Origin of the sequence: Streptosporangium sp. NPDC049248 (genome assembly GCF_040678965.1) — a bacterium.
In the GTDB taxonomy this organism is placed as follows: Bacteria; Actinomycetota; Actinomycetes; order Streptosporangiales; family Streptosporangiaceae; genus Streptosporangium; species Streptosporangium fukuiense.
In genome coordinates this window covers 1-57,671 of the sequence record NZ_JBFAQY010000014.1, presented here as the reverse complement: position 1 = coordinate 57,671, position 57,671 = coordinate 1, and the positions used below count along the sequence as shown (strand labels likewise).

Sequence of the window (57,671 nt, the reverse complement as noted above, 5' to 3'; positions counted from 1 at the left end):
GGTGAGATACGGCCAGATCTATCTCCTGGACGAGGCACCCGGTGAAATCGACGATGCGGCAGATCCGCTTGTCATCATTCAGACCGCAAGCGGCGTCGTCAGATTCATCGCCGGCGCGGAATGGGGAACCGTCGATCTCAGAGTGGACATCGGAAACCAGGCGCTCGATCCAGACCTCGAAGGCTACGAAGACATTGTAGAGATCAGTTTCGGAACACCGACAGGTAGACTTTCCCTGGGAGGCTGGTCCTGGGACGAAGAGGAACTGCATGCTCTCCCCATGCTGCCGGCCGGTCCCGGGACATACCGGTTGCGCTATCACGTGACGGGCATGGACGGGGATGGCCATCCAGATGTAGCAGTCGACCACTGTCTGCAAATTTGGCCGGAGCCTCCAGGTGACCCTGCCGTGCTCAAATGCACGAGTTCATATTTCCGACATCGCCTCGCCCCGGAAGCAGCCCCCGCCACAGGCGGCGACCGAAACGATGCTTCAAGTGAGACGGCGGTCGATTGAGCCTGTGTGGCTCAGCAACTCGAATCACTTCCAGGGCAGAGAGCCTCTCGTCCGGTGGAATGGAAAGGGTGATGGCGCCGGGCGGCCGGTTCGGTTCGCCTGAGATCGTTCGACGCCCGCACCACTTCGCTGAACACCACGGAGGGCTTCGGGCCGAAGTGGGTGCGCGACTGGAACCACGCCCTCACCCTCGAAAGGCCTAGTGCTGCGTTCCTTTTTGAGCGGCAAGATTAGACGTACTATCAGGGCCCAGTACTACATTCGTAGATCTTGAACGTGTAGATCTTGGGTAATCTCCGTCCCTGACGGATGGTTGTGGGCCGATGGCCGGTGCGTGACTTCCTTCCTTTCCTACGATCAGGTCGTGTCCTGGGATACAGAACTGATAGCGCTGGTCACGCGGATCGCCGGCCCCTTGTTCGCCCGGCCCGAGCCCCGGCAGGCCGACACAACTGCTCAAGGGAGTCAACTATTGCAAGTACTACTTCTCGGATGACTACGCGGTAGCGACCCGGTTCATCCACGGAATCGCGCAGGCGCCCTGGATCAACTGTGACGAGTATCCGTTCGCGTCGTCCAAGGAGGGGGCCGGGGCGAAGGACGGAAACTTCTCCGTCCAAGCGGTTCCCAGAGATGACAACATCATTCACGGGGCGGCTCTCGATAAGTTCTATGCCGATTACCGTGTCGTGCCCGGGAACCAGTTCTGGGTCAAGGTCGTGAATTGACCAGGAGCCCGGCCCGGCGATCGACGACCGGGCCGGGCCGCCTGTGGGTGGAGGCGATTGTAAGATCGCCTCCACCCCATGAACCAGCGGAATTCGAAGGAGCGAGCCGGTGGACCTGTCGCGAGCGGTGCCCGGGGAGAGCCAGTGGCAACTCCTGGACGAGTACGCCTTGAACGCCCGCTTCGATGCGGCCTGGATCGACACAGAGAATATCGAAGAGATCGCGGAGCGGTTCCGGGTGGATCCGGGCTCTGGGATTCTCTGTGACCTCGAGACGGCGTTCACCCTGGCCGACGACAACGAACAGGACACTCTGGTCTGGATCGGGGGGCATTCTCCGGGCTGGTCGGTCGCGATCACCATGAGCGGAAGTTTCACGCTCAGGGAAGAGGCGAGCGCGGGAAGAAGGCGCATCATCAGTCATTGGCACCTGGGTGACCTGGGTGAAACCGGTGACGAGGGAATGGTCTATTACCAGGATGGCGAGCTCATCGGCAGGCTGGGAGTGGAAGCGTTCCAGGACTACGCGGGTGATCTGGAGACAAGCCACGAAGGCGGGTTCGAAGAGGAGGTGGAGGGTTACCTCATCCTGGCGGGTCGGGTCACGGGCAGGTTCCTCGACCGGGACTGGTTCGCGGCGTCGCGCGTCCTCTACCGCGTTCCCGCCGACGCCTGGCCCAGCCTGTTCAAGCCTTTTCCAACCTGACCCGTCGGCCCGGAGCCTCCCGGCCGGCTCGGCCGCATGGCGTACCGGTGTGCGATGCCGGTCCCCCCTCGTCGGCCTCGGACAGGACGCCTGACAGCACGGCGAGGTCCCTTGCGCCGGGCGCCATCGGGCCGATCACGCTGAGGTCGCGGCCGTACTCCAGAGGGGCGCTCGGCGGCGCGACGTGCCCTCGAACGGCTGCCGCCGTCGTTCGTAGCCTCCGCAGGACTGGTCGCGCAGGTGCGCGGGCGTCGCCGAGACGACCTTTCACCAGAGAAAGAAGAAACTCCGTAGCCGTCTCCGCGGGCCCGTCGGCGCCTCCGGGCCGCTCGCCGACGCGAGCGAACACGGGTCCGCCGAACTTCGCCGATCCAACGCTCGTGCGCCGGTGCGATGTCGGGCTCGGCCAGAAGACCGGCCCGACCTCGTAGACCCGCTCGAAGACGAGACCGAAGCGGCCAAGGTCGAGGTGCGCCTGGATAGATAGCGACATGATGTTGCTATAGTTCGCGACATGTCGTCGCCAAGTTCTCGTCAAAGCTGGCTGCCTCTCTTCGTGCTCGCGGTCGGTGTGTCGATGGTCGTCATCGACGCGACGATCGTGAACGTCGCCGTTCCGGCGATGATCGACGATCTGGGGCTCACGGTCACCGATGTGGAGTGGGTCAACTCCCTCTACCTGCTGGTGTTCGCGTCCCTGCTCATCCCGCTGGGCCGTATCGGTGACCAGCGCGGCAGGCCGCAACTGTTCGCCACGGGCATCGTGGTCTTCCTGGTGGCGAGCCTGCTGGCGGCGGTCGCGGGGAGCGGCGCGATGCTGATCGGAGCCAGGGCAATCCAGGGAGTGGGCGCCGCGATGGCCATGCCCATGACGCTCGCGATCATCAACTCCACCTACTTCGGCAGGCAGCGGGTGATCGGATTCGCGATCTGGGGCTCGATCGTCGGCGGTATGGCCGCCATCGGGCCGCTGGTCGGCGGCTGGCTGGTCACCGACCACGGCTGGCGTGCGGCGTTCTGGATCAACCTGCCCATCGGCGCGCTGGTCCTGCTCGGCGCGCTGCGCATCCCCGCCTCCCGTGAGGATCGGGCCACCGGTCACGACCCGCTGGGCATCGCGCTGATCGTGCTGGGCATGTTCTCCGTCGTCTTCGGCCTCATCGAGGGTCAGAAGTACGGCTGGCTCACTCCCCTGCGGCCCGCCGAACTCTTCGGACTGCGGTTCGAGGAGGTCTCCCCGGTGCCCTTCGCGTTCGGCATCGGCATCCTGGCCGTGGCCGCCTTCATCCTGCTGGAGCGGCGACGCGAGCGGGCCGGGCGCCCCGTGCTGATCGACCTGACACTGTTCACACTGCCCGGCTTCCGCTACGGCGCGATAGCCGCGATGATCGTGGCGCTGGGCGAGTTCGGTGTGATCCTGGTGCTGCCGCTGTTCCTGCAGTCCGCGCTCGGCCACAGCGCGTTCACGGCCGGCCTCATCATCGCCACCCTCGCCGTGGGCACCTTCCTGGCCGGCGGCGTGGTCCCCGTCCTGACCAGGAAGGTGAACTCACGGACGGTCGTGCAGATCGGCCTCGCCCTGGAGGTCGTGGGCGCCGTCGGCATCGGTCTCTCCCTGGAGGCCGGCATGAGCGTGTGGCGGATCGTGCCCTGGATGCTCGTCTACGGCTTCGGCATCGGCTTCGCCACGGCCCAGCTCACCAGCGTGCTGATGGCCGACGTGCCCGCCCGGCAGGCGGGTCAGGCCTCCGGGTTGCAGAGCGCGATCCGCCAGGTCGGTGCGGGGCTGGGGGTCGCCGTCCTGGGCGGGGTGCTGGTCACCGGACTCGGCTCGTCGGTCGAGAAGAACATGTCCTCCTATCCGGAGCAGGTCCGCACGAGCGTGGCGAACGCCGTGCAGGAGAGCGGTGGTGCGGCCATCCCGGGGCTGAGCGATCCGGCCGTCCACGCGGCGGCGGTCGCGGGCGCCACGGAGGCGACCCGCAGGGTGCCGGTCATCACCGGGCTGGTCCTGCTGGCCGGGCTCGGCTTCACGTTCCTGCTCCCGCGTACCGCCGCTCCCACCCGGGCCGGCGAGGACGCGGACGGGGACGAAGGCGGGGAGAATGACAGTGACGGAGCGGGGACACCCGGGCCGGACAGCGGAGGACGCCACCAGGAGGTGTAGATGCCGAGGATCAGCGCGGCGACCGTCGCCGACCACCGGGCCAACCAGCACGCCGCCCTGCTGGAGGCGGCGCGCGAGATCCTGGCCGCGCAAGGTGTGCACGCGCTCACCCCGGCGGCGGTGGGCGCCCGGATCGGCCTGGCCCGATCGAGCGTCTACCGCTACTTCTCCTCCACCGCCGACATCCTCGCCCAGCTCACCGAGGAGGGCTTCCCCCGCTGGGCCGGCCGCCTGCGCGCCACCATGGCGGAAGCCCCGCCCGACGGGCCGACCGGCTCACTCGACGGGCGGCTCCGGGCGTACGGCAGGGTCGCGCTCGAGTTCGTCGGCAGTGCCGACTACGCGCTGGTCCCGGCGGCGCAGACGCTCGGACTGCCGGCCGAGTGCCTGGCACGGCTGGAGGAGTTGCACGGGTCGCTCATCGAGCCGCTCGGCGACGTGCTCCGCGAGGCGGGATACGACCATCCCGCCCTGCGGGCCGAGCTCGCCTGGGGCGTGCTCCGCGCGGGCACCCGGCGCCTCGCGTCGGAGTCCTCCGGCGGCCTCGGCGCGGAGGACACGTCCGAGATCATCGAGATCACCCTCGACATGTTCTGCCGGACTCTGCGCTGACCTGACGCCGGTCGGAATATCCGGGGAGGAGCGGTACGAGCCGGGAAGGCACCGGTGAGACGGGAACTCCGGCGACTGGGAACACCGCCATGGCGACGCGGCGGCGCGCGGCCCTTCACCGGCTGTGGCCACCAGGCCCGTCGCCGCGCGGAACAGCGCTTTTCGAGGGCGTCCCGCACCGGCCTCGATGGTCAGGAGAACAGAGCGCGGCCCCAGTAGTCGCCCGCGTCGCGCACGCCGGGCGGGCAGGCGAACAGGGCGCTGGAGACGTGCTTGATGTACTCGTTGAGGGAGTCCTTGCCCGCCAGGGAGCGTTGCACGGTGACGAACTGGCGGTGGGGGTCGCGCTGGTAGGCCATGAAGAACAGGCCGGCGTCCAGCCTGCCCAGGCCGTCGGAGCCGTCCACGTAGTTGTAGCCGCGGCGCAGCAGGTGCGCACCGCCGTTGTGGGACGGGTGGGCGAGCCGTACGTGCGCGTCGTCGAAGATCAGGGGCTTCCCGTCGGGCCCCTTGGCCTCGAAGTCGATCGGGTCGAACTCGTTCTTCTTGCCCAGCGGTGCCCCCTCCCCCTTGTCCCGGCCGAAGATCTGCTCCTGCTCGACCAGCGGCGCCCGGTCCCAGGTCTCGACCAGCATCCGGATCTTGCGGGTGACCAGGTAGCTGCCGCCGGTCATCCAGTCGGGGCCGTCGCCGGAACCCACCCAGAGCTGCTCCTTCAGCAGCGCCACGTCCTCCAGCTTGAGGTTGGCCGTGCCGTCCTTGAACCCCATCAGGTTGCGCGGCGTCGCCTGCGCGCGCGAGGTCGACGAGGTGCGTCCGAAGCCGAGCTGGGACCAGCGCACCGAGACCCGGCCGAAGCCGATGCGCGCCAGGTTACGGATGGCGTGCACCGCCACCTGCGGGTCGTGCGCGCACGCCTGCACGCACAGGTCACCGCCGGAGATCTCCGGCAGCAGCGCGTCGCCGGGCAGGTGCGGCAGGTCGGCCAGCGCGGCCGGCCTGCGCGAGGCCAGCCCGAACCGGTCGTCGAAGAGCGATCCGCCGAAGCCGACGGTCAGCGTCAGCCCGGAGGCGGGCAGGCCGAGGGCCTCGCCGGTGTCGTCCGGCGGCGCCTCCGGCTCGCCGCCGACCGCGCCGAACGCGCCCGCCTCCTGGCCCTGAGTCATCCGGGCCGCGGCGGCGGTCCACTCCTGGAGCAGTTCGGCCAGCTCCGCCTTCTTTTCGGTGATGACGTCAAAGGAGACGAAGTGCAGCCGGTCCTGTGCCGGGGTGACGATGCCCGCCTGGTGCTCGCCGTAGAAGGGGACCGCGTCGGAGACGGAGGCGACCGTGGTGGGCGCGGGCTCGTCACCGATCCCGCGCACCGCGATCACACCCGCGCCGGCGACCGCCACGCCGGCCGCGCCCATGCCGAACAGCTTCCTGCGACTGATCCGCTCGCTCATCGAACCCTCTCTACGACAGGTCGCTCGTTACTTCGCCACCACCGCGGCGATCTTACTGATCGGCTCGGCGAGCGCGTTGATCGCGTCCGACAACTTCTTGAGGTCGTCCTTGGACAGCTCGGTGTGCAGCTTCCAGCCGTCGCCCTTCTGGTGCGCGCCGAGCGCGGCCTCGGCCCCGGCGAACTTCTCGTCCAGCGTCTTCACCAGCTCCGGGGCGCGTTCCTCCAGAACGGGACGGAGCGCCTGCACCGCGGCCTTGGAACCCTGCAGGTTGGCGTCGAAGTCCCACAGGTCGGTGTGCGAGTAGCGGTCCTCCTCACCGGTGATCTTCCCGGAGGCCACCTCGTCGAGCAGGCCCTTGGCGCCGTTGGCCAGCAGCACCGGCGACAGCTCGGCGGAGTTGGACTGCTCCACGATGGTCTTGATGTCGGCCATCAGCTTGTCGGCGATCGGGCCGTCCTTGCTGACATCCTTCTTGACCCAGAGGTCCTTCTCGATCCGGTGGAAGCCGGTCCACTCCTCCCCCTCGGCCACGTCGTTCTCCCGGGCGTCGATGGCCGGGTCGAGGTCGCCGAAGATCTCCGCGACCGGCTCGATCCGCTCCCAGTAGGTGCGGGAGACCGGGAAGAGCGCCTTGGCCTTGTCGATGTCCTCGGCCTTGACCGCGTCGACGAACTCCTGCGCCTTGACCAGCAGCGTGTCGCTCTGCGACTTGATGTAGCGCTTGTAGCTGGCGGTCGCCTCAGCGAGCTGGGCGTCGTCGCTGAGCGGCTTGTGCTCGCCGGTGACCTTGAGCGGGCCGCGGACGCCCTTGCCGACCATGCCGGGCTTGCAGGCGGTCTCGTAGCTGCCGGCCGGCAACTCGACGATCACCTCGCGGGTCAGGCCCGGCACGATGTTCTCCACCTCTCCCATGACCCGGTCGCCGGGAGCGTAGACGTAGAACTCGGTCACCTTGGTGCCACCGTTGGTGATCGCGAATGTCGAGGTGCCCGCGGCCACCTCGGTGACGGCGACCTTGCACTCGGTGTCGGTGGCGGCCACCGCGACGGGACCGCCCTTGGCCGGAGCCGCGGAGGCACCCGCGTCCGTGGCCGGGGTGGGCTCGGAGGAGCAGGCCGCGAGGCCGGTGAGGGCGAGTGCGCCCGCGGCGATGGCAAGGGAAGTACGCATGATCGTCCTGTTCAGGCGGTTTCAGCCCGCGGGCTGCGGGTCGGTCGAGGGGGTGGCGGGTGAGGGGGTCGGGCGGCTGCGCCACGGCCGCAGGAAGAGGATGAGCGTGGGCACCGCGTAGGCGGCCCAGGCCACCGTCTCCAGCACGCTCGGCTGCGGGGTGATGTTGAACATCCCGGCCAGCAGGGCACCGTACCAGGAGTCGGCGGGCAACACGCCGCTGATGTCGAAGGCGTAGCTGGACAGGCCCGGCAGGACGGCCGCCTCCTGCAGGTCGTGCACGCCGTACTTGAAGATTCCGGCGGCGACCAGGATCAGCAGCAGGCCGGTCCAGGTGAAGAACTTGGTCAGGTTGATCCGCATCGCGCTGCGGTAGATGGCCCAGCCCAGCAGGACCGCGGTGATCAGCCCCAGGCTGATCCCGATCAGCGGGACCGCGGTGGTGGTGGCGCCCTGCACCGAGGCGAAGAACAGCAACGCGGTCTCCAGGCCCTCGCGCGCCACGGCGAGGAAGGCCATCACGACCACCGCGATCGCGCCGACCTCCAGGGCCTCGCTCAGCTTGGCGCGCAGGTCACCGGAGATCGTACGGGCGGCACCCCGCATCCAGAAGATCATCCAGGTGACGAACACGGTGGCCAGCAGCGAGGTGACCGCCTCGAACAACTCCTGCTGCCGGTATTCCAGATGGGCGACGGTGAAGGTGAGCAGCGCGCCGAACGCGATCGACAGCACGAGAGCGGCGCCGACCCCGGCCCAGACGAGGGGAAGCCGGTCACGTCGATCACTTTTGACGAGGAGAGCGACGAGCACGGAGACGACGAGCGCGGCCTCCAGACCTTCGCGTAATCCGATGAGATAGCTGGCGAACACCGTCACTCCATGAGATGGAAAGGCTTGCCTAAATTAGGGCAGGGCAACCTTACTCTTCACAAGGAGATAATTCCCACCGGGGTACGAAAGACATGAACAGTGCGGTGATAATGCCGTATGCGTATGATCAAGCGGTTCACCCCGTCTTTGGGCGTTCCACGCTTGGCACCTCGTACCCTCTCCTACCTCGCCATCGGAGCCTCGGCGGCCCGCAGGGATCGCCAGATCCGCTCGGGAAGCAGTCGGGACGCCTCGTCCAGGTCGATACCGGGGGCCCCGGCCAGCCAGCGGCGGGCCGTCTCCGCGACCGGGCCGACGACCAGCATCTCGATCAGCTCGTCGGGCAGCCCCACGACCAGCCCCGCCCTGATGTACGGTCGCAGCCAGCCCAGGATCCCGGCCAGCCTGGGCTCCTTCTCCTCCGCGATCAGATCCTCGTGCGCGGCCAGGAAGTCGGCGTAGGCGGAGGCGTGGACGAAGCGCGCGGCGGCCGTGTGCTCGCGGGTGAAACCGAGATATCCGGTGACCACGGCCCGGACGCCGGCGGCGGCCCGCGCCTCGGTACCGTCGCGGGGGCCTCCCTCCCGCCCCTGCGGCACCGCGTCGAGTGCGGCGATGACGGCGTCGAGCAGGTCGGACAGGCAGCGCGCGTAGAGGGCGGCCGCCAGCCCGTCGAAGCTGCCGAAGTGGTGGTAGAGGCTTCCGACGCTGACGCCGCTGGTAGCGGTCACCGCCGTCATGGTGAAGCCGTCGGCGCCCTTCTCCGCGTAGAGGTCCAGTGCCGCCGCCAGCAGCCGCTCCCGGGTCTGCTCGCCGCGCCGCTGCCTAGGCGACACCGGTCAGCTCCGCGGCCTGCGCCCACAGTTCCCCCGCCCGCGCGGGGTCGGCGGCCACGGAGGCGAGGGGCAGTTCGCGGTCGACGTCGAAGTACCGTCCGGTGCCGGCCCGGTCGAGCGCCAGCCGTACGACCGGCGCCGCGCCGTCGGCCGGCGCCTTCCACAGCCGCTTCGCGGCCCTCAGCAGCACCCCCGCGAGGCCGCTCCGGTCACCGAGCCCGGTCCTGATCACTCCGGGGTGGACGGCGTCGATCGTGATGCCCCGTGACCTCCAGCGCTCGGCCCACAGCGGCATCAGCGCCAGGTTGCAGAGCTTGGTGTTGGCATAGGTGCGCAGCGGAGAGAAGTCCGCTCCGGCCGGGGTGCGCGCGAGGTCGACCTGGCCCGTGCCGTACAGGCCCGCGGTGACCTGGACGACCCTGCTCAGGCGATCCTCCAGCAGGTGGTTGAGCAGGAAGGGCGCCAGGTGGTTGACGGCGAAGGACTCCTCGAACCCGTCCTCGGTGAGCCGCCGCGCCGATGGCCAGATCCCGGCGTTGTGCACCAGCACGTCGAGCCGCGGGCAGGTTCCGGCCAGTGCCTCGGCGACGGCCCGGACCCCTTTCAACGTCGAGAGGTCTCCGGCGACCAGATCGGCGCCGAGCCGGGCGGCCTCGCCCGCCGCGGCGGGGTTCCTGGCCACGACCACCACCCGGTGATCGCGGCGGGCGAACTCCTCGGCCGTGGCCAGGCCGATCCCGCGGTTGCCACCGGTGATGACGACAGTAGGTCCCATGGCTAAATCGTAGCCGATTCTAGAGAGACTCTCTAGAATCGGGAGGCCGCCGGACGGCATCTCGAAAGGTGAGCGGCGGGGCCTCGCGGGAAGAGCCGGTGGCCGTCGCCGGAGAGACGCGGGCCGCCCTCATGTCGTCCATCTCACCGTGCCCGGCTCGTACCCGATCCGGTTCCTCCCGGAGGAGGAGGGACCGGGCAGAGGTGAAACACGGGTAGCACCGCGGGTTCCTCTCCGTGGAGGAGGGAACGGGCGAGCCGTTTCCCTAGATTCGGAAACATGAAGGACGAAGAGCCCCCGAACACCCGGGTACGACCCGGCAGGTGGCGACCACGAAGGCTGCTGCTGCGGATCACCGCCTGGGGCGCGGGACTGTTCGTGCTGACGGCGGGGGCCGGGTTCCTCTACGAGACGGCCGCCCGGCAGGACGACGCCGGACGACACCGGCCACCGGGGCGGCTGGTCGACGTGGGTGGCCACCGCCTCCACCTGCACTGCACCGGGAGGGGCGCGCCCACCGTCGTGCTCGAGGCGGGACTGGCGGAGTCGAGCGCGAGCTGGGAGACGATCCAGCGCGGGCTCGCCACCGGCAGCCGGGTGTGCTCCTACGACCGGGCCGGATACGCCTGGAGCGAGGACAGCCCTCTGCCGCGTACGGCGGAGCACCTCGCCGAAGAGTTGCGCACGTTACTGGCCGTCGCCGGGGAGGCAGGACCTTACGTCCTGGTCGGGCACTCCTACGGCGGCAACACCGTTCGTGTCTTCGCCGACCGGTGGCGAGACCTGACCGCCGGGCTGGTGCTGATCGACGTCACCGATGAGACGGCCGGTACCGCGCTGCTGATCTCCCGGCCGCTGATCTCGGCCCAGTTCACCGTCAACCAGCTGATCGCCCGGCTCGGCCTGCTGCGGCTGCTGGACGACGTCTTCGTACCGGCCGACGCCACCGCGACGGCCCGCGCCCACGCCACCGTCGTCTACGGTTCCAGCAGCATGGCAGCCGGCCGCGCCGAGGCCTGGGCCTCGGTGGACAGCGCCGCCCAGGTCCGCGCGACGGTCCGTCCGAAGGCCTGGGGTGACCTGCCGGTAGTGGTCATCTCCGCGGGAGGCCAGCCGGCCGAGGCCGTCGCGCACGCCCGGAGCCTGGCCGCGCTGTCGGCCCGGGGCCGCCTGGTCGTCGCGGACACGACCGAGCACTATGTTCAGAACGCCCAGCCCGACCTCGTCCTCGACGCGATCGGCGAGGTCGTCGCCGCCCACCGGAAGAGCTGACCCGCCCCGCGCCGCCGAACACGCGCAGGCCGGCGACGCGGGAACCCTGTCCACCTCCGGCACCGTCGCCCTGCCGTGACGGACCGATCATGAGGATGCCTCTCGGTTCAGCGGGCGGCACGGCGATAGACACCCGGGGTGATGCCGTACCAGCGGACGAACCAGCGGTTCAGATGACTTTGGTCGGCGAAACCGGTCTCCGCCGCGGCGTCCGCGATCGGCGTGCCCCGCGACAGCAGCCCACGAGCCACCCGCAGGCGAACCTGCCGCTGGTAATCGCTCGGCGCCATCCCGTACGCCGCCCGGAAGGCCCGGTAGACGGTGAACCTGCTGGATCCGGACACGGCGGCCAGGGAGTCGGCGGTGTGGTCGGTCCGGTAGTCGTCCTCGAGCAGTTCCGCCACTTGCCCGGCGACGTCCGCCGCGCCCCGGCTCCCCGCCCGGAACCGCGGGCCCCTCGCGGCGGGACCGCTGAGGGCCGCGCGGCGGACCAGGTCGGGAATGACCGCGTCCAGCAGCTCGTCGGCGACCAGGGCGGGGGCTCCGCCGAGAAGCGCGGCGTGCAGGCGGCCCAGCCCTCCGGCGAGCACCGGGTCGTGGACGACCGGCTCGGCGAACAGCGGCAGCCCGGCCGCGCGGCCCGCGAACCCGGCCAGCGCACCGGAGACGAGCTCGGGGCCGATGTGCACGATCCGGTAGGTGAAACCGAGCTCGTCGGCCGCCCGGCCGTCGTGCGGGTCGTCCGGGTTGAACGCCAGCACCATCCCCGCCGTGCTCGTGTGGCCCGCACCCCGGCAGGTGAACGCCTGCCGGCCGTCGTCGGTGATCCCGAAGGAGTAGGTCTCGTGGCTGTGCCGGTGGTAGGTGTGCCGCTCGAAGTGGGCGTGCATCGCCTCCAGCCCCGGCCGGGGCGAGCACCAGTAGCGCGACCAGTCACCTGACATGGGGCCATTGAATCGCTTCCCGGTCACGGTTCCGGTGTTCGGAACGGTCAGGGCTTGGCCGTCGCCCACCTCGACCGGAGACGAGAAGCAGCTCACTCTCGTGCCGCACGAGCGTTCAATACCCGGCGGGGCGCGGCCGGAGATGCTGCGGGACATGCGTTTCGACACGAAGATCGGCATTGTGGTGCGCGCGGACCTCGCCCTCTGGCAGAAGCTCAACGTCACCGCGTTCCTGGCGAGCGGAGTGGCGGGGGGCGGACCCGAGGCGATGGGCGAGCCGTACGCCGACGGGTCCGGCAACCACTACCTGGCGATGTTCCGCCAGCCCGTCCTGGTCTACGCCGCGGACGGCCCCGGCCTCGCCGCGGCACACGCCCGCGCGCTGGCACGCGGGCTGGAGACGGCCCTGTACACGGAGGAACTGTTCAAGACCGACAACGACGAGGACAACCGGGCCGCGGTGCGCGCCGTGCCCGCCGAGGAACTCCGCCTGGTCGGGCTCGCGGTGTACGGCCCGCGCAACGGGGTCGACAAGGTGCTCAAGGGGCTCGCCCTCCACCCCTGAACCGGGCGGAGTCGCTCGACGGCGCGGCGGCATCGCGACCGGAGGAGGGGCATGGCCCGCCATGTGCCCGCCGCACCGGCCGACCGGGCCGGCGCGCACGGAGCCGACCGCGGGTGTCCCCGGGTGGGGCGCGACGACATCCCGGCCGTCCGGGCTGTACGAGCGGACGGGGTCCGGCGGGACACCCGGTCACCGTTGCCGCACCGCGGGGTGAGTACGGCTAGCGCGGCCAGTTGGCGACGGTCTCGGCGCGGATGACGTCGACATGGCAGTGCGAGGTTCTGCGCTTCCTGCTGTCCAGCACGCAGACCCTGACGTCCACCCGGGTGATCTCCCCGTCCGAGGACAGCCTGAACAGGTCGTTCGCGCGGCAGGTCGAGCGTGGCCGGGCCCAGCCCGTACCGCCTCCGGTGTAGTGGAACCTGGCGCGGATGTAGGCGCAGTGGCCGGGGTGTCCGTCGCGGTCGTGGAGCGTTCCGGACACGGTGAACGTCTCGGCGCCGAAGTCCGTGATCCACACGTTGGCCCTGGCATACCCGCCGTGCCCGCCCGCCGACCGGACCGGCCCCCAGTGGAGCAGGTCCCCGCTCACCGCTCCCGCGGTGGCCTTCTCCGTCGTGGCCTCCGCCGCGACGGCCGGGCCTCCGGCGAGCAGCGCCGTCAACATCACACCGATCAATCCCTTACGCATGGCTAAAGGGATATCCCCGTCGACTTGGAAGCCCCTTGCGTCTGGCTTGTCCCGGGGCGGGCTCCGGGACGAGAAGGTCTCAGCCCGGCCGGAGCCGCCCGGCCGGCCGCACAGGACGGCCGTCCGGGCAGATGCCCGGACGGCCGTCCGGTGCGCCGCGGAAACCCTCGCGGTGAGCCCTCCACAGCGTGGACGGCACGATCGCACGTACCTGGTCCACGGTGTCCCGGCTCCGCCGGTCAGGGCTTGGTGATCTGGGCGGGCGGTGTCCCCTCGGGCTTGGGAACACGGATGGTGTCGGAGGGCTTCTCCCCCTTGTTGCGCGCGGCCAGGGTCGGATAGCAGTCGTAGTAGCAGTAGTAGGCGTCGCAGTACCGCAGGTAGCAGATCCAGCCGTCCGCAGCCGTGGACGAGCAGGCGACCGCCGGCGCGACCTGGGACGACGCGGCGTGGGCACCGGTCACGGGAAGTACGCCGAGTAGGCCGGCGCCGGCCAGAACCGCCCCTGCCAGGCCGATGCGGACACTGCGGGTGAAGGTGTTCATGATCCTCCTCGGTTACCTACGGAGCATGGCACCACCAAAGGTAATCAAGTGAACACATGGAGTCACGCAGCCGATCACCCCGTGTCGGGACGTTCCGCGCCCGAGCGGGCCGAGGAGTCCGGCGCCGCCTTCCGGAACGCCGGTTACGACTCGGCCCCCTGGGGGACCCCCGCCGAGCGCCGGGCGATGGAGCGCACGATCTCTCCGGTGCGGACGGCGGTCATGGACAGCAGCGAGGAGGCGATCCCGTGGGTGTCCTCGGTGGCCCCCTGGAGGTAGACGCCCCAGGTCCGGCCTGGGACGGTGGCGACCCGGTAGTCACGCTCCACCAGCAGCGCGCCCGTCTCACCCGTGAGGCAGTGCTCGCCCGCCTCGCCGAGCAGGTCTCGCGGATCGCGCTCGCGGTAGCCGGTCGCGCAGACGACAGCGTCGGCCTCGATCGTGCTCACCTCGCCCGTGGGCAGGAAGCACATCCTGACGCGGGCGCCGTCGCCGTCGCCGTCCACGCCGAGCAGACGGGAGGCGTTCAGCATGCGCAGCCGCTCGACACCGGCGACCTTCTCCGCGTAGGAACGCCGGTAGAGCTCGTCGATGAGGTCGAGGTCCACCACCGAGTAGTTGGTGTTCCTGGAGTAGGCGAGCAGCATGCGCTTCACCTCCTCGGGGGCGGCGAAGAAGTGGTCGACGGCCTGCGGGTCGAAGATGCGGTTGGCGAAGGGGCTGTCGTCGGCCGGCGAGTAGCCGTACCTGGTGAAGACGGCGCAGACCTCCGCGGACGGGTAGGTGCGGTGCAGGTGCTCGGCGGCCTCGGCCGCGCTCTGCCCGGCGCCGACCACGACGAACCGTGCCGGGACGCGCTCGCCGAGGGATTCGAGCCTGGCCAGCAGTTCCTCGGTGTGCCAGATCCGCTCGCCCTGCCGCACGCCGTCGGGCAGCACGGGTTCGAGTCCGGCCGCGATCACGAGGTTGCGCGTCAGGCAGGTGTGCAGCTCGTCGCCGCGTTCCACGACGACCTCGAGGGTGTCGTCGTCGTACGGACGCACCGCGACGACCTCGGAGTCGTAGCGCACCAGACCGGCGAAGGAGGCGGCGACCCATTCCAGGTAGTCGTGGAACTCCAGCCGGGTGGGAAACATGGTCTTGTGGTTGATGAAGTCGACCAGCCTCCCCCTGTCCTGGAGGTAGGACAGAAAGGAGTAGGAGCTTGTCGGGTTGCGCAGGGTGACCAGGTCCTTGAGGAAGTGCACCTGCATCGTGGCGCCCTCGATGAGCATGTTGCGGTGCCAGCCGAACCTGGGTTGCCTCTCGAAGAAGACCGCGTTCACATCGGAGCCGCGCTCCTCTTCCAGGGCCACCGCGAGCGCGAGGTTGGAAGGGCCGAAACCGATGCCCACGACGTCATAGACCGGGCTCGACATGTTCGCCTCTCACATATTGAGGAGATGGTCCCCGCCACCGAGGCGGCGGGGAAGGGGGGCGGGGTGTGTCAGGACGCGCCGGCGGCCTTGGCCGCCTCGGCGACCCGCGGCACGACCTGGTCGATCACGTGGGGGACCGCCAGCGGCGTCGGCGTGCGCAGCGGCCAGAACGCGGTGAGGTCCAGCGGCACGTAGGAGCCCCGCCTGACCACGTCCAGGCCGGCGAAGAGCTTGTTGGCCTCGATCTTCTTCTGCGTGGCGGCGTCGTCGTTGTAGTGGCTGAGCAGCAGGTCGACGTCGAGGACCTTGACCTTCTCCATGCTCAGCTCGGCCGCGAAGCCGTCGCCGGGAAGCGTTTTGATCTCCTCGGGCAGCACCAGCCCGAACTGCTCGAAGAGCTGGACGCTGATATCGGTTTCGGACTTCAGCACGCCGATGTTCCCCGAGGGGAAGACGCTGGTCAGCGCGAACTTCTTGCCGGACAGCTCGGGGTAGGCGGCCTTGACAGAGTCGATCTTCGCTTCGACGTCGGTGACGAGCTTCTCGCCCTCGTCGGTCCTGCCGACCGCCTTGGCGACCTGGCGGGCCACCGTCTGCCAGGAGTCCTCGGCGGGGCCGGTCTGGTAGGCGGTGGTCGGCGCGAGCTGGGAGAGGTTGGCGTACTCCTTGTCGATGTAGTAGTCGCCACCCGCGAGGATCAGGTCCGGCTTGAGCGCGGCGATCTGCTCCAGCGAGAAGCCCGACTCACCGGCCTTCAGCAGCGTCGGCTTGGCTCCGGAGATCCTGGGCGCGGTCCAGGGGGCGAGCCCGTCGGCCTGGACGCCGGTCAGTTCGGCCATGGCGATCGGCTGCACCCCCAGGGCCAGCAGGGTGTCCTGGTCCACCTCGCCGAGGGCGACGATGCGCTGGGGGGCGGATTCGATCGTGGTGGTGCCGAGCTTGTGCGTGATGGTGACCGGGAACCCGGAGGCGGCCTGGGTCGCGGGGGTGCCCGCGGCGGGCCGTTCGCCGCCGTCACCGGCGCACGCGCCCACCAGGCCGAGGCCCAGCAGCAGCGTTCCTGTCGCGGCCAGGCGGCGCATCGTGTCGCGCATAGGTGTGGGTTTCCTTCCAGAGCCGGCAAGGGCTCTCAGCATTAGGTAAGGCTAACCTAACTTAGCAATCTTTGGAGGCCGTGTGAAGCGCCTTATTCCAGCCGGTTCACGAGTTCGGCGACGGTCTGGGCGGTCATGAGGGTCGCGATCCTCACTCCGGCACAGCCCGGCTCCCTGCGAATCCGGCGCACCAGCTCCATGGCGAGCAGCGAGTGACCGCCCAGCTCGAAGAAGTTGTCGTGCGGCCCGACCACGTCCACCTCCAGGACCTCGGCGAACGCCCGGCACAACAGCGCCTCGCGGTCGTCGTCGCGCCGGGCGGCGTACCCGGTGCCGGCCTGGGTGACCGTACGGGCCTGGAGCGCCACCGGCAGGTCGCTCAGCCGCGTCTCCGGGTCGTCCGCGACGGTCTCCAGCACGTCGACGAGCGCGCGGAGCATCGTGTCGATCGTGGCCGGGTCGAACAGGTCGGCCGAGTAGTCGACGACGAGATGGAGCTCCTCGCCCCGCTCCCTGAAGATGAAGTCCAGGTCGAACTTGGCCGCGGGCGGGCTGAAGAGCGCCTCCCGCTGCCGCAGCCCGGGGAAGCGCACCTCGCCCATGGCCTGGTTCTCGTAGCCGACCATCACCTGGAAGAGCGGGTTGCGGCCGGGCACCCGGGGTGGCCGCAGCGCCTCGACGAGCGCCTCGAACGGCAGGTCCTGGTTGGCCAGACCGGCCAGGTCGGTGTCGCGGACGCGGGCGAGCAGCTCGGTGAAGGAGGGGTCGCCCGAGGCGTCGGCGCGGAGCACCAGCGTGTTGACGAAGAAGCCGACCAGGTCGCCGGCCGCCTCGTCGGTGCGGCCCGCGACGGGACTGCCCAGCGGGATGTCCTCCCCCGCTCCCGCGCGGTGCAGCAGCGCGGCGACCGCGCTCTGGCAGACCATGAACATGCTCCCCCGGGCCTCGCGCGCGAGCCCGCGGAGCCGCTCGACCAGCGCCTGGGGCAGCCGCCTGGTCACGGTCGCGCCGCGCTGGCCGACGGTGGCCGGCCTGGGCCGGTCCACCGGCAGCGGGATCTCCGCCGGCATGCCCGACAGCGCCTTCGCCCAGTAGGCGAGCTGGCGGGCGTGCGGGCTGCCCGGGTCGACCGGATCGCCGAGCAGCTCACGCTGCCAGAGCGTGTAGTCGGCGTACTGCACCGCGGGGGGCTCCCCCGCGGGCGCCGCTCCGTCCACCCGCGCGGCGTAGGCTCGTGCCACGTCCCTGGCGAACGGCCCGAAGGACCACTCGTCGAACGCGATGTGGTGGAAGACCGCGAGCAGTAGGTGCTCGTTCTCCCCCTCCGGGATGAGTGCGACCCGCAGCGGGATCTGGGTGGCCAGGTCGAACGGACGCGCGATCACCTCCTCCGGCGAGCAGGCCGTGATCTCCAGGGCGGGGCGTGCCGACTCCGGCGGCAGGACCCGCTGGTACGGCACGCCCTCGTGCTCGGCGAAGACGGTCCGCAGGCTCTCGTGCCTGGCCGTCACGTCGCCGAGCACGGCCTCCAGCGCGGCCACGTCGATCTCGCCGCTCAGGCGCACGGCCAGCGGCAGGTGGTACGCCTCGCGGGGCCCCTCGTCCTCACGCAGGATCTGGTCGAGCAGCCAGAGCCGGCGCTGCGCGTACGACAGCGGGACGCGTTCGGGACGCCGCCGGGGAGTCAGCGGGGGCCTGAGCGCGACACCGGCCGCCTCGTGCAACCGGGTGGCGAGCTCGGCGACGTTCGGCGCCTCGAACAGGTCCCGGATCGCGAGCTCGGCGCGGAGCACCGCGCGGACCCTGCCGACCAGCCGGGTCGCCAGCAGCGAGTGCCCGCCCAGCTCGAAGAAGTTGTCGTCGATCCCGACGCCGGCGACGTCGAGCACCTCGCCGAAGAGCGTGCACAGCAGCTGTTCCACCGCGGTCCTGGCGGCGCGGCCCCTGCCGCGCGGCCCCTGCCGGTCGGGGGCGGGCAGTGCCCGCCGGTCCAGCTTGCCGTTGACGGTCAGCGGGAGCGCGTCCAGCGTCATGACCGCGCTCGGCACCATGTAGCCGGGCAGCCGCCGCCTGAGCCCCTCGCGCACCCGGGCGGCGAGCGCCCCGTGGTCGCGGGCCGCCGCCGGGTTGTTCGCGTACGACGTGGGCCTGCGTTCCGGATCGGCCGGCAGGAAGGCTGCCCCGCCGCCGAAGACCGCGTCGTAGTGACCGACCTCGGCCGAGGGGGTGGTCACCACGCCCGGGTCGAGCGCGTACAGCAGTTCGGGTTCGACGCCCCGCGGGGATGCCCGCAACAGCTCGCGCGCCTCCTCCGCGAGGGCCCCGCCCTCGATCGCACGTAGCGCGGCGAGCTCGGCGGAGAGCCTGGGATCGGGGATGGCACGCACCCTGAGCGGCCCGGGAAGACCGCCGGACAGCCGGGTGGCCAGGTCGTCGAGGCCCGCCCAGTCCAGCACCGAGGTCTCGATGGAGGGCACGGCGGGTGACTTCCAGAGCGTCACGTCGTAGCGGTGCCTGCTGAGTTCGTTGTGGTGGACGCCGCGCTTGGTACGGACCTCCACCCGCGCGGCCAGGTCGAGGGCGGCGAAGAACGCGGGGTCGAGGAGGAGTTCCTTCTCCATCCGCACCGCCCGGTCGATCGCCGCCGCACCGATGCCGCCACCGTCGCCGTCGCCACCGCCCCTGCCGAGCTGGATCGCCGCGTGCAGGCAACGCACCGACCGCAGGTCGCGCACGTCGCCGATGAACAGCGCACCGCCGGGGGCGAGCAGGTCCATCGCGGCGGCGATCACGTCGGCGAGGTATCCGGCACTCGGGAAGTACTGGACCACGGAGTTGACGACCACCGTGTCGAAGTGGCCGGCGGGCAACCCCGCGGTGTCGTGGGCGGGCCGGCAGCTCAGGCGTACCGGCGAGCCGGGGCCGAGGTCCGCCTGGAGCTTGGCGATGACGGGGGCCGCGAAGTCGGTGCCCCAGTACTCCTGGCAGCCGGGGGCGAGCCGCGACAGCAGCAGGCCGGTGCCGACGCCGATCTCCAGCACCCGCCGGGGGGTGAGGGCCTGGACGCGGGCCACCGTGGTGTCGCGCCATTCGCGCATGTGCGCAAGCGGGATGGGCAGCCCGTCGTAGCTGCTGTCCCAGCCCGCGAAGTCCTCGGCGTGCACCGCCGTGCCGATCTCGGTGTACTCGGCGTCGTAGATCTGCCGCCACTCCGCCAGGTGCTCGCGCTCGGCGTCGGGCCGCGCGGCGCCGTCGGGCACCACGTAGCCGATGAGGCGCTTCACACCGGGCACGTCGGTGCCGACCGCGATGACGGCCGCCTGCCCGACGCCGGGCTCGGCCGCCAGCGCGCTCTCGACCTCCTCGAGCTCGACCCGGTAGCCGCGGATCTTCACCTGCTCGTCGGTGCGGCCCAGGAAGTCGATGTTGCCGTCCTGGCGCACCCGCACCAGGTCGCCGGTCCGGTACATCCGGCCGCCGCCGAAGGGGTCGGCCACGAACCGTTCGGCGGTCAGGCCGGGCCGGTCGAGGTAGCCGCGGGCCAGGCCCGCGCCCGCGATGTAGAGCTCCCCCGGCGCGCCCGGCGGCACCGGCCGCAGCCAGCCGTCGAGCACGTAGCCGCGGGTGTTCCAGATCGGCCTGCCGACCGTGGGCGTGGCGCTGTCCTCGGTGCCGCCGCCCAGCGTGTTGATCGTGTACTCGGTCGGGCCGTAGAGGTTGTAGCCGAGCACCCCCTCGGCCCGCGCGAGCCGGTCCCAGACCGCCGCGGGGACGGCCTCGCCGCCCAGCAGCACCAGCGGCGGGCGGTGCTCCCCGTCCAGCAGCCCCTCCTCCAGGAGTTGCTGCGCGTAGGTCGGCGTCACGTTGATCACGTCGATCCGGTGACGCCGCAGGTATTCGGTGAGCGCCTCGGCGTCGCGCCGCAGCTCCTCGTCGCAGACGTGCACCTCGTGGCCCTCGATGAGCCAGAGCAGTTCCTCCCACGACATGTCGAAGGAGAACGACACGGTGTGCGCGATCCGCAGCCGGCGCCCGGCCGAGGCCACCACCGGGTCGAAGATGTTGGCCCGGTGGTTGAACTGCATGTTGGTCAGACCCCGGTAGGGGGTGACCACGCCCTTGGGGCGCCCGGTGGAGCCGGAGGTGTAGATCACGTACGCCGGGTGGTCCAGCCGGCCCGGCACCTCCCTGCCGAAATCGGGCAGCTCCTGCCTCGTCAGCCCGGTGCCGGGCAGCGCGGCCAGCCGCTCCTGTACGGCCGGGTCGTCGAGCAGGACCGGGGCACCCGGGCAGGTCAGTCCGTCGGCGATGTCGCGGTGCGAGACCAGGCAGACCGGGGCGGCGTCGGCCAGCATGAAGTCCAGCCGCTCGGCCGGGTAGTCCAGCTCCAGGGGCAGGTAGGCGGCGCCCGTCTTGAGCACCGCGAACAGCGCGACGACCATCTCCGCCGACCGGGGCAGCGCCAGGGCGACCACCCGCTCGGGGCCCGCCCCGTGCGCCCTGAGCAGCCTGGCCAGGCGGTTGGCGGCGGCGTCCAGCTCGGCGTAGGTGAGCCGCACGTCGGGCTGGGAGACCAGGGCGAGCTCGTGCGGGGTGCGCTCGGCCTGCTCGGCGAGCAGCTCGGCGATGGTGAGGTCGGGCACCGGCCGTTCGGCCTCGGCCCAGTCCCGGCGCAGCCGGTCGTGCTCGTCGGGCAGCAGCAGGTCGAGCCGGTGGCAGGGGGTCTCGGGCGCGGCGGCCAGCGTCTCCAGGACCCGCACGTACCGGTCGGTGAGACGTTCGGTCTCGGCCTCGGTGAAGGCGTCGCCCCGGTACATGACGCGCAGGCCCGCACCGGGTTCGACGACCATGGTGATCGGGTAGTGGGTCGCGTCGCGGACCTGGCGGCCGAGCACCCGCACGTCGCCTCCGGGGCCGAAGCCGCGGTCGGTGGGCATGCCGGGGAAGTTCTGGAACACGAAGAGGGTGTCGAAGAGGGTCCCGAGGCCCGTCACCCGCTGCACGTCGGCGAGCGCGACGTAGGAGTGGTCGAACAGCTCCGACTGGAAGGTCTGCGTCCGTTCCAGTACGGCACGCAGCGGGTCCGCCGCGGCGGCCCGCACCCGGACGGGGACCGTGTTGAACAGCAGCCCGACGACGGACTCGACGCCGTCCACGTCGGGGTGGCGACCGGACACCGAGACGCCGAAGACCACGTCGTCACGGCCGGTGAGGCCCGCCAGCAGCAGCCCCCAGGCACTCTCGTACAGTGCGGCGAGGGTGAGCCCGGACTCTCGGGCGAGGGCACCGAGCCGACTGGTGAGGTCCTCGGGCAGCGCGCGGTGGATCTCCCCGGCACCGGCGAGGTCGGCGGGACGGTCGGCCGACTCGGGCCTGAGCAGGGTCGGCTCGTCGAGCCCGTCCAGAGCGCGGCCCCAGGACTTGGTCGCGGCCTGCCGGTCCTGCCCGTTCACCCAGTCGAGGTAGGCGTGGAAACCGACCACGGGACGGTCCCGCTCGGCGTCGGCGTCGGTGTAGAACTCCAGCAGCGAGGTGACCAGCAGGCCACCCGACCAGCCGTCCAGCAGGATCAGCTCGGAGGTGAGCACCAGCCGGAAGTCGTCCTCGGCCACCCTGGCCAGTGCGAAGCGGATCAGCGGCGGGGAGTCGGGGACGAACGGCCGGGCGCGTTGTGCCTCGACGAACGCCTCCAGCGCCTCCGCCTCGCCGGTCTCGGCATAGGTCCAGTCGACCTCGAACCGCTCCGGGACGAACTGCACCGCCCGGCCGCCGTCGGTGCGGAACCCGGCCCGCAGGTTGGGGAACTTCAGCAGCACCTGGCGCGCGGCCCCGGCGAGGCGGCCGGGGTCGACGGGTCCCGACAGGGTCACCACGGCCTGCTGGACGTAGACGTCGCGGTCCTCGCCGGCCAGCATCAGGTGGAACAGCAGCCCTTCCTGCAGCGGCGAGAGCGGCAGTTCGGCGCGCGACTCGGACGACCCGCCCGAGGGTGCCGTCACGCCCTCGGGGTGGACCCGCGCGGCGTCGGCGGGCACACCACCGGGCACATCACCGAACACATCGGCGGGCACATCGGCGGGCACATCGGCGGGCAGGGCCACCGCGATCCGGGCCAGGGCCTCGACGGTACGCGACCGGAAGACGTCGCGGACCGTGAAGGAGAGGCCCGCGCGGCGGGCGCGTCCCACCAGCAGGGCCGCGCTGATGCTGTCGCCGCCGGTGCGGAAGAAGTCGTCGTCGGCGTTGACGCCGTCCCGCCCGAGGGTCTCGGCGACGAGCCCGGCGAGGCCGCGCTCGGCGTCGGTCCGCGGCGCCCGGCCCTCGCGGGCCGCCGGCTCGGGCAGCGCCCGCCGATCCAGCTTGCCGTTGGGGGTGAGCGGCAGCCGGTCGAGGCCGACGAGCACCGAGGGGACCAGGTGGTCCGGCAGGATCTCAGCGAGCCCGGCGTGCAATGCGTCGAGGTCGAGGCCGGTCTCACCCACGATGTAGCCGACCAGGCGCGGGCCCGTGCGGGCCACCACGGCCGCCTGCCGCACGCCGGGCCGGGCGGCGAGCACCGCCTCGACCTCACCGGGTTCGACCCGGAAGCCACGGATCTTGATCTGGTCGTCGGCCCTGCCCAGGAAGTCCAGGGTGCCGTCGCGGCGGCGGCGCACCCGGTCGCCGGTGCGGTAGAGCCGCGAGCCCGGCGGGCCGAAGGGGTTGGCCACGAACCGCTCGGCGGTACGGGCCGGGTCATCGAGATACCCGCGCGCCAGGCCGTCTCCGGCCAGATAGAGCTCACCGACCGGCACCTCGCGAAGCCCGGCGTCCAGCACGTACTCGACGGTGTTGGCGATCGGGACCAGCCCGCCACCGCCCTCGGCGATCAGGCTGTCCCCGGCCGCCTCCGAGCAGCCGTACAGGTTGACCAGCCGGGAGGGGACCCGCTCGGCCAGGGCGGTGGGCAGGGCCTCGCCGCTGCTCACCCACGTGGTCACCGAGCCGAACTCTCCGGTCTCCAGGAGCGCGGCCAGCAGACTCGGCACGACGGTCACCAGGTTCACCCCGTGGCCGCGGATCAGTTCGGCCAGGGCGAGCGCGTCGGTGGCGGTCTCGTCGTCCGCGACGACGACGGTGTCACCGGCGATGAGGCCGCCGAGCAGTTCGGTGCTGCCGTCGATGAAGGCCGGGGAGCTCTTGGCCACCCGCACGCCGGCCGCGGCGAGATCGGCGCCCCAGGCGAGCCGGTTGGCCAGCGCCCGCTGGGTTCCGACGACGGCCTTGGGCGTCCCGGTGGACCCCGAGGTGAAGATCACGTACGCGGGGTGGTCGGGGTGGGGCCGGTGCCGGGCGCGGGGCGGCGCGTCCAGGGGCGGCTCGTCGGCGCCGACCACCAGCAGGGGCCGGGCGACTCCGAGCATCATCTCGATCCGGGAGCGGGGATAGGTCGTGTCGATGGGCAGGTAGGCCGCACCGGTCTTGAGCACGGCGAGCAGCGCCACGACGAACTCGGCCGAGCGGGGCAGCGCGATCGCGACGATCTTCTCGGGACCCGCTCCCGCCGCGGCGAGCCGGTCGGCGAGGGCATCGGCCCGCTCGTCCAGTTCGGCGTAGTCGAGCACGGTGCCGCCGCAGACGACGGCCGTGGCGTGCGGGGTGCGCGCCACCTGTGCCTCGATCCGCTCGGCGACGGTGAGCGGGGGGAACTCCCGGACGGTGTCGGGCCTGATGACCGGGGCGCCGAGCGACGACAGGCGCCGCGCCGGGTCCTCGGTGACCCGATCGAGCAGTTCGCCGAGGTCGGCGAGCAGGCCGGTGACGGTCCCCGCGTCGAAGAGGTCGGCGGCGTAGGCGACGAACCCCTCGATCCGCTCCTCGCCCTCGGCGAAGTAGATGTCCAGGTCGAACTTGACGCCGCCGGTCTCGGGCAGGAACGGCTCGGCGCGCACGCCGGGCAGCCGCAGCCGCACGTCCTCCAGCCGCTGGTGGACGATCATCACCTGGAACAAGGGGCTGCGGGCGAGCGAGCGCTCCGGCGCGAGCCGTTCCACGACCTGCTCGAACGGCACGTCGGAGTTGGAGAACGCGGCGAGGTCGGTGTGCCGGACCCGCTCGAGCAGTTCGGTGAAGCTCGGGTCCCCCGACAGGTCGGTGCGGAGCACGACGAGGTTGACGAACACCCCGACCAGGTCCGCGAGGTCCGCGTCCGCCCGGCCCGCGATGGGCGAGCCGAGCGCGACGTCCTCGCCCGCGCCCGCCCGGTGCAGCAGCGCGGCCACGGCGGCGTGCAGGACCATGAACACGCTGGTTCCGGTCTCCAGGGCCAGCCTGCGCGCACCGGCCAGCGGCAGCTCGAACGAGGTCAGCCCGCCCCGGTGGCTCGCCTCGGCGGGCCGGGGCCGGTCGGCCGGCGGCGTGCTCTCCTCGGGTGGTTCGCGGAGCGTCCGCTCCCAGAAGGCCAGCTGGTCGGTGAAACCGGCGGTCCGGCTCTGCCAGACGGCGTAGTCGGCGTACTGCACGGGCAGCGGGGCCCAGTCGGGCGCGGTGCCCGCGCCGCGGGCGGTGTAGGCGCGGGACAGGTCGGCGAGCAGCGGCGTGAACGACCACTCGTCGGCGGCGGCGTGGTGCTGGAGCACGACCAGGACGGACTCCTCGGCGGAGACACGCAGCAGGGTCGCCCGGATCGGCAGGTCGGCGCCGAGGTCGAAGACGTGCGAGGCGGCCCGCGCCTCGGCGGCCCGCAGCCGCGCCTCGGTCCAGCCGCGCGCGTCCACCACGTCGAACACGATCCCGCCGGCCTCGCCGGCCTCGCCGACCTCTACGACACGCTGGACCGGCAACCCGTCGGGGCCCTCCACCAGCAGGGTGCGCAGCGCCTCGTGCCGCGCCACGACGTCGCCGAACGCGGCACGCAGCGCGTCGACGTCGACCGGGCCGTGCAGGCGCAGGCCGAGCGGGAGCGCGTCGGCGGCCGAGGGGCCGCGCAGCCGCTCCTCGAACCAGAAGCCGCGCTGGGCCGCCGAGGCGGGGACGACCTCGGGTCTGGTCACGTCGCGCACCCTCGGCCGGGTGCCCCGCACCAGCCTGGGCGCCAGCGTGGCGACGGTGGGCGCCTCGAAGACGTCGGCGATGGTGAGCTCGGCGTCGAGCGTGGCGCGCACCCGGCCGGCGAGGCGGGTGGCCAGCAGGGAGTGGCCGCCCAGCGCGAAGAAGTCGTCGTCGATCCCCACGTCGATTCCCAGCGTGTCCAGGCCGAGCGTCTCGGCGAAGACCGCGCAGAGCGCCGCCTCGCGGTCGTCGCGCGGCCCCCGGCTCGACACCTGTACCTCGGGTGCGGGCAACGCGGTCCGGTCGAGCTTGCCGTTGACGGTCCGCGGCAGTTCCTCAAGGGTGACCACCGCACCGGGCAGCATGTATTCGGGCAGCACTCCGGCCGCGGCGGCCCGCAGGTCCGCCTCCCGGAAGCCGGGGCGCGGCACGACGTAGGCGACGAGTCTCCGCTCGCCCGGCCTGTCCTCGCGGACCACGACCGCGACCCGCGCGACACCGGGGTGGGCGGCGAGCACGGCCTGCACCTCGTCGGGCTCGATCCGGAATCCGCGGATCTTCACCTGGTCGTCGCCGCGCCCCAGGTACTCCAGCGACCCGTCGCGGCTCCAGCGGGCCAGGTCCCCGGTGCGGTACATGCGCTCGCCCGGCGGGCCGAAGGGGTCGGCGACGAAGCGTTCCGCGGTCAGCCCCGGACGGCCGGCGTAGCCGCGGGCCAGCTGCTCGCCCGCGAGGTAGAGCTCCCCGGGGACGCCGACCGGCGCGGGACGCAGCGCGGGGTCCAGGACGTACGCGCGGGTGTTGGGGAACGGGCGGCCGATCCCGGTCGCCGGCAGGTCGGCGGAGGTCGCCCAGACCGTCGCCTCGGTCGGCCCGTACACGTTGACCGCCGACGCCGCCACCGAGTGGAGGGTCCCGGCGAGCGCGGCCGGCAGGGCCTCGCCGCCGACGAGCACCCGCAGCCCGGCCAGGGCGGCCGGCTCCAGCGAGCCCAGCAGCGAAGGGGTGCCCTGGACGATGGTCGCCCCGGCGAGCAGGCCGCCCAGCGCCGCGGGGTCGCGCACGGTCTCACGTCCGGCCAGCACGACGGTCGCGCCGCTGATCAGCGGTACGTACAGCTCCAGCGCCGCGATGTCGAAGGCGATCGTGGTCACCGCGACGAGCCGGTCCGCCGCGCCCAGGGCCAGGCGCTCCCGCATCGTGAGCAGGAACGCGGTGAGCGCGGAGTGCGGGATCGCCACACCCTTGGGGCGGCCGGTCGAGCCCGAGGTGTAGATGACGTACGCCAGGTCGCCGCCTCGGGCCGGATGTGACGGCTCGGGCTCGGGCAGGGGTCCGGACGGTGTCAGCACGGCGGTTCCCTCCGGGAGGAGGGCGGCGGTCTCCGGAGTCGCGATCACGCAGAGCGGGTCCGCGTCCTGGATCATGTAGGCCAGCCGGTCGGCCGGGTGCTCGGTGTCCAGCGGCAGGTAGGCGGCGCCGGACTTCAGCACGGCCAGCAGCGCGACCACCAGGTCCGGGGTACGGGGCAGGGCCAGCGCGACGACCCGGTCGGGTCCCGCGCCGCGCTCGCGCAGCAGCCGGGCGAGACCCGAGGCCCGCCGGTCCAGCTCCGCGTAGGTGAGCGTGCCCGGCTCACCGTCGCCCCCGCCTGCGACGGCGACCGCGTCCGGGGTGCGCGCGACCTGCTCCTCGAACAGGGAGGTCACCGTCGCGTCCTGGACGGGACACCCGGTGTCGTTCCACTCCGCCAGCAGGGCCAGTTCGTCCGCGGCGAGCAGCTCCAGGTCGGCGATCCGCAGGTCCGGGCGGCTCAGCGCGCTCTCAAGCAGCGTCTCCAGGTGGGCCAGGAGCGCGTCGACGCGCTCGTCGTCGAACAGCTCGCGCCGGAAGGTGGCCTCGACGGTCATGCCCTGTGGCCTGACGAACGCCTCAAGCGACAGGTCGAAGTGAGTGGTGCCGTTGTGGATGTGCGTCCAGCTCGTGGTGACGCCCGGCAGGTCCAGCTCGCCGATCTCCTGGGTGAGGAACAGCAGCATGGTGTCGAAGAACGGCGACCTGCCGCGCTGCCGTGCGGGCCGCAGCTCCTGGACGATCGTGTCGTACGGCAGCGTCCGGTGGGCGAACCCCTCGGTGCAGGTGTCGCGGACCCGGTGCAGGACCTCGCGGAAGGTGGGCGCGCCGGACAGGTCGGTGCGGAGCACGAGGGTGTTGCCGAAGTTTCCGGCCAGCCGCTCGATCTCGGTGTGCTCGCGGTTCATGACCGCCGAGCCGATCGCGATGTCGACGGCGCCGGTGTAGCGGTGCAGCAGCACCGCGTGGGCGGCGAGCATCACCATGTACGGGGTGACGTTCTCAGCGGCGGCGAGCCTCCGCATCCCCTCGGTGACCGTGTCGTCGAAACGACGCGCCCGGCGTCCGCCCCGTTCGGAGGCGGTCGCGCCGCGCGGGCGGTCGGCGGGCAGGTCGAGGGGCGCGGGCGGCGGGTCGAGGCGCCGCCGCCAGTAGTCCATCTCCTTGGCGGAGCGCGGGCGGCCCTGCTCCCAGGCGGCGAAGTCCGGATACTGGACGGTCAGCGTGGGAAGGCCGTCTGGCTCCCCCAGGACGGCGGCCCGGTACAGCGCCGACAGGTCGCGCGAGAGCGAACCCCAGGTCATGCCGTCCCAGGCGATGTGGTGCACGACCAGGACGAGGGCGTACCTCCGTGCGCCGAGCCGGAGCAGTTCCAGCCGGATCGGCCTCTCGGCGCGCAGGTCGAAGGGGAGCGCCGCGAGTCGCCCGGCGCGTGCCTCGGCGTCGGCGCAGTCGCGCACCGGAAGGTCGAGGGAGTCGTCGGCCAGGACGTGCTGCACCGGCCCGTTCTCGTCCCGGTCGTCGTAGACGGTGCGCAGCACCGCGTGGCGGCGGATGAGGGCGCGCAGCGCCTCGCGCAGCGCCTCCGGGTCGAGCTCACCCGACATGTGCACCAGCAGGCAGACGTTGTAGGCCGGGCTGGCGGGAAACGTCCGGTGGTGCAGCCACATGCTCTGCTGCGCGTAGGACAGCGGTGCGGGGCCGCCGGACCCGCGTGGCACGATCCTGTCCCTGCCTGGGCTGAGCCCCGCCTCGGCCATCATCCGCCGCATCAGTTCGCGCCGCCGTGCGACGTCCTGCTGTTCCCGCACGCTCAACTCTTTCTTTGTGGGTCCGGGGCCAGGCGATCACCCCGCCTGAAGGTTAGGTTAGCCTTGCCTATTAAATCGGCACAAGGTTAGCCTTGCCTAAATTGATCGGATTTTCCGGTCCCTCAGAGGGGTGGGTCTTGTGTCCTTTGGCATCGGTACGGATGAGGTGCGCACGGAGGTGGTCGTCGACAGCCCGGTCGATCCACTGCACCTGGTCACCCGCCTGGCCGGCTCAGGGCTGTTCGACGACTACATCGTGTACGAAAGACCTGGCCTGTGGACCTTCGCGGGCGGGGTGTCGGGCGAGGTGATCCTCGACCCCGGAGTCGTGCGCAGCCGCTGGCCGGACGGGCCCTCCGTGGAAGAGCCGTGGTCGGGCCGGCCGGCCGCGGCGCTGGAGGCGGTGTTCGGCGCGGCCCCCTGGCCGGCCTGGAACGCCTACGGCTGGATCGCGTTCGAGTTCGCCGCGAGCGTCCCGGCGGGCCGGCTCGCCCACCTGATCGTGCCGCGCACCGAGGTGCGCGTCGAGGCGGGACGCGCGCTGGTGGTGAGCGCCGACGCCGGCGAGGCCGATCGGGTCGCCAGGCTGCTGTCCGCCCCAGGCCCGTCCCGGATCGCGGCACCGTCGCCGGTCGACGTGCGCTCCGGCGGCGACCACTACCGGTCGCGGGTCGCGCAGGCGGTCTCCGAGATCGCCGCCGGGCTCTACCAGAAGGTCATCGTCTCCCGCCGGCTGCCGATCCCGTTCCCCGTCGACGTCGTCGCGACGTACGTGTGCGGTCGTGTCGCCAACACCCCGGCCCGCTCGTTCCTCCTCGACCTGGACGGCTTCCAGGCCACCGGGTTCAGCCCCGAGGTGCTGGCGAGCGTCGACGGGCACGGCACGGTCACGACCCAGCCACTGGCCGGCACGCGGGCCTTCGGCCGGGGGGAGAGCACGGACTCGCTGACCCGCCACGAGCTGGAGAGCGACCCCAAGGAGATCTTCGAGCACGCGGTCTCGGTACGCACCTCGCAGCAGGAGCTGTATCGGGTGTGCGCGACCGACACGGTCCGGGTCACCGGCTTCATGGCGGTGAAGGAACGCGGCAGCGTGCAGCACCTGGGCTCCAGTGTCAGCGGCGAGCTGGCACCCGGCCGCACCTGCTGGGACGCGCTCGACGCGCTGTTTCCCGGCGTGACCGCCTCCGGCATCCCCAAGCCGGAGGCGATCGACGCGATCACCCGGCTGGAGGAGCGGCGCGGGCTCTACTCCGGGGCCGTCCTGACCGTCTCGCGGGACGGGTCGATGGACGCCGCCCTGGTGCTGCGCGCCCTCTACGCCGAGAACGGCCGGGCATGGCTGCGGGCCGGCGCCGGCATCGTGTCCGCTTCGACGCCCGAGCGCGAGTACGAGGAGACCTGCGAGAAGCTCTCCAGCATCGCCCCGTACGTGGTCGCGCGCGGGTGAGCGACGCCCCTGCCGTGCGCGCGAGGGCGCTTTCCCCAGGTCGCGAGGGCAGGGGCGCCACACGCACGAGACGCCCGCTTCCCCGGCGTCTCGTGCGTGCGGCGCTCAGCGCAGACCCGCGGCGAGTTCCTTCTTGCTGACCTTGCCGACCGGGGTGCGGGGGAAGGCGTCGACCAGCTCGACACGGTCGGGCCACTTGTATCCCGCCACGCCGCGTTCCTTCAGGAACTGCTTGACCTCCCGCAGCGTCGGCGCCTGGTCCCGCACGATCAGGAAGGCACAGGTGCGCTCCCCCATCACCGGGTCCGGCATACCGACCACGGCGGCGTCGTGCACCGCGGGATGGGCCAGCAGGTGGTTCTCCAGTTCCTCGGCCGAGATCTTGTCACCGCCCCGGTTGATCTGGTCCTTGACCCTGCCCTCCACGACGAGATGGCCTGAGGGGAGCACCCGCACCAGATCTCCGCTCCGGTAGAAACCGTCGGGGGTGAAGGAGCGCGCGTTGTGCTCGGGCGCGCGGTAGTAGCCGCGCAGGGTGTAGGGACCGCGGGTGAGCAACTCGCCGACCTCGCCGGGGGCGACCTCCACGTCGCCGGAGTCGACCACCAGGATCTCGTCGGCCGGCGACAGCGGCCTGCCCTGCGTGGTGTCGACCAGCTCCCGGGGATCGTCCAGGCGGGTGAAGTTGAGCAGTCCCTCGGCCATCCCCAGCACCTGCTGCACCGCACAGCCCAGCACGCCGGGGACCTGCGCGGCCCGCTCGGCCGCGAACTTGGCACCGCCGACCTGCAGCAGCTCCAGCGACGACAGGTCCTCCCGCGACCAGGACGCCGCCTCCAGCCAGAGCAGCGCGATGGGCGGCACCACCGCGCACACGGTCGCCCTCTCCCGTTCGATGAGCGGGAACGCCTCGTCGGGCGCCCCGGAGGGGGCCAGCACGACCGTGCCGCCCTTGGCGAACACCCCGAGGACGCCCGGGCAGGCGAGCGCGAAGTTGTGCGCGACCGGGAGCACCACGAGGTAGACGGTCTCGGAGGTGAAGCCGCAGACCTCGGCGCTGGCCTCCAGGTTGTAGACGTAGTCGCGGTGGGTGCGCGGGATGAGCTTCGGAAGCCCGGTGGTGCCGCCGGAGAGCAGGAACACCCCCACGTCGGCGGGGTCGGGGCGCTCGTCGGACATGTCCGTCTCCGCGCCGGTGTCGAGGTCGGCCAGCGCGCGGAACTCCTGGGCGTCCCCGTCCACCACGACATGCTCCACCGCCAGCGAACGGGCCAGGTCTCGGTAGTCGAACCCGCCGTGAGCGTCGGGGATGACGTACGCCCTGGCCTCGCTCAGCTCGCACAGGTAGCCGATCTCGCTCCCCCGGTGCGCGGGCAGGGCCAGCACCGGGGCGGCGCCGATCCTCACCAGAGCGAGGAAGACGACGACGAAGGAGGCGGTGTTGGGCAGCTGCACCACGACGCGGTCACCCCGCCGGATGCCCAGCCGCGCGAAGCCTGCGGCGGTGCGGCCGGCCCGGCGGTCCAGCTCGGCGTAGGTCAGCCGCTCCTCCCCGGCCACGAGCGCGGTCCGCTCGGGGTCGCCCCCGCTCAGCACGTCGCCGAGCAGCCGGTCGCTCCAGTATCCCTCGGCCTGGTAGCGCACCGCGAACTCCTCGGGCCACGGAGTGAACCCCTCCATCGGTCACCGCCCCGCGATCTGGGCCGCCGCACCGGCGACCGGCTCGGCCGGATCGGAGCCGAGCGCGACGACGCGGTTGGCGCCGTCCACGTGGACGACCTTGGGCCGGTGCGCCTCCACCTCCGCGGCGTCGAACGTCCCGTACGAGATGATGATGACCAGGTGCCCCGGATGAACCAGGTGGGCGGCCGCGCCGTTGACACCGATGACCCCGCTGCCGGCCTCACCGGTGATCGCGTAGGTGACGAGACGGGCGCCGTTGTCGATGTCGACGACGTGGACCTGCTCACCCTCGACGATGTCGGCGGCGGCCATCAGCTCGGCGTCGATCGTCAGGGAACCCACGTAGTGCAGGTCCGCCTGGGTCACGGTGGCACGGTGGATCTTTCCATTCATAAGGACCCGCTGCACTGCTCTGTCCTCTTTCCCGAAGGTCAACTAAGGTTAGGCTCACCTTACTGATTTCGCCCGCCAAGGAGAAGCCCGAAGATGCTGCGCCGTCTGGCCATGGACGTCAGCCCGCTGAGAACCAGCAGGGCCTTTCGCGACGTGTTCGTCGCACGCACCGTGTCGGTCTTCGGCATCGGCATGCTCCTGGTCGCGGTGCCCGTACAGGTCTACGCGATGACCGGATCGACGGTACATGTCGGCGCCGTCTCCTCCGCCGAGGGGTTCGCCCTGCTCGCCGGGTTCCTGTGGGGCGGGGTGCTGGCCGACCGGCAGGACCGGCGCCGGTTGATGCTCCTGGCGCGCGGCACGGCCGGGCTGGGCTTCGCGCTGCTGGCGTTGAACGCCTTCCTGCCCTCCCCCTCACTGGCCGCGATCTACGTGCTCGCGGCCTGGGACGGGCTGGCGACCGGCGTCAGCGTCACCGCGCTGCTGGCCGCGACCCCCGCCCTGGTCCCCCCGGACAAGCTCGTCGCGGCGGGCGCGCTCAACGCGCTGACCGTACGACTCGGCTCGATGATCTCTCCCGCGCTCGGCGGCCTGACCATCTCGGCGTTCGGCGTCGGCTGGAACTACGCGGCCGCGGCCTTCGGCACCCTGGTCACCCTCGGCCTGCTGACGAGGCTCCCCGCCCTGAGACCGGCCGTCGTGGTCACCGAGAACCCGTTGAGGGCGATCGGCTCCGGACTGCGGTTCGTGGCCACCCACCGCGTCGTCGGCTCGCTCATGCTGCTCGGCCTGCTGTTCATGGTGGCGGGCGGCATTCCGGTGCTCATGCCCGCGTTCGCGACCCTGCAGCTGGGCGGTGGTCCCGCCACGATCGGCCTGCTCTACACCGCGCCGGCCTGCGGCGCGGTGCTCGGCTCGATCACCAGCGGGTGGGTCGTGCACTCGCGCGCACCTGGCAGGGCGCTGCTCGTCGCGTCGGTCTGCGGCTTCGTGCTCCTCGCCTGCCTCGGGCTGGCCCGGCATCCCGCGCTCGCCGTCGCGATCCTCTTCGGGTACGGCTTCGTCGCGTCCATCGAGGAGATCATCCGCTACGGCCTCATCCAGGCGCACACCCCCGACGGTTACCTCGGCCGGGTGAACGCCCTGTGGGCCGCCCAGGAGACCGGCGGCGAGGCCGTCGGCGCGCTCGGCGCGGGCGCGCTCGGCCGTTACCTGGCCCCCGGTGCCGCGATCGTCGTGTACGGAACGGCCAGCGCCGCGCTGGCGCTGGCCCTGGCCCTCACGCTCACCGGCCTGCGCGGCGCGACCCTGGAGACCGAATCTCAGGACGCCTAGCCGCGCCGCCCGTGCCCGGGCGCGCGTGCGGTGGCTCATCGCGTCGACAGCAGCCAGATCAGGTAGACGCCGCCCAGCACGCCGGTGACCACACCGACCGGCACCGCGACCGGCAGGTGCAGTGTCACCAGGTCACTGAAGACGAGCAGCGCCGCGCCCATCAGCGCGGCCGGCACGAGCTGCGTACCTGGCCTGCGGGTGAGCCCGCGCGCCAGCTGCGGCGCGGCCAGCGCGACGAACGGGACCGGCCCCACCGCCGCGGTCGCCACCGCCACCAGTCCCACCCCGATCACCACGAGCGCGGCCCGCGTCCGCTGGACCGGCACGCCGAGCGCCCGGGCCGCGTCGTCTCCGAGCTCGCCCATGCGCAGCCGGCCCCCGAAGGCCAGCGCGACCGGTACGAGCACCGCCATGGCCAGGGCGAGTGGCCAGGCGTGCTGCCAGCCCCTGCCGTTCAGGCTGCCGGTGAGCCAGAATGCCGCCTCGTACGCCTCGCGCAACTCCGCGCGGGTGACGAGGTAGGCGTTGAACGCCTCAAGCATCGCGGCCGCGGCGACCCCGACCAGGACCAGCCGGTAGCCGTGCACCCCGCCCCGGTAGGCGACCAGATAGACGGCGAGCGCGGTCAGCACCGCGCCGAGGACGGAACTGGCCGCGATGGCGACGGCGCCACCGCCGATGACCAGGATCTGCAACAGCGCGCCGGTGGCCGACCCCGTGGTGAACCCGATGATGTCGGGGCTGCCCAGCGGGTTGCGCGTGACGCTCTGGAAGACGGCCCCGCTCAAGCCGAGTGCCGCGCCGGCGAGCAGGCCGGTGAACACCCTGGGCAGGCGCAACGTGAGCACGATGAACTCCGTGGCCCGGTCCCCCTGCCCGGTCAGCGCTCCCACCACCTCGGCGGCGGAGATGGGGAAGTCACCGCTGCCGACCACCGACACGGCCGCCCCCAGCGTGACGGCCACCAGTGCGACGCACACCACGACGACGCGCGGCTCCCACCGCAGGGACATCGTCCCGACGCGCAGGACACGACTCGTGCTCACAGTTGGGGAACCCTTCCGCGACGGACCATCAGCGCCAGGAGGGGGGCGCCCAGGAACGCGGTGACGATGCCCGTCTCCAGCTCGCCGGGCGCCGCGACCACGCGCCCGGCGACGTCGGCGGCGAGCAGCAGCACCGGCGCCAGCAGCAGCGAGTACGACAGCACCCAGCGCTGGTCGGGACCGACCAGCGCCCGGACCACGAAGGGCACCGCCAGCCCGATGAACGCGATCGGCCCCACCGCCGCCGTGGCGGCACCGCACAGCACCACGACCGCCAGCGCCCCCAGCGCACGGGTCAGGCCGGGCCGGGCGCCCAGCGCCCGCCCCGTGTCCTCCCCCAGGGCCAGGGCATTGAGCGGTCGCGCCAGGCAGAGCGCCAGCACCGTTCCCGCCAGCAGGAACGGGCCGATCCGCATGAAGACGGCGAGGTCACGCCCGGACAGCGAACCCACCTGCCAGAAACGGAAGCCGTTGAAACTGCGCGGGCTGAGCAGCATCATCCCCGCCGACAGGGAGCTGAACACCGCGTTGATCCCGGCGCCCGCCAGGACCAGCCGCGCGGGTGTGGCGCCTGAACGGCCACGCGACCCGATCAGGTAGACCAGCAGCGCGGCTCCGGCCGCCCCGAGGAACGCCGCCCACACGTAGACGAGGACATCGTCCACCCGGAACAGGCCGATCACCGCCACCACCGCCACCGCGGCGCCGCCGTTGACACCGAGCAGGCCGGGTTCGGCCAGGGGGTTGCGGGTCAGCGCCTGCATGAGCGCGCCCGCCAGTCCCAGCGCCGCCCCGACGGCGACCCCCAGCAGCGTGCGCGGCAGCCGCAACTCCTGGATGATCAGTGCATTCTCCGAGCCGTCCGGGGAGAACACCCCGGCCAGGGCCTGGTCGGGCGGGATCTGCTTGGCACCGATCACGATGCCGGCCAGCACGGCGAGCAGCAGCAGGCCGCCCAGCAGGCACAGACCGGCCAGCCGTTTGGCAAGGTACGCGCTCTTTACGGGAGGAGGCACGCGATTAAAGTTAGCCTAACCTAACCCAGGTGGCGAGGGGAAGATCTGGCCCCGGGGGCTCGGCCCGTGACCCGCGAGGTCGTACGGCGACGACTGGAGGCGCTGACGGACCAGGAGCGGCACATCCTGGAACTCATCGGCGAGGGTCTGACCGACCGGCAGATCGGCGAGCGGATGCACCTGGCCGAGAAGACCGTCAAGAACCACGTCTCCAACATGCTGTCCAAGCTCAGCATGGAGCGCCGCACCCAGGCGGCGGCCCTGTCAGCGCGACCGAAGTCCCACCGGCATCGGGCGGATCGCCACCACTCCGGTCGCGCGGGACGCTCCACCCCGGCCGGGTGCCACCCCGTTCCGGTGTCTCGGTGACGAAGGACCCGCCGTGCGGGTTACCGGACGACCGCGAGGAGAGTGGTCGCGGCCGAGGTCAGGCCGAGGTCGCCGTGCGTGCCCGAGCGTCGTCGCGCCTCCTCGACGGTGATTCCCCGACTGGCGAGACGCCAGAGCACATCCTGATCCATCGTGACATGCGCGACGGGTTCGTCCACCGTGTCGCCAGGAGCCATGTGCCATCGACCGGCCTGTCGTGCGACAAACCAGACACCGCCTGCCGAGCCGGTGACGTCGAATCGCATGACCGTGCCCTCGGGGCGGGTCTCGGCCCGCAGGGTGTGGGGCAGCGCGCGCAGGAACGTGTCGATGACGGGACCCAGCAGATCCGGGTCACCGGCGCCCGGACGGGAGACGGCATCGCGTATCTGCTGCTGGTGGACCCAGAACTCCGTGTATTCGCGGGCGATGTCGAGCCAGGCGGGACTGGTCAGATCGGTGGCGGCCCAGGACACGTCCAGATCGGCGGGGGCGTCCAGGTCGCGGACCGACCACAGGGCGTCGAGCTCGGGGCCCAGATGGGCCAGCAGCTCGATCATCACCTGTGGGCTGCATTGACGAAACGCCCGGACGAACTCCTCGTTGACACGTGCCAGGTAGGCGGGCAACGTCTCATCGTCGGCGAAAACGGCGCCGCGGTACCCGTCCCGACCGCCCGAGAGCCGACGCAGGTAGTCGTTGAGGACGTGTCCGACGATGTCATGAACATTCCACCCCGGGCAGACCGTCGGCCGCTCCCAGTCCTGCGGATCCAGTGATCCGAGCAGGTCGAGCAGCGCGCGACGTTCGCGTGGGAACAGGGGCCGGGTGTCGATCACGGGACCGAAGATCGTCATGCCGTGACAGTAAACCGCCTCGGCACGACACCTGGCCACAGGTTTTCGTGCCGAGGGCTTCACGACACCACGGGTGGGGCGCGTGCCGGATGTCGGCTGCCGCGCCGTGAACGGCCTCAGGGGATGCGGAGGAACGTGACGCGTTCGGCGGTTTCGATCATCTGGCGGGCGAAGGCGGCCGAGTCGAAGACGGAGGGAGACCCCCTCAGGGTCTCCGCCATCGCGTTCGTCAGGGCCGTAACGGGCACCGTTCTGGACGCGCCGAGCGTCTGCGGCGGGATCGACGGGCCCGGTGAGCCGTCGGCGGCGCGCAGGGTCTTACCGAACCGGCCCGCGGCCGGGCCTTCGGCCGGCGGCTCCACGCCGAAGTGCTGCTCCTCGGGAGGCCGGCGCAGGTCGAAACGGCCCAGTACACCTTTGAACAGGCAGAGCAGGACCGTCGGCGACAGCCGTTCGAGCCGCAGCAACGGCAGCGGCTCGCTCTCGTCGGCCGAGGCGTACCCGTCGATGAGCAACCCCGGATAGCCCGACACGAGGTCGGAACGGATCAGCGCCCCGGTGATCTTCGAGGTGTCCACCGGTGGTGGCCTCAGCCGGTCCCGGTCGGCGTCGGCCCTGGTGACCCGGCCGACGCTCGTCGCCCCGTCCAGCAGATGGGCGATCCAGCGCGGGTCGAGCTGGAGGAAGCGGATCGTCTCGACGGGCAGCAGTCGCTCGTCCGGCACGAGGTAGCGGTAGGGCACCCCGCGCAACCGCGCGAGGTCGTCGAGGAAGACCTTCACGTCGTCCGGCATCGTGTCGTCGATGCCGGTGATCTCCAGCGGGTGGCCGGACGGCTCGTCGCGCCCTTCCGCCATGGCGCGGCGCCGCTTCCAGGTGTAGACGCTTCTCGCCACCGCTGCGTGCTGGAGCGTGAGCAGCCGTCCGAGCTGCCACGCCGCGGCGTAGCCGATGTCGAGCATCCCGGTCGACGGGTGGTAGCGCAACAGCTCGTCCGGTGTGCGGACGCCGAAGCGCGTGTCGGCGGAGGAGTCGCCGGTGACGAACGGCCCCCGGTACCACGACGCCGTCCGCCCGCCCTGCCGCAGCGTGTGCGCGACGGGCACGTACCCCTGGCGCAGGAACGGCTCGGCCGCCGGCTCCCCGCTGTCGGGCAGCCGGAAGGGCCGTCCCCCATGGGCCAGCGCCCGGACCAGGTAGGGGAAGGTGAACTCCTTCGCCACGCAGGAGAACCGCCAGCCGGCCAGCGTCACCAGGCGCACCAGCGCGCCGGGCGCGTCGGGCCCCGCGCCGAACCCCGAGGCGCCGTAGCGTCCCTCGATCGAGACCAGGTGGACGGTGGAGGAGACCCCCGGTGCGGGAAGCCGGTTGGCGATGACGACCGCGGTCTCCTCATCGGCCCGGCGGACGTGCGCGAGCCGTTCCAGGTCGTTCAGGCTCGGCATGATCGAGACCAGCAGGGAGCGCGGCACGTCGATCACGTTCACCGGGTCGGCCCCGTTCTGTCCCCGCTCCAGGGTCGGTGCCGGAATGTAGGCCCCTCCCGAGGCGAGCATCCCAAGCGTGACGGTCTTCTGTATCGGTTCCTCGTCCCCGCTGAACACCAGCAGGGCGAGCCAGGGCGGCGCCGTCGCCGACACCCCGGTCTGCGCCGTCGCGCTCCGTTCCCACGGCAGCGTCGCCCGGTCGAGCACCACGTGGGGCAGCACGGTGGAGTGCTCGCCGAGGCTCCCGTTCGGCGGGAACACCGACCGCACCGTCCCGGGCGTCAGCGTGAACCGGTCCCCGGACACGCTGAACGTCCGGGTCGTCTCGAAGGTGGTGGGATCCACCCCGGCCGCCGGAGCGACGCTCCTCAGGTCCTGCGTGGCCCTGATCGTGTAGTCGCCCAGCGGCAGGGACGGCCGCCGGTACGCCAGGAAGGTCAGGTCGTCAGCCATGCGAGCCCACCTCCGGGGCCTGGAGGAAATCGGTCGCGGTCAGCCCGTTCAGGTCGATCCGCAGGCCCGGCAGCAGCTTGCCCGCGATGGCCGATCGGGCCCGCGCCCCGGCCGCCAGGTCCAGCCTCTGGTCGGAGGCCCGGGTGAACGCCGGCAGCTCCGTCCAGGAGAAGGCCGGGTCGCTGGACAGGGACGTGGCCGCCCTCAGCCTCGACAACGGAAGGATCTGGGTCGTCGCCGGTTCCCGCGGAGGGTTCGGCCGGATCACGTACCCGGCGAGCAGGTCGTCGCGCAGCGCCGGCCTGCCCAGCGACGGGGTGAGCCGGTCGCCCCACAGCGCGGCGGGCAGGCTCTTGCCGACCGGCTCGAACCGGAAGGCGGAGTTCACCGTGTCCCCGCCACGGGTGATCTTGATCGTCTGGACCGAGGTGAACGTGCCGGGGGCGGCCCCCACCGGCGCGATCCCGAACGGCTCGGCCCCGGTGCCCTCCAGCGCGGTCCCCGCGGACATGGCCGAGGTGGCGGGCACGGCCGAGTCGACGAGCAGTTCCAGGCCGGCCGGGTCGACCGCGCCCAGGTAGGTACCCGAGGAGTCCTTCGGCGAGCCGCCGCGCAACACGACCGTGACGACGTCGGCGTCCGCCGGCAGCTGCGCCGTCCTGAACCGGCCCCACGGAACGGGCCGCGCCGACGCGCCGGACGAGGACCCGAACGAGATGGTGAACGAGATGACGTCCAGGTCGATCGTGGCCGTGCCGCCGAACTCCGGCCCCCAGAACCGCACGTCGGTACCGACGTGCGCGGTGATCGTGTGGGTGCCCAGGAATTCGAACGTGTAGGAGGCCCCGACGCCGATGCGCAGCCCGGCCTCGTAGTGGTAGGGCTGCCAGGCGATGAGGAAGTCCATCGCCGCGTCGAACCAGGCCCGCAGCGACCCGTCCTCGTAGACGGCGCTGAGCGCGGCCCCCGCCATCAGCGCGCCGGGGGTGAGGGCGTAGTAGGCCGAGCCCTTCATGCTGAGCTGCGGCGTGACCTGCCAGGAGAATCCCAGCCGCGGGACGGCCGGGTAGTGGTCGGGCACACCGAAGTGCGGATGGTAACCGCCGACGCTGAGCACGAAGTCGCCCCGGTGCTCGTCGCCGAACCAGGTGACGAACGCGAACCCGCCCGTCAGGCGGCACGCTCGCGACAGCAGGTAGGAGTTGGACGTGAGCTGCGCCTGCAGCGAGAAGTACCCGTCGTCCGGCGCGAACCTCGCCCTCAGCGCGAGCTGGATCTCGGCGACGGGCGTGACCCCCGCCTGCGCCGCGTCCGCCACCGGCAGGACCAGGGTGGACAGGCCGAGCACGTTCATCTCGAAGCGGTGCCCGAACTGGGCCGTCACCAGCAGGAACGAGTCGATCATCTTGAACGAGGTGAAGTGGACGCCCGCCGCGAGGAAGAGGTCGCCGGGCGAGGGCGGCAGGTCGTCCTCCAGACGGGCCAGCTCGGTCGCCAGGGTGCCCGGTACGACCGCGCCGACGGCCTCGGCCACCAGCGGGAAGTCGGCGATCCTCTCGACGGGCGGTGCGACGATCCTCCGGTTGTAGCCGAACCCGGCCGCGATCCCCTCGACGAAGAAGAACGCGGGTCCTCCGACCGGGTAGTCCAGGAAGGCGTACACGAACAGTGACGGCCCCTCGGGCAGTTGCATGTAGGAGCCGAGCGCGCCGACGGTGAACGTCTCGGTGCCGATGACGGCCTTGCCGCTGTAGGCGGGCAGGTTCCTGCCCTCGTACGTCACGGTGTTCGCCAGGAACGCCCCGCTCACCGTGACCGGCCCGCCGGTGTAGGAGACGCCGAGCCCGGCCAGGTCGAACACCGGCGGGGCGGTCGGGTCGGCCAGCGACACCACCGCCGACAGCCCGTCGCAGGCCAGTGTGAGCCCACCCGCCGAGATCGACGCGTCCACCAGCACGGCCAGCCGCGCTGGCCGGTCCGGCACGTGCTCGTAGGCCAGCCCCACCCGTTCGACGTGGACCGGCCCGAAGTCGGCCTGCGCCCTGTACCACAGCACGTCGTCGGCGGTCTTGGCCTGCGTGGGCGTCACCTGGGCGGGCGTGCCGACGGGCAGCGTGACGGCCCGCTCCAGCGGACCGAGCCGCAGGTGTCCGCTGAAGGCGAACCCCTTCGGATACTCCTCGGCCTCCAGCCGCGCCACGTCCGGCGGCAGGATCGCGTTCAGCGCGGTGACCTGCTCGGAGGTGAGCGTCCCGGTGGTGGCCACGATGCGCAGCGGATCGAACCCGACGACCTGGTCCCCGGTCAGGCGCGGCCCGACGACGGGCAGCTTGGACAGATCCACCTTGGCCGTGAGGTCGACCTCGAAGACGTGGGTGTCGCCCTCGACGGCGAGCAGCGCGTCGTCGACGCCCACCACGATGTCCTCCGGGATGTCCACCGCCGCCGAGGGCGCCAGCGCCGCGACGAGTTCCCTGACCGTGGGCGCGGCGCCGCCCCGCCGGTAGGTGGCCGCGAACCGGTTCGCGCCTGCCTGCCGCGCGAAGTGCACCCCGAAGTCCAACGCCAGGCCGGGCCTCACCAGGACCGCGATCATCCCGTCGTACGTGCCCGCCGACGTGTCGATCGCGACGGTCAGGTCCACCTCGGTCGTGTCGATCGGGAAGCGCATGCCGGCGGTGAAGAGGAACCGCGCGGTCTTCGTCGCGAAGGAGGCCGCCAGGTCGTGCACGGTGAGCCCGGCCAGCGGTGCGGGCAGCGGCGGCGCGCCGAACCGCGCCGACAGCGAGCCGATCATCTCACCGATCGGCAGTCGCCGCCCCGGCCTGCTGCCGCCCTCGAACCTCCAGCCCTCGGCGGCGTCGTAGGTCGCCGAGACGTACACCCCGACGGTGGAGACCAGCAGCGCCGCCGAGGAGGCGAACGTGACGTCGTCGTCGATGTCGAAGGCGAACCTCAGGTCCTCCAGCATCACGCCTTCGGCGATCCTCCACTGCCCGTCCACCTCGAGCACCGCCGAGACGGTCAGCGGGTTCGTCCCCGAGGGGAGCACCGCCGACAGGTCGAAGTGCTCGACCTTGAGGTCGGGCAGGTGGGTCGCGTCGGTCTCGTTCGTGAACTCCCGCCAGACTTCGCGGATGCTCAGCGGCGGGTCGCCCTCGCGCAGGGCGCCGCCGAGCGCGAGGGAGTCGCCGAGCCCCGCGCTGATCTCCAGGGTGCCGTGCTCACCGATCCCGAACAGGCCCGCCAGCCCGACGGTGACGCGGGCCTCGCCGAGCGGGTCGTCCACCCGGAAGGTGAGGTCCAGGGCCTGCACGACGAAAAGGCCGAGATCCCACTCGTGCGACGTCTGCAGGGTGAGCGAGACGTGGGAGATCATCCGGGTGGCCTTCGGCGTGAGGCGGACGGTGAGGTCACGGGGCACCACCGGGGCGGTGACCTCGACGTCGAACGGGATGTCCAGCGAGCCCTGCCCGAGGAAGGCGGCGATCTCCTCGAAGGCGGCCTCGCCCAGCTCTCCGAGATCGGCCTTGAACACGAGGCTCTCGCCCCAGCCGAAGATGTCGGCACCGATGAGCACCTGGTGCGTCGTGCCCGACGCGGTGAACGGGATCGCGCCGGTCAGCGCGATCCGGCCCCGCGGGTCCATGTCGCCGGTCGCGTAGTTCAGCCACGGGTCGGCGAAGATCTCGTACCGCAGGTCGGTCAGGGTGATCAGCCCGAGGTCGAGGGTGTGGTTCTCGGGGCCGTAGAGCACGATGTCCGGGACGGGGGTGATGTCCAGGCCCAGCCCCTCGATCTCGGTGACCATCTCGATCTCGCCGGTCACCGCGTGGACCGCGCCGGGCATCATCAGGTCCAGCGGCGCCATCGGGGTGGTGATGATCAGCGTGCCGGTGAAGGCGAGCCCGGCCGGGGTCAGATGGAGCTCCGGGTGCCGGAAGCGGAGCGTCTCGAAGACGGTGGCCTTGAGCACGGGGTAGGCCGTGACGAACGTCCAGCTCTCGTCACCGGCCCCGGTGACGTCGGCGGTGACCGCCGAGCCGTCACTCGTGAAGGTGGCGGTCACCGCGAGGCCGGTGAACGGGCCGCTCGTGCCGGTACCCGTCACGGTCACGCCGTTCGCGAGCTCGGTGCGCCCGGTGACGGCGCCGAGGGTGAATCGTTCCCCGAGGTGGGCCGAGAGCAGGGCCGAGCCGAGCGCCGCGACGTCCAGGTCCAGGGCCGTGCCCCCCGCATGCAGAGCCGCTTTGAGCTGTTCGGGCGTCATCACTTGTTGTCCTTGGCGAGGATCGAGTACGGCCAGGTTCCGTAGGAGCCGGTGATGTAGACGGGCAGCTCGGTCTTCATCGACTCGGCGTTGTAGCTGTTGAGCCCGCCCGGAGCCCAGTAGTACAGGGTGTGCTCGGGGATCTTCTGCGCCGTCGCCATCACGGCCATGTACCGGTTCAGGACGGCCGCGGAGGGCAGGTGGTGCATCTTGATCTGCTTGCCCGCGCTCACCAGGAGCTGCTTGGGCTTGACCGCTGTCACGTACGCGGCCAGGGCGGAGGTGTTGTCGCTGCCGTGGTGGCTCGCGGTCGCCAGGTCGACGCTCCCGATCCGGGCCGAGTGGTGGTCCACCACGTACTGTTCGGTGTTGAGGGTGGCGTCTCCGGACAGCAGCAGCCTCTTCTTCTTGAACACCTCGATGAGGACCACCAGGCTGCCCCGGTTCGCGGGCGTGCTGTGGTCCTTGTGGGCGGTCGTGTTCACGTTGCCCGACAGCAGTGAGATCTTGCAGTTCGGCTCGTCGAGGACGAGGATGCCGCCTTTGCCGTCGAGCACGCCGCCCTCGGGCGGGTCCTCGTCCTCGGGCGGGGCGAGGACGGGCACGCCGTTGAGCGCGATCACCTGGTCGGCACCGTTCCTGTGGTGATCCACCTCGAAGATGAGGTTCTCGTCGGCGGCGTGGGCCAGGATCCAGGCGCTGGTGCCCCCCTTGGAGTAGTGAGCTCGCGACTTGCTGTGGTAGACCTTCTGGAACTCGACGCTGTCGTCCATCACGGCCGAGAGCTTGTTGTAGTGGTCGGCGTCGGGATGGGTGAGGATCAGCAGGTCCACGGTGTTGCTGCCCTTGAGAAACTTCTCGTGCTTCAGGGTGCCGCCGATGATCCGCCGCAGGGTCTCCAGGTCTTTCTTCGTCTCCTTCTCCTCGTCCTCTTCCTCCCCGGCTTCCGGCAGATCCTCATCGGCTCCGATCACCTCACGGTAGGAGTCGGAGCCGCAGTCGATCATCACGACCCGGCCCTCCGGGGTGCACATGATCGTGCAGTCGCCCTGGCCCATCTGGATGAAGGCGGCGTGGAAGTTCTCGTCGTCGCGGGTCCCCGCCTTGGCCGCGGGCCGGCTCGCTATCTCCCTGGCGCGCGCCGCCGCCACGGCCTTGGCCCGCTCTCTGGCCCTGTCCTCCTCGTCCTTCTTCTTCTTGTCACGTTCGGGCTTGGTCTTGCTGCGCGTCGAGACGCTTCCGTAGCCCTTGCTCGCGGTCTTGATGTCCGTACGGTCGCGGGAGTTCTGCGGCATGTCACACCTGCTCGGGAGGAGAGGTCTCAGGAGGGGAAGTCGATGCGCCAGCGGCCCTGGTTGATGCGGTTCTTCTGCCGCCAGGTGTAGACGTAGCGCCGGTCGTTGTCGCGCGGCTCGTAGTCGGCCGCGTAGGCGTACTCGCCCTGCTTGGTGTTGTAGAGGTCGAACTCCAGCTGTCCCGCGGCGAGGCGCTGCAGGATGCGCAGCTCGTTCTCGCCGATGGTGACGCCGCCGATCCGCAGGTTCTGGCCGACGAAGGTCCTGGCGATGACGTCGATGAGCTGGTCGACGGGGATGTTGCCGTCCTTGAAAGCGATGCCCTCGGGGCGGCCCTCGATCCGGTGCCAGAACTTGTTGGCGTGGTGGAAGCGGATCGTCGGGTACGTGACGGCCGTGCCCGGCGTGTTCTCCTGGAACAGCTCCAGATACAGCGTCTGCCCGCTCGCGCCCTGTGAGGTGTCCCTGCGCAGCTGCAGGTGACCGCTGTCGTTCCTGATCGTCACCTTGCCGCCCAGCGGACCGGGCGTGCCGAAACCGATCTGGTCGGGGCCGAGCGGGTTGATCAGCAGGGGCCGGGCACCGCCTGACTGGATCCAGGAGTAGGTCTGGTGGTGGCCGATGCGCAGGTGCGCCTGGTCGGTCGGGCCGACGATCACCGCACCGCCCAGCGAGTCCTGGTTGACGTGGACGACGTGCAGCTTGCCCTGCGGGGAGCCCACCGGGCCGATACCCACGGCGTCGCCCCTGGGGTTGATCAGCAGAGGCTTGGAGCCGCCGGACTGGATCCAGGAGTAGTCCTGGTGGTAACCCAGGCGCAGGTGCGCCGCCTGGTTGGTCGGCCCAAGGATCAGTGCGTTGCCCCCGGCGTCCTGGTTGGTGTGGACGATGTGCAGGCGGGCCTCGGGGGCGCCGGTGCCGATCCCGACGGTGTTGCCCAGCGGGTTGATCGCGAGTGGCAGCCCGACGTGCGACTGGATCCAGGTGTAGGTGCGGTCGTAGCCCAGGCGCAGGTTCTGCTCGGACTTGCGGCCGATCACCAGCGCGTCGCCGTTGGCGTCCTGCGGGGTGTGGACGATCTGGAACCGCGCTTCGATCCTGTCCGCGGCGACGTTGACTCCGGCGGAGGACCGCGTGAACAGCAGCGGGGTGCGGTCCACCATCACGGTCGCCGAGCCGTCGGCGTAGCCGGGGATGTTCTCGTACTCGACGAGGATCGGGGCGTGTCCCGGTTTGGGCAGGGCGAGGATGTTGGTGAGGTCGATCTCGATGTACTCGCCGGGGGCGAGCACGGTGTCGGCGGCGGGAGTGATCTCCCACGTCCTGACCTTGTCCGGGCGTTTCCTCGCGCTCCACCGGGTGCCGGTGACCGAGAGCCCGACGCCCCCGGCCGCGCCCACCTTGGTGAGCGCCCAGGGCGTCTTGTCGGCGTCCGCGCCGCTGTCGGCCTCGGCGTCGAACGAGATCTGGAAGGTCGAGGTCGGCAGGCCCTTCAGCAGCGGGATGCCCTTGCCGGCGCGCATCGTATTGGCGATGTGGAGCTTCAGTTTGTTGGGCGTCGTGCCGTCGCTGAGCACCCGGTCGCCGCCGACGAGGCGGATGTCCAGCGGGATGTTGTGCAGGCCCCGATGGTTGATCACGTCCAGGTACTGCACCCGGGTGCCGACCAGCGGCATGGTCTGGCCGGAGTATCTGATGTTCTTGTAGTCCAGTTCCAGCTGGGTGCCGTGGGTGCCGTCCGTGCCGTCGGCGTTGAGGCCCGCCACCTCGACCGAGACGGTGCCGTCCGGCGGGATCGGCCTGGCGTTCTTCCACTGGAAGTACAGGGCCGTGCCGTCCGCCTCGGGCACCATCGCCCAGTCGGTGGAGTTCAGGGTGGGGGTGAGCCCGGCGGCGAGCGTCCCCTTCCGCAGGCGCAGCGCGAAGTGGTAGGTGCTGGAGGACACGCCGGTGAGCGGCATCGCCTCCACCGTGCCGCGCGAGCTGTTGGTGAGCCGCAACGTCATCGTCTGGAGCTTGACGTCGTCGATGTAGAGCACCGGCTGGTCGTCGTCGTTGACGAAGGCGAAGTCCAGCGGGTGCGAGCGGACGAACATCTCCAGGGGCGGCTCGTCGTCGGCCATGTCCCGCAGGATCTCCGCGGCGGTCAGCGCCCTGTCGTACACCCGGAACTGCGCGAGTAGCCCGGTGTAGGCCGCCGTGGCGTTACCCCATCCCAGGCAGAAGTCCTCCTGGTCGGCCACGCGCGAGACGCCCTGCCTGACCTGCTCCGCGACGAGCCTGCCGTCCACGAAGATCCGCGCGCTGGTGTTGTCGTGGGTGACGGCGACGTGCTTCCACGTGTTCGGCGGGATCACCCCGGCGTCGGTCGAGTGGCTGTCCAGGCCGCGGGTCGTGTTGAACATGTGCTCAAGGCACCCGTTACTCTCCAGGCGCAGCCGGATGTTGGGCGACTGCTTGCCGAACACCGCCGTGGTGCCGCCCCCGGACCAGTTGATCCACGCCGAGAGGGTGTAGGTCGTGAGGGCGAGGAGCGGCCGGCCCGCGGGCACGACCGCGTACTGGTTGCCGCCGCCCAGGCGCAGGCAGGCGAACTTCGGGTCGGTGACGACCGTCGGCGCCTCGACGAAGGTGCCCGTCAGCTGGTTGGGACCGCTGTCGAGGACGGTTTTCTGCGGGGCGAGGGCGTCCAGCGGCCAGTGCAGGACCAGGGAGTCGCTCATCCGTGCCTCTCCTCGGGGACCGAGGCGAGACCGAGCTGGCCCTGGGCCTGCTGCTGCACGGTGGCGACCAGTTCGAAGACCTGGGCGTAGGGGAGCGCGCCGAGCGCGTCGAGGATCTGGTTGACCTCGGGGAGCGTCAGCGTCAGGTTGATCTTCTGCATGAGGGGTTCCTCTGCTCGGGGTCCGGTACGCGCTGTCCGCGACATCGCGTACCGGAGCCGATGTCGCGGGATTCGGGACTGGGATTCCGGGCCGGGATTCGGGGGCAGGGATTCCGGGCCCGGGGATGAACTACTCGGTGTCCGGGACGAGCGTGAGCCAGCCCTCTCGGGCCGTCGGCAGGGCGGGGGCGCCCGCGTCGTCGTGGACGGGGTCGAGCGGCCTGTCGGTCCAGGCCGACGGGGTGCGCTCGCGCCAGCTCCACCGGTGCCCTGGGACGTCCGGCACGGGCAGCGCCAGGCTGTCGCCGTCCACGAGCACGGGCGCGGTGAACTCCGGGACGCGCAGCGCGTCCATCGCGGCGCGGTACTGCTCGGCGGGCAGGGTGGCCGCCTTGCCCGGCAGGAAGCCGGACGTGACGTGGATCGGGGCCCGGGGGTCGGCCAGCAGAGTGAGCGTGTACGGCGGCAGGTCGATCCCGACGGTCAGCGGCGGCGCCGTCGTGACGGGCAGGAACCCGCCGAGACCGGAGGCCGGATCCGCTCCCTCGATCCAGTACCCGATGAGCCCGTCGTTCAGCCGGTCGGCCGCGCCGACCCGCACGGGCAGCGCGACGTTTTGATAGCCGTTGGAGTCGCGGGTGCTGCGCCGCATGTCCTGCCGGAAGACGTTCCAGTCCTGGTGGACGGCGAGCGGCCCCATGACCTGAAGGTCGAGCTCGGCGCGCAGGACGGCCAGCGGCCGGGCGGTCAGCACGTCCAGGCTGTGGTCCTCGGGTTCGACGCCCGCCGTCAGCGTGTCCAGGCTCGACAGGAACTCCGCGAACGCGTCCGGGCCGAGCGCCTGGATCCGGGTGGCCACCGCCCGCAGGTGCGCGTTGCCGATCCCCGCGATGCCGGTGACCGTGCTGCCCGGGGAGGGCAGCCAGCGGGCCAGTTTCGCGTTGGACGGCTCCGGGCTCGCGGTGATCAGGCCGAGCTGGACGCCGTCGCCGTCGTAGAAGGCGAGGCCGTCGTCCAGGTCGTCGGGGACCAGCCACCCGCACACCGGGGAGGTCACCGGCACGTCGTTCATCTCGCGCAGTTCGTGGTCGGAGTCCAGCCAGCGGAACGACAGCCGGGACGGCTGGGCCAGCCGCGGCGGCATCGCGGCCCAGCCTGGACGGTCGGGAACGCGCATCCGCGTCGTGGTGACCGCGGTGTCGGTGTCGACGTCGCAGGCCAGCCCGAAGTTGTCGACGATCCGCAGCCGGTTCAGGCGCATCACCCCGGCGCGGATCGGGTTGAAGCCCGACAGCGGCTCCGGCGCGTGCCGGGTGTTCTCGCCAACGGCCCGCGCGACCTTGGCCGCGAACCTCTGGTAGTCGGGGAAGCCGAGCGGGTCGGCGATCGGGAGCTGGCGGGTGAGCCGCCGCATGAGCAGCGCGTCGTTGAAGCCGCCGAGCACCTGGGCGAGGTTGCCGCCCTCGTTCTCGGCCAGGTGCCGGTACATCGAGATGATCGTCTTGACACGGGCGTCCTCACCGTTCTCGGCGTACCAGGTGATGACCGTGTCCGGGTCCTCCTGGAAGGCGGAGGGTTCGACCGTCGTCCCGTTCGCCGCGTTGTAGGCGGCGATGACGCTGCCCGCCAGGTACCGCAGGATGCGTGCCGACATCACCGGTCCGGTGCTCCGCGACAGGACCGTGGTGCCCGAGTAGACGCTCGCGACCCGGGTCGGGGCCTCGTAGCCTGGCCTGGTCCGCAGGTCCGCCTCGCCGGGAGCCAGCTCGTAGGCGTCGGTGACGAACGTCGGCGCGTAGACGGGGTCGTCCGGGTCGAGATTGTCACCGCCGCCGGTGGCGAGGAACTCCGCCTCCCAGTGCAGGAGCACCGGGTGCCACGGGTTGTGCGCCCAGACGTCCGGCTTCAGGCCGAGCGCGGGCAGCTCCCGCCGCAGCGACACGGGGTCGCGCGGGTCGGCGACCGCGAGCACCCGGCAGGGCAGCAGGCCGTCTGGGCTGCCCTCGCCGTCCTGGCCGTGCCGGTCGGAGGGCGTGGCCACCTGGCCGGTCAGCAGCACGACCGGCTCGGCGGGCAGGTAGAACTGCGGCGCCGGGACGGTGTCGAGGACGAACGTCGCGCCGGACGGCCCCGCCGTCCGGGTGTTGTACGTCGCCAGGGCGGCTTCGAGGGCGGTACGGGCCGCGGTGACGGCGTCCTTCGGGCGGCTCAGGAGGTTGGTCAGCTCGTCCAGGTGGTCGATGTGCCGTTCGAGGTAGGAGCGCACCTCATCGGGGTCGGGGTAGCTCTCGCGCAGGCCCGCGTTCGGGTAGGCGCAGATCATGTATCTGTACCAGTCGGCGAACAGCTGCTCTCGCAGGCCGACCAGCGCCTCCTCGGCACGGTCGAGATCCTCCTGCGCGATGTTGAGCCCGTTGAGCAGGTCGCCGGCCTCGCGTGGCAGCGCCAGTGCCTCGCGCCGCTGGCGGGTGGCGGCGTCCACGTTCGGGGTGTCCTCCCTGCGGATCGTCCACAGCCGTCTCGGGGGCAGCGGCCGGAAGCCGTCGGCGTGCCGCTCCTCGGCCAGCTTGGCGCCGACGTCGAGCGGCTTGGCCTCCAGCTCGTCGGCGTAGGCCAGGGCTTCGAGCAGGTTCTCGGCCTCGTCGGGGGCGACCCCGTCGAGCACCGTCCCGAGGTGGGCGGCCAGCGCCTCGGTCGCGCTCGTGCCGACGAACACGCCGCCGTCCTGGTCGTACAGCAGCGGGCTGACGGCCCGGCCGTCCGGTCTGAAGATCAGCGACGCGTAGCACACCGTGGACGCCGGGCGGGCGCTGCCGTCCGGGACGCCCCAGCCGAACCCGTCCGCCAGCGCGGCCCGCCATCCGGAGCCGGTGGTCAGGCCGGCGAGGGTGTCCTGCGCGGCGGCCGAAAACCAGCCCGCGACCTCGTACTGGGTGCCGCTCGGCGGGCGGGAGCCGGTGAAGTCGGTGTCGTGGAAGCCGAACACGCTGTGGCAGCCCGGGTAGAAGGCCGCGAAGGCGGGATCGCCGTGCCCGATCGCCGTCACCTGCGGCAGCCTGTCTCCCGGCAGGCCAGGCCGCCACGTCTCAAGGGGCACGGCCCGGCCGAGCCTGCGAAACGGGACGCCACCGTCGGTCGCAGGGAACGCGATCCCGGCCGCGTTCGCGTCGTCCGGGGCGGCCAGGTAGTCGCTCTCGACCACCCAGGAACGTTCCAAAGCCCCTTCCCGGCGACGCGTCACCAGCCACCGGTTCGGCACGGCGGGCACCCGCGTCCTCCCGTCCTCCTGGACGAGCCGGGTCAGCGCGTCCGGAAGCGACCAGTGCAGGTGCACTCCCGGCCCGAGCAGGAAGTCCTGGTCCTCGAAGGGGTCGGGGAGAATCTCCTCACTGATGTACGGGGCGCCTGGCCGGACGTCCCGTTTCGTAATGGGATCGACGTACGGCAGTCGGGTGAAGTCCACCGGCTCGACGACTCCGACCTCGTCCTTCAGATAGAGCGCCGCCAGACGCATCGGAACCACGAGCGCATCAGCCATTAAGCCCCTCTCGCCCCACTATCAGACCGACCGCCACACAATAACGATATGCACGTTATTCCGGGAAGACTGAAGTTCAAGGCTGTAACACGCAGAGAATTTCTCCGCAATTACCGAGAAGCCTCATTCACCTACCTTGCTCCGAGAAAGCCGGTGAGTTCAGCACCAATGAAGGTCTTCGGGAGGGAACCCACCGGTCTTTTGTGGCTCCCGATCGGCATCACGTTCGGTTCGCCCCAACCGCTGCTCTTGGCGGCCTGGAAGGGCTTCCTGCAGCTCACCGCGGAGCCGGGTTCCCGTTACCAGAGCTGACTTCTGGACGACGTCTGCCCATCCCACCCGCCTACACCGACGAACAGGTGCGCGAGCTGTCGGTACCCGTACAGGTACTGCTGGGCGCCCACAGCGCGCTGCACGCCGCGCAGGCGGTGGCCGCGCGGCTGGCCGAGGTCGCCCCGTCGTGGCGGGTGGAGATCGTGCCCGACACCGGACACGCGCTGCCCGTCGAAGCTCCAGACCTGGTCACCGAGCGGATCCTCACCTTCCTCGGCCAAGCCCAGGCCGAGATCGCAACGCCGGAGCACAGCACGGACCGCGGCTAGGAAACCAGCCATGCCCAAACAGGTGGACCATGACGAGCGGCGACGCCAGTTGACCGAGGCGTTGTTACGCATCGCCGGCACCCGCGGCCTGCAGGCGGTGTCGATGCGTGAGATCGCCGCCGAGGCCGGAGTCTCGCTGCGCGTCGTCCAGTACTACTTCACCGACAAGCAAGCCCTGCTCGACTCCGGCCTCGCCGAGCTGACCGTCCGTCTGGACCACCGGGTCAAGCAGCGGGCCGCCGCCGCCACGGGCGGGCTGTCCACGCGAAGTGTCTTCGAAGCCGTCCTCGGCGCGATCCTGCCCTCCGACGAGCAGAGCCGACTGGACTCACTCGCCTGGACCGCCTACTACACCGCCGCTCTCACCGACCCGGCCCTCGCCGCGGCCGCGCTTACCCGCCCCGACGCGCTGGAGGACTTCCTCACCACCCGGCTCACCACCGCGCAGCAGGCCGGGAACCTCGCCTCCGATCGCGACCCGCGCACCGAGGTCGCCACACTTCTGGCCCTCGCCAACGGCCTGACCGCAAGCGTCCTGGGCCGACAACGCAGCCACGAAGCCGCCACCGCGATCATCAACTACCACCTCGATCACCTCTTCGGACCTATGGCCGCACTACGGCCGCCCCCGGGCCGAGCCGCACCGACCCAAACTCCTCACCCGCACCCCGACCAGTAACCATCCATCCTCGCGGACCTGGAAGCCGCCGCCACCACCTTCCGCCGCACCGTGAACCTCATCGACTGACCAGGGGGTTCTACCAGCCATCTCGCGACCACCCGCATCAGAACGGCCAGTCACGATAAGAGATGCCCGCCGGGCTCCTTAACGTGACTGGCCGTTCGGTTGCTGCTCAAGCCCCGAGACCGCCTGATCAGGGGTCCCGGTAGCAATGAAGAAATTTCCAACGAAGTAGCACCTGACCTGGGTTGATACGGGCCCCTATGGCTGAGGTCTCGATTCGCTTACGGTGTTGACCATGAGCGACGACAAGCCGGAGTTCGGGTATGGCGCGGGCGGTCGCCCGTTGTGGACGGCGCGGGACCGGGACGCTGAGATCATCCGGGCGGTGCTGCGCAAGGCGGGGCATCGGGAATTCAGTGAGCGCCACGGCGGGTTCGTCGTGGAGGGCGGCAGCGGCGGAAGGTCGTTCCAGGTCGCATGTGCCGACGACGCCGAGACGTCCGCGCTGGAGCTCGCCCGGTACTCCGACGACCTGCGCACGGCCGGGTACCGCGTCGAGCCTGACGCTGGCGATGATCAGGTGCTGCTGGTGAGTCCTCCTGATCGCGGTTCGTTCCAGCGCGCGGGGGTGGAGCTCAGCGGGAACGGCGGCGCTGGGCGGGGTCGGCTTCGGCGGTGATGCGCGCGGAAGTCTCCTCGCCCAGGCGAACGTACCGGCCGAGGCTGGACAGGTGCTGGTGGCGGCTCTTGGCCCGCAACTCCGGGGCGGTCCGTCCAGCCTGCGCGAGATGCTGCAACGCGCTGTGCCGGAGCTGGTGCAACGTCCATCCCTGGCGGTGCGGATCCAGCTTGACGGAGGCGGTCTTGAACAGGTACTCGGCGCGCGGATAGGACAGCCGCCCCCGCCCGGTGATCGGGCAGATGTCACCGCGCGCGGGTGCGCGAGGCTCGGAAGCGGGGGCGCGCCGGTCGGCCAGGAACACCGGCCCGGCAGTCCGGCCGGCCAGCAGGCGGGGCAGCAGCCGGGCGGTGGCGGTGGCCCAGTGCACGTATTCGATGGCGCCGCCCTTGGAGACGACCCGGGCGCGGCGGAACTCCAGGTCGAGGTCCTCGACGTTGAGGCTGAGGATTTCCTCGGCGCGGGCGGCCGTGTCGTACAGGAGCCGCCACAGCACCCGTTCGCGCAGGGCGCGCGTGGGATCGGTGAACAGCTTGTCCAGCCGGGTGGCCGGGATGGCGCGGTCTGATTGGTGGTGTTCGGCGGATTCCTACGCGCCAGCGACGATTCAGCGGCAGATGCCGGGGCGCCGTTTCTTGAGGCGGGAGTTCACTGATACCGGTGGCGGAGTGCTCGTTGCTCGGCGGCGTCGAGTGCGGGTATGAGAGGTGCGAGCGTGGTGCGAAGGAGGTCCGGAAGCGAGCCGGACGGCACGACGAGCCCGCTGGTTGTGGCGGACGAGGCAGTCGTCTGCAACCACTGCTCGAGCGCCACGCGAACTGCGGCAGCCACGCTCGCCGCGAGCACCCGTGCGGTGTGCGGGTCGCCGTCGCCGAGACGTTCGGCAATCGCGTCGGTGAGAGGATGTTCGATCGCGGTGACGGTTTCGATGAATGCGTCCCGTAGCGCGGGACGGGTGGTGATCAGCAGCAGCGCGTCCCGCCCGGATTCATCCGGGGCGGTGTACTGATCCACGATCGCCTCGATGACGGCATCGGCAAGGCCGACGCCGGCGGGCCGGTCGGCCACCGCCGCCGCGACCCGCGCTTCCCGTTCGCCGGAGACGGCGGCGACGATCGCCTGTTCACGGCTGGAGAAGTAGTTGTTGTACGTCCTCGGTGAGACGCCGGCGGCCTCGGCGATGTCATCGACGCGTACGTTGTCTGGTCCACGCTCCAGGGCCAGCCGCAGGGCCGCCGCGCGCAAGGCATCTCGGGTGGCCCGCTTCTTTTGCTCGCGCAGCCCCGTCCGTCTCGTCGTCACGATCTCAGCATAGCTTAGATGCGTGCACGAAAATTTGCGTGTACGCATTTTTATGCCTAATCTGGCATCCTCACCCGCCAGGAAGGACCAGAACGATGAGGGCCAAAGGCATTAGCTACGACACCGGCTTCGTCAAGAATGGAGCGACCTCCCGCAAACGCTTCGACCCGGACGTGGTCGAGCGCGAGCTGCGCATCATCCGCGATGACCTGCACTGCACCGCGGTCCGTATCATGGGTGGCGACCCGGAGCGGATTGAGCTGGCGGCGGCACACGCCGCCGATTTGGGCCTGGAGGTCTGGTTCTCCCCCTACCCTCTCGAACTGACCGCCGAGGAGATGCTGCCGCTGTTCGCGGACTGCGCCGAACGCGCGGAGCGGCTGAGGCGACGGGGAGCCGAGGTGGTGTTCGTCGTCGGTGCCGAGTTGAGCCTGATGAATCCCGGGTTCCTGCCCGGTGACGGCACCGACGAGCGGGTCGCGTTGCTGAGCCAGCCGGATCGCGTGCGGGAGCAGATCGCCGAGGTCAGCACACGTGTCAACGAATTCCTCGGCACGGCCGTGGCACTGGTCCGCGAGCGCTTCGGCGGCAAGATGACCTACGCCTCCGTACCACTTGAGCGCGTCGACTGGGCACTCTTCGACATCGTGTCCATGGATCTCTATCGGTCGGCCGAGATCGCCGACCGTTTCGCCGAAGGCGTCCGTGGCCTGGTCGCGCAGGGGAAGCCGGTCGCAATCACCGAGTTCGGCGCGGCCAGCTACCAGGGTGCAGGCGAGCGAGGCGCTCTCGGTTTGGAGATCGTCGAGTACGACAAGGACGGGCCTGTTCGGTTGAATAGTGAGTATGCCCGGGACGAGCCTGGTCAGGCCGCGTACGTGCGTGAGCTGCTAGAGGCATTCGAAGCCGGCGGCGTCGACAGCACGTTTGTGTTCACCTTCGCACTGTACGACCATGTGCACCGGCCCGACGGCGATCCCCGCGACGACCTGGACCTGGCCAGTTACGGCATCGTCAAGGTCTACGAGGACCGGCTCGGAGCCACCTACCCCGCCATGCCCTGGGATCCCAAGGCCGCCTTCACCACCCTCGCCGAGTACTACCGCGGCTGACCACGTCCCAAGGACCGTAACCCGGAGCGAGTCGCCCCGGCACGCCCACGACCCTGCGCTTTAGCGCGCCATCCGTCCCGCCCATTTCCGTACGAACTAAGGAAAAACGTGATCACAGATGTCGTCATCGCCGGCGGTGGCCCGAACGGGCTGATGCTGGCCTGCGAAATGAGCCTGGCAGGGGTCCGGCCGATCGTGCTGGAACGGCTACCGGAGCCGAGCCAGGAACCCAAGGCGAACGGACTGCTGGGCCAGGTCGTGAAAATGCTTGACCACCGGGGTCTGCATGAACGTCTCAGCGGTAGCCCACAACCTCCGCAGCCGAACTCCGGATACTTCATGTTCGGCGCGATGGGCCTGGACCTGAGCCTGCTGCAGGACAGCCCCGTCTATGCCCTGCCGGTGCCGCAGCGACGCATTGTGCAGGTCCTGCAGGAGCGCGCCACCGAACTAGGCGTGGAAATCCGGCGGGGACACGAAGTCGTCGGCCTGTCGCAGGACGACGACGCGGTTACCATCGACGTCGCGAGCCCGGGCGAGACCTACCAATTGCGGGCCCGGTACCTCATAGGCGCGGATGGAGCGCACAGCAGCACGCGCAAGCTCTCCGGCATCAAATTCCCCGGCATCACCTACGACCGGATGACCGTCTGCTCAGCGCACGCGACGGTCCCGGCGGACTGGGTCGATTCCGCGACCGGTGCGCTGAACGTGCCCGGCCACGGCGCTGTTCTGCCGTTCCTGCCCCACCGCACCGAACATGGCGGGTTCTCCTACGCGCCGATGCCCGGCCACCCACCGCTGGTCAGCACCACAGAGTGGGACCTGCCCGAGAGCAACGCTCCAATGAGCCTGGAGGAGTTGCGGGTGAGTATCCGCCGCGTGCTCGGCGTCGACGTGCCGCTTGGTCCGCCCGACGGTGCAGGGCCGCACGTGCTGCGCCGACTGACCGGCGGTAACACCCGAATCGCCGAACGGTTCGCCGACGGCCGGGTGTTCCTGATCGGTGACGCCGCGCACGTGTACGCCGCCACGGGGGGCGGTCCAGGGCTCAACCTCGGCCTGCAGGATGCGGCCAATCTCGGCTGGAAACTCGCCGCCGAGATCCGGGGAAGCGCCCCGTCCGGGCTGCTGAACAGTTACGAGACAGAGCGGCGATCGGCTGCCCAGCGCATGGTGCTGAACGCGCAGGCACAGGCGGCCCTGATCGCCCCCGGCAGCGATGTCACCGGACTGCGCGAGGTGTTCACCGAACTGCTTCGCGACCAAAGCACCGTGCAGCGCCTGGCCGAACTCACCGCGGGCGCCGACGTCCGCTACGACATGGGCGAACGCGAGGCGCACCCGCTGACCGGCCGGTTCGCCCCAGATATGGACCTGCACACCCCGACCGGGCCGGTCCGGCTGGCCGAGCTAACCAGAACCGCACGCCCTCTGCTGCTCGACCTGACCGAAGAAGCATCACTGGCGGAGACACTTGCCCTGCGGCACGACCAGGTCGATATCGTCACGGCGCGCTCCCAGACCCCCGCGCCCACCGCCCTGCTCCTTCGACCGGACTGCTATGTGGCCTGGGCATCTGCATCACCCCGGCCCGATCCCATGGAGATCGAAACACTCCGGGCAGCCTTACAGCGGTGGTTCGGAGTCGTCAAGCCCGCCCACACCTGAAGTTTCGGGCACGTACGTGGTACCGGATCAACTCATCGCTGGCGATCTCCGGGTACGAACGCAGCTGCTCCAGCTGCTCCTCGGAGAACATCTTCTCGGACACCGCACCACCTCTACCTGCCGTACCGGACGAAACCGGAACGAACGTAGCGGTAGTGATCACCAACCCGTCAAACGCAGCCGTTACCCCAGGTCAGGTGCTACTTCGTTGGAAATTTCTTCATTGCTACCGGGACCCCGATCAGAGAAGCGGACTTCGTTGTAACTTCTGGGGTGTGTCAGCGTTGTTGTTTCCGGATCCTCCACTCGCCGATGCGGTCGTTGCGTTGCGTCCTTGGCGAAGGTCCGATGTGCCGCAGCGGTTTGCCGGCTTCTGCGATCCACTGTGTCTGCGTTTCTCCTGGCCGCTCGTCGAGCCCTTCGCCGAAAGGCATGTGCAGAGGCGCTTCGATGAGGAGGAGGAAGCACGGCTTTGCGGGGAGGAACTCAACCTCGCCGTAGCCGATGCGGTCGACACTCCGGCCTGATCTTGGGCGGGGCTTCGATGTATGACATAGACCTTGGCCAGGCGCGTGCGGCGATCGGCTGGCACCGCACGCACGCGGGCGAGGGGTCGCCATTCGCACACTGCGTCTGCTGGCGTGTTGGGCGTTCGGCCACATCCACCTTGCCCGCCTGGAGCTGACGTGCGCGCCCGACAACGTCGCCTCCCAACGCGTAGCCACACGGTGCGGGTTCGTGCGTGAGGGAGTGCTGCGCTCGCATGTGCGCTTCAAGGGCGGGCGCCGTGACTCGGTGATGTTCAGCTTTCTGCCCGGCGAACTGCAATGAGCCCGGCACTGGTTGACCTGGGATGTTGAGGGGCTGGTCGGCCTTCGAGGAGGCTGAGTGCAGTGCTAGCGGACACGCCGTTCTCCAGTTGAGCGGCCAGATTTCTCCTGGCTGATGGCCATCAAAATTCCTGGCGTGGCCACTGGGAATCCCGGTGG

Annotated in this window: 40 protein-coding genes and 1 pseudogene (1 of these 41 running past the window's edge); 17 read left to right on the top strand and 24 right to left on the bottom strand. The window is 70.9% G+C overall.

The window, feature by feature from the left end:
* The 5 genes from AB0K21_RS24570 to AB0K21_RS24550 all read left to right on the top strand — a co-directional run.
* Positions 1-517, top strand: the 3' portion of a protein-coding gene (locus AB0K21_RS24570) for a hypothetical protein (RefSeq protein WP_364153443.1). It extends 50 nt beyond the left edge of the window; 517 of the gene's 567 nt are visible here — the last part of the coding sequence; the start codon falls outside the window, past its left edge; the stop codon is at positions 515-517.
* A gap of 452 nt (positions 518-969) precedes the next feature.
* Entirely contained in the window at positions 970-1,245 is a 276-nt protein-coding gene (locus AB0K21_RS24565; protein WP_364153667.1) for a NucA/NucB deoxyribonuclease domain-containing protein, read from the top strand.
* A gap of 109 nt (positions 1,246-1,354) precedes the next feature.
* Complete coding sequence (locus tag AB0K21_RS24560) at positions 1,355-1,951, top strand: hypothetical protein (RefSeq protein ID WP_364153440.1); 597 nt, start codon at positions 1,355-1,357, stop codon at positions 1,949-1,951.
* 514 nt (positions 1,952-2,465) lie between these two features.
* Entirely contained in the window at positions 2,466-4,118 is a 1,653-nt protein-coding gene (locus AB0K21_RS24555; protein WP_364153437.1) for an MFS transporter, read from the top strand.
* Positions 4,119-4,730: a helix-turn-helix domain-containing protein gene (locus tag AB0K21_RS24550; protein ID WP_343978916.1), complete on the top strand. Its 612-nt coding sequence runs from the start codon at positions 4,119-4,121 to the stop codon at positions 4,728-4,730.
* Between the two features lie 191 nt (positions 4,731-4,921).
* Here AB0K21_RS24550 and efeB read toward each other — a convergent pair whose 3' ends face one another.
* From efeB to AB0K21_RS24525, 5 genes are all read right to left on the bottom strand, one after another.
* Complete coding sequence (gene efeB, locus AB0K21_RS24545; protein WP_343978919.1) at positions 4,922-6,175, bottom strand: iron uptake transporter deferrochelatase/peroxidase subunit; 1,254 nt, start codon at positions 6,173-6,175, stop codon at positions 4,922-4,924.
* A gap of 27 nt (positions 6,176-6,202) precedes the next feature.
* A complete protein-coding gene (gene efeO / locus AB0K21_RS24540; protein WP_343978921.1) occupies positions 6,203-7,348 on the bottom strand; it encodes an iron uptake system protein EfeO in 1,146 nt (381 codons plus the stop codon).
* Between the two features lie 21 nt (positions 7,349-7,369).
* A complete protein-coding gene (gene efeU, locus AB0K21_RS24535; RefSeq protein ID WP_343978923.1) occupies positions 7,370-8,221 on the bottom strand; it encodes an iron uptake transporter permease EfeU in 852 nt (283 codons plus the stop codon).
* A 182-nt stretch (positions 8,222-8,403) separates the two neighbouring features.
* Positions 8,404-9,057, bottom strand: a complete 654-nt coding sequence (locus AB0K21_RS24530) for a TetR/AcrR family transcriptional regulator (protein WP_343978926.1) — start codon at positions 9,055-9,057, stop codon at positions 8,404-8,406.
* Positions 9,047-9,832, bottom strand: coding sequence for an SDR family NAD(P)-dependent oxidoreductase (locus AB0K21_RS24525; RefSeq protein WP_343978929.1), 786 nt, complete (start codon positions 9,830-9,832; stop codon positions 9,047-9,049). Before AB0K21_RS24525 ends, AB0K21_RS24530 begins: the two co-directional genes overlap by 11 nt.
* A gap of 279 nt (positions 9,833-10,111) precedes the next feature.
* Between AB0K21_RS24525 and AB0K21_RS24520 the strand changes: the two genes are divergently transcribed.
* Entirely contained in the window at positions 10,112-11,104 is a 993-nt protein-coding gene (locus tag AB0K21_RS24520) for an alpha/beta hydrolase (RefSeq protein ID WP_343978932.1), read from the top strand.
* A gap of 107 nt (positions 11,105-11,211) precedes the next feature.
* Here the strand turns inward: AB0K21_RS24520 and AB0K21_RS24515 are convergent, their stop codons facing one another.
* Positions 11,212-12,048, bottom strand: coding sequence for an AraC family transcriptional regulator (locus tag AB0K21_RS24515; protein WP_343978935.1), 837 nt, complete (start codon positions 12,046-12,048; stop codon positions 11,212-11,214).
* A 154-nt stretch (positions 12,049-12,202) separates the two neighbouring features.
* Here AB0K21_RS24515 and AB0K21_RS24510 point away from each other — a divergent pair, with 154 nt between their 5' ends.
* Positions 12,203-12,613: a DUF2000 domain-containing protein gene (locus tag AB0K21_RS24510; RefSeq protein ID WP_343978938.1), complete on the top strand. Its 411-nt coding sequence runs from the start codon at positions 12,203-12,205 to the stop codon at positions 12,611-12,613.
* 220 nt (positions 12,614-12,833) lie between these two features.
* On the opposite strand, the gene AB0K21_RS24505 is transcribed toward AB0K21_RS24510, so the two are convergent.
* From AB0K21_RS24505 to AB0K21_RS24485, 5 genes are all read right to left on the bottom strand, one after another.
* A complete protein-coding gene (locus AB0K21_RS24505; RefSeq protein WP_343978941.1) occupies positions 12,834-13,304 on the bottom strand; it encodes a hypothetical protein in 471 nt (156 codons plus the stop codon).
* 239 nt (positions 13,305-13,543) lie between these two features.
* Positions 13,544-13,849, bottom strand: a complete 306-nt coding sequence (locus AB0K21_RS24500) for a hypothetical protein (protein WP_343978944.1) — start codon at positions 13,847-13,849, stop codon at positions 13,544-13,546.
* A 143-nt stretch (positions 13,850-13,992) separates the two neighbouring features.
* A complete protein-coding gene (locus AB0K21_RS24495; RefSeq protein ID WP_343978947.1) occupies positions 13,993-15,267 on the bottom strand; it encodes a lysine N(6)-hydroxylase/L-ornithine N(5)-oxygenase family protein in 1,275 nt (424 codons plus the stop codon).
* A 68-nt stretch (positions 15,268-15,335) separates the two neighbouring features.
* Complete coding sequence (locus AB0K21_RS24490) at positions 15,336-16,361, bottom strand: iron-siderophore ABC transporter substrate-binding protein (RefSeq protein ID WP_343978950.1); 1,026 nt, start codon at positions 16,359-16,361, stop codon at positions 15,336-15,338.
* 92 nt (positions 16,362-16,453) lie between these two features.
* Positions 16,454-28,555: an amino acid adenylation domain-containing protein gene (locus tag AB0K21_RS24485; protein ID WP_364153424.1), complete on the bottom strand. Its 12,102-nt coding sequence runs from the start codon at positions 28,553-28,555 to the stop codon at positions 16,454-16,456.
* 139 nt (positions 28,556-28,694) lie between these two features.
* On the opposite strand from AB0K21_RS24485, the gene AB0K21_RS24480 reads away from it, so the two are divergent.
* Positions 28,695-30,005: a salicylate synthase gene (locus tag AB0K21_RS24480; RefSeq protein WP_343965043.1), complete on the top strand. Its 1,311-nt coding sequence runs from the start codon at positions 28,695-28,697 to the stop codon at positions 30,003-30,005.
* Positions 30,006-30,110: 105 nt separating this feature from the next.
* On the opposite strand, the gene AB0K21_RS24475 is transcribed toward AB0K21_RS24480, so the two are convergent.
* Both AB0K21_RS24475 and panD read right to left on the bottom strand, forming a co-directional pair.
* The gene (locus AB0K21_RS24475; protein ID WP_364153420.1) at positions 30,111-31,685 is read right to left on the bottom strand and encodes an AMP-binding protein; all 1,575 of its coding nucleotides are present in this window, start codon (positions 31,683-31,685) and stop codon (positions 30,111-30,113) included.
* Between the two features lie 3 nt (positions 31,686-31,688).
* Positions 31,689-32,096 (bottom strand): aspartate 1-decarboxylase, encoded by a 408-nt coding sequence (gene panD / locus AB0K21_RS24470; protein WP_343965047.1) that lies wholly within the window; start codon positions 32,094-32,096, stop codon positions 31,689-31,691.
* Positions 32,097-32,174: 78 nt separating this feature from the next.
* Here panD and entS point away from each other — a divergent pair, with 78 nt between their 5' ends.
* Positions 32,175-33,416, top strand: a complete 1,242-nt coding sequence (gene entS / locus AB0K21_RS24465; protein ID WP_343965049.1) for an enterobactin transporter EntS — start codon at positions 32,175-32,177, stop codon at positions 33,414-33,416.
* Between the two features lie 35 nt (positions 33,417-33,451).
* Here entS and AB0K21_RS24460 read toward each other — a convergent pair whose 3' ends face one another.
* Together AB0K21_RS24460 and AB0K21_RS24455 are read right to left on the bottom strand one after the other, a co-directional pair.
* On the bottom strand, positions 33,452-34,462 hold the full coding sequence (locus AB0K21_RS24460) for an iron chelate uptake ABC transporter family permease subunit (RefSeq protein ID WP_343965051.1): 1,011 nt from the start codon (positions 34,460-34,462) through the stop codon (positions 33,452-33,454).
* A complete protein-coding gene (locus AB0K21_RS24455; protein ID WP_364153415.1) occupies positions 34,459-35,478 on the bottom strand; it encodes an iron chelate uptake ABC transporter family permease subunit in 1,020 nt (339 codons plus the stop codon). Before AB0K21_RS24455 ends, AB0K21_RS24460 begins: the two co-directional genes overlap by 4 nt.
* Positions 35,479-35,565: 87 nt before the next feature.
* On the opposite strand from AB0K21_RS24455, the pseudogene AB0K21_RS24450 reads away from it, so the two are divergent.
* Positions 35,566-35,847 (top strand): annotated as a pseudogene (locus AB0K21_RS24450) (LuxR C-terminal-related transcriptional regulator); the annotation flags it as partial.
* A 20-nt stretch (positions 35,848-35,867) separates the two neighbouring features.
* Here AB0K21_RS24450 and AB0K21_RS24445 read toward each other — a convergent pair.
* The 7 genes from AB0K21_RS24445 to AB0K21_RS24415 all read right to left on the bottom strand — a co-directional run bounded on the left by AB0K21_RS24445 (position 35,868) and on the right by AB0K21_RS24415 (position 50,631).
* Complete coding sequence (locus AB0K21_RS24445) at positions 35,868-36,704, bottom strand: maleylpyruvate isomerase family mycothiol-dependent enzyme (RefSeq protein ID WP_364153412.1); 837 nt, start codon at positions 36,702-36,704, stop codon at positions 35,868-35,870.
* Between the two features lie 116 nt (positions 36,705-36,820).
* Positions 36,821-38,644 carry a hypothetical protein gene (locus AB0K21_RS24440; protein ID WP_343965057.1) on the bottom strand — a complete coding sequence of 608 codons (1,824 nt, stop codon included), beginning with the start codon at positions 38,642-38,644 and terminating at the stop codon, positions 36,821-36,823.
* The gene (locus AB0K21_RS24435; protein WP_364153409.1) at positions 38,637-42,914 is read right to left on the bottom strand and encodes a DUF6603 domain-containing protein; all 4,278 of its coding nucleotides are present in this window, start codon (positions 42,912-42,914) and stop codon (positions 38,637-38,639) included. Before AB0K21_RS24435 ends, AB0K21_RS24440 begins: the two co-directional genes overlap by 8 nt.
* Entirely contained in the window at positions 42,914-44,209 is a 1,296-nt protein-coding gene (locus tag AB0K21_RS24430; protein WP_364153406.1) for a hypothetical protein, read from the bottom strand. Before AB0K21_RS24430 ends, AB0K21_RS24435 begins: the two co-directional genes overlap by 1 nt.
* Before the next feature lie 26 nt (positions 44,210-44,235).
* Entirely contained in the window at positions 44,236-46,932 is a 2,697-nt protein-coding gene (locus AB0K21_RS24425) for a LamG domain-containing protein (RefSeq protein ID WP_364153403.1), read from the bottom strand.
* Positions 46,929-47,093 (bottom strand): hypothetical protein, encoded by a 165-nt coding sequence (locus tag AB0K21_RS24420; protein ID WP_343965065.1) that lies wholly within the window; start codon positions 47,091-47,093, stop codon positions 46,929-46,931. Before AB0K21_RS24420 ends, AB0K21_RS24425 begins: the two co-directional genes overlap by 4 nt.
* Positions 47,094-47,223: 130 nt before the next feature.
* Entirely contained in the window at positions 47,224-50,631 is a 3,408-nt protein-coding gene (locus AB0K21_RS24415; protein ID WP_364153400.1) for a hypothetical protein, read from the bottom strand.
* A gap of 359 nt (positions 50,632-50,990) precedes the next feature.
* On the opposite strand from AB0K21_RS24415, the gene AB0K21_RS24410 reads away from it, so the two are divergent.
* The 3 genes from AB0K21_RS24410 (at position 50,991) to AB0K21_RS24400 (ending at position 52,597) form a co-directional block, all read left to right on the top strand.
* On the top strand, positions 50,991-51,233 hold the full coding sequence (locus AB0K21_RS24410) for an alpha/beta hydrolase (protein WP_364153397.1): 243 nt from the start codon (positions 50,991-50,993) through the stop codon (positions 51,231-51,233).
* 10 nt (positions 51,234-51,243) lie between these two features.
* Positions 51,244-51,912: a TetR/AcrR family transcriptional regulator gene (locus AB0K21_RS24405; protein WP_343965071.1), complete on the top strand. Its 669-nt coding sequence runs from the start codon at positions 51,244-51,246 to the stop codon at positions 51,910-51,912.
* Positions 51,913-52,213: 301 nt separating this feature from the next.
* A complete protein-coding gene (locus AB0K21_RS24400) occupies positions 52,214-52,597 on the top strand; it encodes a hypothetical protein (protein WP_343965079.1) in 384 nt (127 codons plus the stop codon).
* On the opposite strand, the gene AB0K21_RS24395 is transcribed toward AB0K21_RS24400, so the two are convergent.
* Entirely contained in the window at positions 52,554-53,105 is a 552-nt protein-coding gene (locus AB0K21_RS24395; protein WP_364153664.1) for a site-specific integrase, read from the bottom strand. The genes AB0K21_RS24400 and AB0K21_RS24395 overlap by 44 nt on opposite strands.
* A gap of 140 nt (positions 53,106-53,245) precedes the next feature.
* Complete coding sequence (locus AB0K21_RS24390) at positions 53,246-53,899, bottom strand: TetR/AcrR family transcriptional regulator (RefSeq protein ID WP_343965073.1); 654 nt, start codon at positions 53,897-53,899, stop codon at positions 53,246-53,248.
* 95 nt (positions 53,900-53,994) lie between these two features.
* On the opposite strand from AB0K21_RS24390, the gene AB0K21_RS24385 reads away from it, so the two are divergent.
* From AB0K21_RS24385 to AB0K21_RS24370, 4 genes are all read left to right on the top strand, one after another.
* Positions 53,995-55,011: a hypothetical protein gene (locus AB0K21_RS24385; protein WP_343965075.1), complete on the top strand. Its 1,017-nt coding sequence runs from the start codon at positions 53,995-53,997 to the stop codon at positions 55,009-55,011.
* Positions 55,012-55,119: 108 nt separating this feature from the next.
* Positions 55,120-56,682, top strand: coding sequence for an FAD-dependent oxidoreductase (locus tag AB0K21_RS24380; protein ID WP_343965077.1), 1,563 nt, complete (start codon positions 55,120-55,122; stop codon positions 56,680-56,682).
* 275 nt (positions 56,683-56,957) lie between these two features.
* Positions 56,958-57,209, top strand: a complete 252-nt coding sequence (locus AB0K21_RS24375) for a hypothetical protein (RefSeq protein WP_364153390.1) — start codon at positions 56,958-56,960, stop codon at positions 57,207-57,209.
* Between the two features lie 58 nt (positions 57,210-57,267).
* Positions 57,268-57,513: a GNAT family protein gene (locus tag AB0K21_RS24370; protein ID WP_364153662.1), complete on the top strand. Its 246-nt coding sequence runs from the start codon at positions 57,268-57,270 to the stop codon at positions 57,511-57,513.
* The last annotated feature ends 158 nt before the right edge of the window (positions 57,514-57,671 follow it).

Excerpts from the sequence above, each read along its gene's own strand:
- AB0K21_RS24550 (WP_343978916.1), top strand. The coding sequence starts at position 4,119 with ATGCCGAGGATCAGCGCGGCGACCGTCGCCGACCACCGGGCCAACCAG.
- AB0K21_RS24420 (WP_343965065.1), bottom strand. The coding sequence starts at position 47,093 with ATGCAGAAGATCAACCTGACGCTGACGCTCCCCGAGGTCAACCAGATC.
- AB0K21_RS24500 (WP_343978944.1), bottom strand. The coding sequence starts at position 13,849 with ATGAACACCTTCACCCGCAGTGTCCGCATCGGCCTGGCAGGGGCGGTT.
- AB0K21_RS24405 (WP_343965071.1), top strand. The coding sequence starts at position 51,244 with ATGCCCAAACAGGTGGACCATGACGAGCGGCGACGCCAGTTGACCGAG.
- entS (WP_343965049.1), top strand. The coding sequence starts at position 32,175 with ATGCTGCGCCGTCTGGCCATGGACGTCAGCCCGCTGAGAACCAGCAGG.
- AB0K21_RS24505 (WP_343978941.1), bottom strand. The coding sequence starts at position 13,304 with ATGCGTAAGGGATTGATCGGTGTGATGTTGACGGCGCTGCTCGCCGGA.
- AB0K21_RS24555 (WP_364153437.1), top strand. The coding sequence starts at position 2,466 with ATGTCGTCGCCAAGTTCTCGTCAAAGCTGGCTGCCTCTCTTCGTGCTC.
- AB0K21_RS24385 (WP_343965075.1), top strand. The coding sequence starts at position 53,995 with ATGAGGGCCAAAGGCATTAGCTACGACACCGGCTTCGTCAAGAATGGA.
- AB0K21_RS24435 (WP_364153409.1), bottom strand. The coding sequence starts at position 42,914 with ATGACGCCCGAACAGCTCAAAGCGGCTCTGCATGCGGGGGGCACGGCC.
- AB0K21_RS24520 (WP_343978932.1), top strand. The coding sequence starts at position 10,112 with ATGAAGGACGAAGAGCCCCCGAACACCCGGGTACGACCCGGCAGGTGG.
- AB0K21_RS24400 (WP_343965079.1), top strand. The coding sequence starts at position 52,214 with ATGAGCGACGACAAGCCGGAGTTCGGGTATGGCGCGGGCGGTCGCCCG.
- AB0K21_RS24415 (WP_364153400.1), bottom strand. The coding sequence starts at position 50,631 with ATGGCTGATGCGCTCGTGGTTCCGATGCGTCTGGCGGCGCTCTATCTG.
- AB0K21_RS24430 (WP_364153406.1), bottom strand. The coding sequence starts at position 44,209 with ATGCCGCAGAACTCCCGCGACCGTACGGACATCAAGACCGCGAGCAAG.
- AB0K21_RS24495 (WP_343978947.1), bottom strand. The coding sequence starts at position 15,267 with ATGTCGAGCCCGGTCTATGACGTCGTGGGCATCGGTTTCGGCCCTTCC.
- AB0K21_RS24510 (WP_343978938.1), top strand. The coding sequence starts at position 12,203 with ATGCGTTTCGACACGAAGATCGGCATTGTGGTGCGCGCGGACCTCGCC.
- efeB (WP_343978919.1), bottom strand. The coding sequence starts at position 6,175 with ATGAGCGAGCGGATCAGTCGCAGGAAGCTGTTCGGCATGGGCGCGGCC.
- AB0K21_RS24490 (WP_343978950.1), bottom strand. The coding sequence starts at position 16,361 with ATGCGCGACACGATGCGCCGCCTGGCCGCGACAGGAACGCTGCTGCTG.
- AB0K21_RS24475 (WP_364153420.1), bottom strand. The coding sequence starts at position 31,685 with ATGGAGGGGTTCACTCCGTGGCCCGAGGAGTTCGCGGTGCGCTACCAG.
- efeO (WP_343978921.1), bottom strand. The coding sequence starts at position 7,348 with ATGCGTACTTCCCTTGCCATCGCCGCGGGCGCACTCGCCCTCACCGGC.
- AB0K21_RS24440 (WP_343965057.1), bottom strand. The coding sequence starts at position 38,644 with ATGGCTGACGACCTGACCTTCCTGGCGTACCGGCGGCCGTCCCTGCCG.
- AB0K21_RS24515 (WP_343978935.1), bottom strand. The coding sequence starts at position 12,048 with ATGTCAGGTGACTGGTCGCGCTACTGGTGCTCGCCCCGGCCGGGGCTG.
- AB0K21_RS24425 (WP_364153403.1), bottom strand. The coding sequence starts at position 46,932 with ATGAGCGACTCCCTGGTCCTGCACTGGCCGCTGGACGCCCTCGCCCCG.
- AB0K21_RS24525 (WP_343978929.1), bottom strand. The coding sequence starts at position 9,832 with ATGGGACCTACTGTCGTCATCACCGGTGGCAACCGCGGGATCGGCCTG.
- AB0K21_RS24445 (WP_364153412.1), bottom strand. The coding sequence starts at position 36,704 with ATGACGATCTTCGGTCCCGTGATCGACACCCGGCCCCTGTTCCCACGC.